Raw genomic sequence first — 57,671 nt, forward strand, 5'->3', positions numbered from 1 at the left:
GCCTGCGAGACGCAGGCCGGCCCCTTCTCCGCATGAGACCGTCAGCCGAGGTACGGCGCCAGGTCCTGCTCGAGCGCGAACTTCGGCTTGGCGCCGATGATGGTCGACGCCACCTCGCCGTTCTGGAAGACCTTCATCGCGGGGATGGAGGTGATCTGGTACTTCATCGCGAGGTCGGGGTTCTCGTCGACGTTGAGCTTCAGGATCGTGATCTTGTCGGGGTTCTCGGCCTGGATCTCGTCCAGGACCGGGGCGACCATGCGACAGGGGCCGCACCAGGCTGCCCAGAAGTCGACGAGCACCGGGCCGTCGGCCTGGAGCACATCCTGCTCGAAAGTGGCCGAAGTCGTGGCCTTGACGTTGCTCATGGGTTCTCCTTGTTCTCAGATCTATCGGTGGGAACACCGCGACGACGCGGGATGTTCCCGGTCACGCCTCGACGAGCTGATCCTCGGCGGGCTCCGGCTCGCCGGCGTCGCCGAGCGACGCGAGGAAGTGCTCCGCGTCGAGTGCCGCGACCGTTCCCGACGCGGCGGCCGTGACGGCCTGGCGGTACGAGGGATCGATCACGTCACCCGCGGCGAAGACGCCGCGCACCGAGGTGCGCGACGAACGGCCGTCGACCGCGATGGTGCCCTCCGGGGCGAGATCGACCTGGCCGTGCACGAGGTGCGTGCGGGGATCGTTGCCGATCGCGACGAAGAGCCCCTCGATCGCCAGATCGCGCGTCTCGCCCGTGACGGTGTCGCGAAGCGTGATGCCCTCGACCGCGGAGTCGCCGAGCACGTCGGCGACCTCGGCGTTCCACACGAACTCGATCTTCTCGTTCGCGAGCGCCCGCTCCTGCATGATCTTGGACGCCTTGAGCGTGTCCCTGCGGTGGACGATGTACACCTTCGAGGCGAACTTCGTGAGGAAGGTCGCCTCCTCCATCGCCGAGTCGCCGCCGCCGACGACGGCGATCTCCTTCTCGCGGAAGAAGAACCCGTCGCACGTCGCGCACCACGAGACGCCGTGGCCCGAGAGGCGGTCCTCGCCGGGGAGCCCGAGCTTGCGGTACGCCGAGCCGGTGGCGAAGATGACGGCCTGCGCCTCCTCGATGGCGCCGCTGCCGAGGACGACCCGCTTGACCTCGCCCGACAGATCGAGCTCGGTGACGTCGTCGTAGCGGATCTCTGCACCGAACTTCTCCGCCTGCTCCTGCATCTTCTGCATGAGGTCGGGGCCCATGACACCCTCGGGGAAGCCGGGGAAGTTCTCGACCTCTGTCGTGTTCATGAGCTCGCCGCCGACCTCCACGGAGCTGGCGACGACGAGCGGCTGCAGGTTCGCACGCGCCGCATAGATCGCGGCCGTGAAGCCTGCGGGGCCGGAACCGATGATGATGAGCTGTCGCACGCGCGCCTCCTGGGTGTCTGGATGCTCCAACCCATGGTACGGCCGGGCTATTCCGCGTGGGCTGTGCGCGCGGACGGGGATGGCCCCGGCACGCGGCCGGGGCCATCCCCCGCCTGTCATCCCCAGAGTCCGAGCGCGAACTCCGCGATGACGACGGACACGAGGTACGACGCGGCGATGGACACGATGCCGACCGGGATGATCTTCCAGCCGATGCTCTTGAGCAGCGGCAGGTCCTTTCCGAGACTGAGTCCGGCGATCGTGAGCACCACCGTGCAGACCGACAGGAAGTCGATCGACGCGACGCTTGCGAGCACCGCGTCGGCGACGGGCGACACGGGCGTCGTCGCGAGCGCGCCGATCGAGATGACCCAGGCGATCGCGGGCACTCTCCCCCGCGTGAGCCGCGACAGGCCGAAGCCCGCCATCGCCAGGAGCGCCATGAGCACCCAGCCGAGCACGATCGTGACGTCGAAGCCCCTGTGCGCGATCGACGCGACCACCACGCCGACGACGACGAGCACGGCGAGGGCGAGCCAGGGCGAGAGCGTCACGGCGGGCGGGGTCGCCGCCCGCTCCATCCTCGCGCGCTGCACGGGCTCCGGCTCGGCCGCTGCGACCGCGAACCGACCGCGTGCGAGCAGACGGTAGAGCCGGTCGGCGAGGGGCAGCGCGACGAAGATGCCGACGTAGACGCCGAGGATGCCCGTGATGAGGTTGGAGGCGGTCGCGACGGCCAGCACCTGGTCGCCCATCTCGGGGTGCGCCTGCTGCACCACGGCGGCGGCCGCCGCCATCATCGACCCCGATCCGACGCCTGCTCCCATCGCCAGCGCGAGCGGGTCGAAGATGCCCGTCGACGTCGCGAGGGAGGCGATGAGGCTCACGAGGATCGCGCCGAACAGGGTGCCGAACACGTACATCGACAGCACTCCGCGGTACTGCGGAGAGTCGGCGCCGTACCGCTCGCTGACCATCGCGAACGAGCCCTCCCGGTCGATCGAGAACGTCGCGCCGACGGTCGCCGGCCCCATCCGCAGCAGCACGGCGAGCGGCAGCGCGAGCAGGATGGTGCCGAACAGGTGTCCGACCTCCTGCAGCAGGAGCGCGGGACCCGCCGTGAAGAGGATGGAGATGTTCGGGCCGAGCGTGAACGACAGACGCGCGCACAGGACCATGACGGCGACGCCCATGAGAACGCCCGCGGCGTGCCGCATGTCGAGCGGCATCCGCTTCCACGGCTGCGCGGAGACGAAGCCGCCGCCGATGATGCCCCACACCATGGGGAGGATGGTGAGGGAGGCGATCCCGAGCGGGATCACGAGAGCGCCGGCGAACTGGGCGATGCCCGCGATGACGAGAAGGAGGGCCGCGAGGACCCAGAGCTTCGGACTGCGGGCCGTGTAGCGGATGGCCGATGCGGCGTCGGCGATCCGGGTGCCCGCGGCGCTGGTCGATTCGGACATGTCGGTTTCCTCGGGGGTCGGGTGTCGGGGTCGGGTCAGGCTTCGAGGGTGATCCGGGTCGCGCCGGCGGGTCGCGCGGCCCTCCGTGCCTTCAGGGAGGCGCGCACGGCGGGATCGAGGGCCGCGTCGAGCGCCGTGAAGGCGATGACTGCTGCACCGTCGATGACGGCGTCGTCGGCCGCCGGGGACGCCGCGTCGGCCGTGAACGCGGGGTTGTGGGGCACGGCGTCTGACCCGAGGACGGCGATCATCCCGTGCAGGCTGGGCACGACCTGGGACACGTTGCCCATGTCGGTCGAACCGCCCCCCAGCAGGGAGCCCTCGGCGAGCTCGCGGCCGCGCAGCGCCATGTTCGCGTCCCAGAGCGGCGCGAGCTCGCCGTCGTGCTCCAGGGGCGCGTACGGGTGCTCGGTCTGCTCCCAGCTCCAGGTCGTGCCCGTCGCGATGGCGGCACCCTCGAAGCAGGCGAGAACCCGCTTCTTCAGGTCGCGCCAGGCGTCGATCTCGTAGGCGCGCACCTCGACCTGCACGACGGCGCGGTCGGGGATGATGTTGGTCGCCTCGCCGCCGAGCGAGATGAACGCGTTGAGGTTGGTCGTCGACGGCAGATGCTGGCGGAGGAAGGCGATCGCCGTGAGCGAGAGCGCGGCCGCCGACGCGGCGTTGACGCCCTTCTCGGGGGCCCCGGCGGCATGTGCCGTGACGCCGTGGAACTCCACGGCGAAGCGGTCGACGGCCGTCGAGACGAACGACGACGCGCCCCGGTCCTCCCCCGCGGCGCCGTGCACCATGAGCGAGAAGTCGGCGTCCTCCCACGCCCCCGCCTGCAGGAGCGACACCTTGCCGCCGCCGTGCTCCTCGGCCGGCGTGCCGAGGAGGGTGACGCGCAGGCCGGCTCGGTCGGCGACGGGCAGGAGGGCGATCGCCGCGCCGACGCCGGCCGCGGCGATGATGTTGTGCCCGCACGCATGCCCCACGCCGGGCAGGGCGTCGTACTCGGCGCAGATGACGACGGAGAGGTCGCCATCGCCGTAGACGGCCTCCACGGCCGTCTCGATGCCGTACGCCGCCGTCGTCACGGCGAAGCCCGCGTCGCGCAGCGTGCCGGCCACGCGCAGAGCGGCGCGGTGCTCCTGCCAGCTGAGCTCCGGATCGTCGTGGATCTCGTGGCTGAGCGCCAGCAGGGTCGCGCGGCTCGCCTCGAGCGCCGCGGCGATCTCGTCCTTGAGGGCGGCGGTATCGGCATCCTGGGTCGTGGCGACGACGTCGGTCATGGCTCTCCTTCGCGGGTTCCGGTGTGCGGATCAGTGTGGGAGAGCCGTGATTCCGATCTGTAAAGTTGCACGGAATCCGCGGAGAAGAGGTCAAGAATGCAGGAAACCAGTCTCGATGCGCTCGACAGGCGCCTCCTGCACGCGCTGCAGATCGAGCCGCGCGCGGCCTGGACCGCCCTCGCTCCCATCGTCGGGGCCGACGCCGCGACGCTCTCCCGTCGCTGGCAGCGCATCGCCGACGAGGGGCTCGCCTGGAGCACGGGCATCCTCGGATGGGACAGCGGTGCGCTCGTCGAGGTGGAGTGCGAGCCCGCTGCGCTCGCTGCGGTGACGGACGCGCTCGTCGACGACCCGCAGGTCGCGACGGTCGATCGCACCGTCGGAACGCGCGACCTCTTCCTCACCCTCATCGGAAGCGACCCCGGGCTGGCGGCGCGATTCACGACCGAGAAGCTCAGCCATCTGCCCGGCATCCGCTCGGCGCGCACGCATCTCGTCGTGGACTACATCGTCGAAGGCGGTGCATGGCGGTTCCGCGAGCTCACCGCGGGGGAGGCGAGCCGCATCCCTCCCGCCGCGGCGCCTCGTCCGCGAGCGGCGCGGGTCGTCTCCCCCGAGCTGCGCGCCGTCGTCGGGTACGAGCTCGGACTCGACGGGCGGGCATCGGCGGCGGCCATCGCCGACCGTCACGGCGTCTCACCGCAGCGCGTGGTCGACGCGATCGCCACCCTGCGTGCATCGGGCGAGCTGCGGCTGCGCACCGATGTGGCGCGCCGGCTCTCGTCGTGGCCGGTCTACGCGTGGTACTTCGTCGAGGTGCCGGCGTCGCTGCTCGCCCCGCTCCGCACGGCCCTCGGCAAGGTGCCGGAGGTGCGGCTCGCCGTCGAGTGCGCGACGCGCTACAACCTCATCCTCGCGGTGTGGCTGCGCTCGCTCGTCGACATCTCAGGCTTCGAGGTCGCCCTGGAGCGCGCGGCCCCCGGCGCGCGCATCGCCGATCGCTCCGTCGTCTCCGGCATCGCCAAGCACCTGGGCCACGCACTCGACGACCGCGGCCAGGCGACGGGGCGGATCGTCTCCATGTCCCCGCAGCCGTAGCGAGGGGCGCGACCTTCGGAGGGACGTCGCGCGGTCTCGTCTCGCTTCGCCCGCTCAACGACCGGATGGCGGGGGCGGTGCCGTGCTCTCGCGGACGACGAGCGTCGTGGGGACGACGTCCATGCGCGCGGAGCCGCTCGCGCCGCGCACCTGCGCGAGCGCGGCCGCGACGGCGCGCCGGCCGGCGTCGGCGAAGTCCTGGTGCACCGACGTCAACGGCGGGTCGTAGGCGCCGGCGTCCTCGGTGTCGTCGAAGCCGACGACGCTCGCGTCGTGGGGGATGGACCGGCCCGCCTCGCGGAACGCGCGGTACAGGCCCAGGGCCATCTGGTCGTTGGCGCAGAACACCGCGGTGCAGTCCGGATCCGCCGCGGCGCGCCGTCCGAGCGCATAGCCCGACTGCGCGGTCCAGTCGCCGCGCAGCACGGGAGGGATGTCGCGACCCGATTCCGCGAGCGTCTGACGCCATCCCTCCGCGCGGCGCTGCGCGGGGTGGGAATCCTCGGGCCCCGCGAGATGCCACACCGTGTCGTGACCGAGCGAGAGCAGGTGCCGGGTCGCCTGGCGGGCGCCGTCGAACTGATCCGTGTCGACGACGACGTGCGCGTCGTCTGCGCCGGTGTCCATGAGCACGACGGGCACACCGGGAGGCAGCAGCACCTCGGCGCGCTCGAGGAGCTGCGTCTCGATGTTGAGGATGAGCGCGTCGACGGCGAGCTCCTGGAGGCGGGAGTACACACGCCCGGCGCCCTCCGACTGCGCGCGCAGCGGGATGAGCGTGGTCGTGTACCCCTCGACGGCCGCGGAGTGGGCGATCGCCTCGATCGTGCGGATGTCGCCGATGGTCGACAGCGTGTTCGAGATGACGCCGATGGTGTGGAACGATCCGAGCTTGAGGGCCCGCGCCGCGCTGTTCGGGCGGTAGCCGAGCTCGTCCATCGCGGCGATGACGACCTCGCGGGTCTCCTCCAGGACCCCGCCGAACCCGTTCGCCACGCGCGACACGGTCTGCGCCGACACGCCGGCGCGCTGCGCGACGTCGGCCATCGACACCCGGCGGCCGCCCGTGTCGGTGCGGCGCCGCGGGGGGCGGGGGGAAGCGAGGTCGTCCATCGTCTTGAAACCGTATCGTGACCCCGCCGAGTTGCGCGGTCATCCGCGATGCGTAGGATGTTTACGCAAACATAGCTGTTCCACCCACTCCTGTCGATGCAGCGGAGGACCTCAGGATGACAACAACGTCGCCTGCCGTCCCGGTGATGCCACCGGGTCGGACGCAGACCAGGGCGGCGCGCCACGCGCGCGGCCGATGGACCGGATGGGGCTTCCTCGCGCCGTTCATGATCGTGTTCGCGCTCGTGTTCCTCGCGCCGATCGTCTACTCGATCTACCTGAGCCTGTTCCGCTCCCAGCTCGTCGGCGGCACCGTCTTCGTGGGACTCGACAACTACCTGCGGGCCTTCGGCGACGAGAGCTTCTGGCAGGGACTCGGCCGTGTCGTCCTGTTCCTCGTCGTGCAGGTGCCGATCATGCTCGGCATCTCGCTCGTGGCGGCCCTCGCGATCGACAGCGGTCGCCTGTACGGCCGTGACTTCTTCCGCATCGGCATCTTCCTGCCGTACGCCGTGCCCGCCGTCGTCGCCGCGTTCATGTGGGGCTTCATGTACGGCGACCGGTTCGGCCTCGTCGGCAACATCGAGGACGCGTTCGGCGTGCAGCTGCCCGACCTGCTCTCGCCCGAGCTCGTGCTCGCCTCGATCGGCAACATCGTGACGTGGGAGTTCGTGGGCTACAACATGCTCATCTTCTACTCGGCACTGCGGGTCGTCCCGACCTCGCTCTACGAGGCCGCCGCGATCGACGGCGCGAGCCAGTTCCGGATCATCCGCGCGATCAAGATCCCCGCCATTCGCGGCTCGCTCGTCGTCGCGACGATCTTCTCGATCATCGGCAGCTTCCAGCTCTTCAACGAGCCGAGCATCATGTCGTCGCTCGCGCCCAACGCGATCACCACGTCGTTCACGCCCAACCTCTACGCCTACAACCTCGCGTTCGCGGGGCAGCAGCTCAACTACTCCGCGACCGTCGCGATCATCATGGGCGTCATCACGATGATCATCGCCTACGTCGTGCAGCTGCGCGGGATGCGGAAGGCCGACTGACATGACCACGACCCGCCTCGTCACCGTGCGCCCCGGCGCCCGCACGCGCTCGCGCATCGGCACGATCGACAAGCCGCGCCGCAGCGTCCTGCTGACGATCCTCGCCGGCATCATCCTCGTCTACTCGCTCATCCCCCTCGTCTGGCTGCTCATCAACGCGACCAAGACGCAGAGCGACCTGTTCTCGACCTTCGGCCTGTGGTTCGGAGGGGAGTTCGCGCTCTTCGACAACATCGGCCGCGCCCTGACGTACGACGACGGCATCTTCCTGCGCTGGTTCGCCAACACGCTGCTCTACGTCATCGTCGGGGCGGGAGGGGCGACCCTCCTCGCGGTCCTCGGCGGCTACGCGCTCGCCAAGTACGAGTTCCCGGGCAGGAAGGCCGTCTTCGCCGTCATCATCGGCGCCGTGGCCGTTCCCGGCACGGCGCTCGCTGTGCCGACGTTCCTCATGTTCAGCTCGATGGGCCTCACGAACACCCCGTGGTCCGTCATCATCCCGTCGCTGATCTCGCCGTTCGGCCTCTACCTCATGTGGACGTTCGCGTCCGAGGCCATCCCGACCGAGCTCATGGAGGCGGCGCGCATCGACGGCGCCAGCGAGTTCCGCATCTTCTGGCAGGTCTCGCTGCGCCTGCTGGCACCCGGGATGGTCACGGTGCTGCTGTTCACGATGGTCGCGACCTGGAACAACTACTTCCTGCCCCTCATCATGCTGCGCGACCCCGACTGGTACCCGCTCATCATCGGCCTCAACCAGTGGAACGCCCAGGCGTCGACCGCCGGCGGGACCGCCATCTTCGACCTGGTGCTGACCGGCTCGCTCCTCACGATCGTGCCGCTCATCATCGCCTTCCTGTTCCTGCAGCGGTTCTGGCAGTCGGGACTCTCGGCCGGATCCGTCAAGGAATGACCCCCACACCCACACGAAGGAGTGCACACCGCATGACCACCACCATCCGCCTGGGCCGTCGCGCCCTCGCCGGCACCGCGCTCGCGGGCGCCGCCGCCCTCGTCCTCGCCGGCTGCTCCGGCTCCGCGGAGGAGGTCGACACCGACGCCGCCGTCGAGGAGGGCGGCACGATCACCGTCTGGGCCTGGGAGCCCACGCTTGAGCAGGTCGCCGCCGACTTCGAGGAGGAGAACCCCGGCGTCACCGTCGACCTCGTCAACGTCGGCACGGGCATCGACTCGTACACGGCCCTGCAGAACGCCATCACGGCCGGCACCGGCCTCCCCGACGTGGCGCAGGTCGAGTACTACGCGCTGCCTCAGTTCGCCCTGCAGGACTCGCTCGAGGACCTCGGCCCCTACGGCGCCTCCGACCTCGACGGCGACTACGCGCCGGGCCCCTGGTCGTCGGTGCAGTCGGGCGACGCGGTCATCGGCCTGCCGATGGACTCGGGCCCCATGGCGCTGTTCTACAACAAGGACGTCTTCGACGAGTACGGCATCGAGGTGCCGACGACCTGGGACGAGTACCTCGAGGCGGCACGCGCGCTCCACGCCGCGAACCCCGACCTCTACATCACGAACGACTCCGGCGACGCGGGCCTGGCGGCCTCCATCATGTGGCAGGCAGGCGGCACGCCGTGGACCGTCGACGGCTCCACCGTGACGCTCGACCTCGCCGGTGACGAGGGCGCGCAGCGCTACGCCGAGGTGTGGCAGACGATGCTCGACGAGGACCTCGTCTCGCCGATCTCCGGATGGAGCGACGAGTGGTTCTCGGCCCTCGCCGACGGGACCATCGCGACGCTGCCGATCGGCGCGTGGATGCCCGCCAACCTCGAGGGCAGCGCTCCCGACGGCGCGGGCTCCTGGCGCGTGGCCGAGATGCCGCAGTGGGAGGAGGGCGTGAGCACGTCGTCCGAGAACGGGGGCAGCTCGCTCGCCATCCCTGCCGCGGCCGAGAACAAGGAGCTCGCGTACGCGTTCATCGAGTACGCCAACGCCGGCGACGGCGTGCAGACCCGCATCGACGGCGGCGCGTTTCCCGCGACCGTCGCCGACCTCGAGTCGGAGGAGTTCCTGAGCACCGAGTTCGACTACTTCGGCGGCCAGAAGGCGAACGAGGTCTTCGCCGCGTCGTCGGCCTCCGTCGTCGAGGGATGGCAGTACCTGCCGTTCCAGGTCTACGCCAACACGGTCTTCGGAGACTCCGTCGGCCAGGCGTTCCTCGGCTCCACCTCCGTCGCCGACGGCCTCGAGGACTGGCAGTCGACGCTCGAGACGTACGGCGCCGACCAGGGCTTCACGATCGAGTAGCCACGACCTCGCGGGGTGCGCAGCCGACGGCGGCGCACCCCGCTCCCCTGCCCGGACCATCCCCCGGGCTCGCACGACCCGGAAGGACCCCCATGCAGACGCACCGCTGGCTGCGCACCCCCGACGGCACCGCCCCTCGCATCTCGTACGGCGCCGACTACAACCCCGAGCAGTGGCCGCGCGACGTGTGGGACGAGGACGTGCGGCTCATGCGCGAGGCGGGCGTCGACGTCGTCTCGGTGGGCATCTTCTCGTGGGCGAAGCTGCAGCCGGCCGAGGACGCGTGGGACTTCGCATGGCTCGACGAGGTCATCGACCTGCTCCACGCCAACGGCATCGGCGTCGACCTCGCCACGGCCACCGCCTCGCCGCCTCCGTGGCTCACGATCAAGCACCCCGAGGTGCTCCCCGTCACGCATCACGGTCACATCCTCTCGCCCGGTGCACGCCAGCACTGGCGGCCCACCTCGCCGGTCTTCCGCGACTACGCCCTGCGCCTCGTCGAGACGATGGCCGAGCGCTACCGCGACCATCCCGCGATCGTCGCCTGGCACGTCAACAACGAGCTCGGCTGCCACAACGCGTGGGACTACTCCGACGACGCCGCACGCGCCTTCCGCGTCTGGCTCGAGGCGCGCTACGGCACGATCGACCGGCTGAACCACGCGTGGGGCACCGCCTTCTGGTCGCAGCAGTACGGGGCGTTCACCGAGATCCTGCCGCCGCGCGAGGTCGACTCGCACCCCAATCCCACGCAGCAGCTCGACTTCAAGCGCTTCTCCTCCGACGCCCTCAAGGAGTACTTCGTCGCGGAGCGCGAGATCCTGCGGAGGATCACCCCCGACATCCCCGTGACGACGAACTTCATGGTCATGGGCGAGACGCAGCACGCCGACTACGCCGACTGGGCGCACGAGCTCGACTTCGTCTCGAACGACCACTACCGCCATCCGGGCGCGCAGTCGTACGACGAGCTCGCCTTCTCGGCCGCGCTCGTCTCGGGCATCGCGCACCGCCGCCCGTGGTTCCTCATGGAGCACTCGACGAGCGCGGTCAACTGGCAGCCGGTCAACCGTCCCAAGCGCGACGGCGAGCTCGTGCGCGACTCCCTCACGCACGTCGCCCACGGCGCCGACGCCGTCTGCTACTTCCAGTGGCGGCAGTCGGCCGCGGGTGCCGAGAAGTTCCACTCCGCGATGGTGCCGCACGCGGGCGCCGACAGCCGTGTCTTCCGCTCCGTCGTGGAGCTCGGCGGCCTGCTGCGCCGCCTCGACGCCGTCGCCGGATCGCATGCCGTGCAGGCGCCCGTCGCGATCCTCTTCGACTGGGACGCCTGGTGGGGCAGCGAGCTCGACTCGCACCCCACCGACCTGCTGCGCTACCGGCAGGAGGCGCTCGACTGGTTCACCGCGCTGCACGACGCCGGCGTGCGCGTCGACGTCGTGCCGGCAGACGTGCCGCTCGACGGCTACCGGATGGTCGTCGCTCCCGTGCTCTACGCCGTGCCGGCCGCGCTCGCCGAGGCGCTCACGGCGTACGTCGAGGCGGGCGGCCACCTCGTGACGACCTACTTCTCGGGCGTCGTGAACGAGGACGACCGCGCGTGGCTGGGCGGCTACCCCGGCGCCTTCCGCGACCTGCTGGGGGTGCGCGTGGAGGAGTTCCGCCCGCTCTACGAGGGTGAGACGATCGCCCTCGACTCGGGCGTCGACGCGACGCTGTGGAGCGAGCCGGTCGACGTCGTCGACCCCGCCGTCGAGGTCGTCGCGCGCTACGCCGGATCCGACCTCGACGGCGGCGCCGCCGTGACGCGACGGGCCGTCGGCGAAGGATCGGCGTCGTACGTCTCGACCCGGCTCGGCGCGGAGGGCCTCGGCTCCATCGTGCCGACGCTGCTCGCGGGCGCGGGCGTCGTCTCGGAGCTGCCGGAGGCCATCCGGGGAGCGGCCTCGCTCACGCTGCGCGGAGCGGGCGACGAGACGTTCGCGTTCGTCATCAACCGCACCGACGACGAGCTCCCCCTCGACGATGTCGAGGGGGTCGCGCTCATCGGCGGCGGCACGCTGGCGCCGCGCGGGGTCGCGGTCTTCTCCCGCTAGCGGCGGGCACGGCCCGGGTCAGTAGCCCGGGCCGTGGAACCCGAGCGCGGAGCTGATGCGGTCGGCGGTCTCCACGGCGACGCGCGCGAGCTCCGGTTCGCGGGTCTCGAGGGCGATCGCCGAAAGCGGCCCCGAGATCGACACGGCCGCGATCGTCGCGCCAGAGCGGTCGACGACGGGTGCGGCCACCGACGCGCGGCCGAGCACGAACTCCTCGATCTCGGTCGCGTAGCCGCGGCGGGCGACGACCGCGAGCTCGCGATCGAGCATCGCGCGCTCGGTGTGCGTGCGCTGCGTGTACGCGGGGAGCCCGCGGGACAGAACGGCGTCGCGGTCGGCCGCCGTCAGCCCCGAGAGCACCGCCTTGCCGATGCTCGTCGCATGCAGCGGCACCCTCTCGCCGAGGAGCGTGTGCGACTTGGGCGACTGCGCCCCCTCGAAGTGGCAGACGTAGACGAGTTCCGAGCCCTGCCGGATCCCCACGTTCACGCCGAGCCCGAGCTCCGCGGCGAGCGTCTGGGCGACCATGCGGCTCGTGCGGTGAACGGGGATGCGGTTCACCGCGACGCCGGCGAGGGTGAGCAGCTCCGTGCCGAGGAAGTAGAGGCTCGTGACGGGGTCGCGCTCGACGAGCCCCGCCGCCTCCAGGGTGGCGAGCAGGCGCGACGCCGTGGACTGGCCGATGCCCGTCTCGCGCGCGATGTCGCCCACGCGACGCGGCTCGCCGTCGCGGAAGGCCTCGAGGAGCGCCACCGCCTTCTCGACGCTCTGGTTGGATCCCTTGTCCGCTGCCACATCATCCTCGCTGACCGATGTCGGGGGCCCGAGCCCTGGATCCCTTAATCATGCACATAGTGCATGGCCATTGCAACATGATGAATGCTCGTGCACGATGGTCTTCGGTACCCCCGGGTGCCGCGGCGCCGAAGACGACGCCGCACCCGCCGAAGGACGAAGATGACCGCTCAGCTCGCCCCAGAACTCGCGCAGCGCCGCCGACGAGGCATGCCCCTCAGCGAGCGCTCCTTCCTCACGTTCCTGCTGCTCCCCGGCCTCGTGCTCCTGTGCGCGGTCGTGCTGTATCCGCTCATCCGCTCGCTCGCCTCGGCGTTCTTCGACGAGAGCCTGCTCTACCCGGGCCAGACGTTCGTCGGATTCGACAACATCGCGCACGCCGTCGCGAACGACTTCGCGCGCCTCGTGTGGCAGACGCTCGTCTTCACCGTGGGAGCCACCGTCGGGCCGTTCGTCGTGGGCATGGCCCTCGCACTCGTGCTGAACCAGGCCTTCCCCGGTCAGAGGTTCCTGCGCGGGGCCTTCCTCATCCCATGGCTCATCCCCGGCGTCGTCGTCTCGTTCCTGTGGGCGTGGATCTTCGACGGCAACTACGGCGTCGTCAACGGGCTGCTCCTGAATCTCGGGCTCATCGACTCGCCCGTCGCCTGGCTCTTCGACACCGACGCCGCCCGCGGAGCGCTCATCGTCGCGAAGACGTGGAACTCCTTCCCCTGGGTCATGGTCATGCTCCTCGCGGGCCTCCAGACCGTCCCGCAGGAGTTGCACGAGGCCGCCGCGATCGACGGGGCAGGCACCGTACGCCGGTTCTTCGCCGTCACGTGGCCGCACATCAGCGGCGTCGCGGGCCTCGTCCTGCTCCTCGAGTTCATCTGGAACTTCCAGCACTTCGACACGATCTTCGTCATGACCGGCGGTGGGCCCGCCGGCACGACGAGCACGTTCGCCACGGCGGTCTACGACACCGCCTTCAAGGGATACGACCTCGGGCAGGCCGGCGCGATCGGCCTGCTCTGGATGCTGCTGCTCACGGTGCTCGTGGTGGTCTACGTGACCTTCTCCGAGCGCGACGCGCGGAAGGCGGAGCGATGACCACGACCATCCCGGAGCCGCGGATCGACACGACGCGCGCCATCCTCACGGGCGACGACCGTCCGCCCCGTCGCCGTCCGCGCGGGCGCACGCGATGGGGCACGTGGATCACGCTCGCGATCGTCGTCGTCTTCGCGTTCGCCCCCGTCTACTGGCTTCTCGTCACCTCGTTGACCCCCGACAGCCTGGTCTTCCGGTTCCCGCCGGCGCTCTTCCCGACCGAGATCACCTTCGAGCACTACCTCGACGTGTTCGGCCGCCCCGAGCTCTTCGGCTACCTCCGCAACAGCGTCATCGTCTCGCTCGTCACCGCCGTGCTCTCGGTCGTCGTCTCGATGTACATGGGCTACGCGTTCTCGAAGTACCGCTTCCGCGGCCGCACCTCGCTCATGTACTTCGTGCTGTCGAGCCAGATGTTCCCGCAGGCCCTCCTGCTCGTCACGCTCTACCTCGTGTTCGCGCAGTTCGGGCTGCTCAACAGCTACCTCGCGCTCATCGTCTCGTTCACGACCTTCACCCTGCCGCTGTGCGTGTGGATGCTGAAGGGGTTCTTCGACAACCTCCCCGACGACCTCATCGAGGCGGCGCGCATCGACGGCGCGGGACCGTGGCGCATCTTCCACTCGGTCATCATGCCGCTCGCCGCCCCCGGCCTCGTGGCATCGGGCCTGTTCGCCTTCGTGCGCGGCTGGAACGACTTCATCTTCGCGCTCACGCTCGCCGGCCCCGACAAGCAGACCCTGCCGCCCGGGCTCGTCAACACCTACATCAGCGAGGCGAGCACCGCGTGGCCCGAGCTCATGGCGGCGTCGCTGCTCGTGTCGGTGCCCGTCGCCGTCGCCTTCATGCTCCTGCAGCGCTTCCTCGTGGGCGGCATCACCGCCGGCGCGGTCAAGGGCTGACCCGTCCTCATCATTCGAAGGAGAATCATGACCCTCACCCTGTCCCGACGCGACCTGCTGCGCGTCTCTGCGCTCGGCCTCGGCTCGGCGTCGCTGTTCGCGATCGCCGGCTGCGCACCGGGGTCACCGAGCCCCGGCGGCGCGGCGCAGGCGCCCGCCACGGCCGGCACCCCGACCGACTTCTCCTTCGCCTCGTGGAGCCTGTCGGAGGAGGCCGCGAAGCCCTCGCTCGACGCCGCGCTCGCCGCGTTCGGGGGCGACAGGGGCGTCGACGTGTCGCCCGTGACCTATCCCTACAACGACTACCTCAACCAGTTGACGCTGCAGGTGCGCGGCGGCCAGTTCACGGGAGCCGCCCACGTCGACCTCGCCTGGCTCTCGGCGTTCGTCGCGCTCGGGAAGCTCGCCGACCTGGGCGGATACGCACAGGGGCGCGGCTACACGACGGCGGCCCTCGACGCGTCGAGCTTCGACGGGGTGCAGTACGCGCTCCCCTGGAACATCGGCGCGATCGGCCTCATCGCCAACGCCGAGCTGTTCGAGAAGGCCGGGGCGTCCACCGAGCCCCAGACGATCGAGGAGTTCGAGGACGGGCTGCGCGCCCTCAAAGGGATCGGCGTCATCCCCTACGCGGCGTCCACCGACGCCGCGCAGCTCAAGGACATCCTCATGTGGATCGAGACGTTCGGCGGCACCGTCGTCGAGGACGACGTCGTGACGCTCGGGGACGAGGCGTCGGTGAAGGCCGTGGAGTGGTACAAGAAGCTGTACGACGAGGGGCTCATCGCGCCCGACGTCGACCGCTTCGCCGCACGCAACCTCTTCGCACAGGAGACGTGCGCGCTCTACGACGATGCGCCCGTCGGGAAGTCGTCCGTCATCGACGCCGCGAGCGATCCGTCGATCGCGGACAAGATGACGCCCATGCCCCGCCCCACGCTCGCGGCGGGCGACGATCCGGTCGCGGTGTTCTGGGGCGGCGCGATCTGCGTCGTCCAGGGTGAGGGCGAGGGCACGGCGGCGGAGTTCGCGCAGTGGATCACGAGCGATCCCGATCAGGTCGCGTCGTACTTCGAGGAGCGCGGGCTCCCGCCGGCGACCGAGGAAGGGCTCTCGTCCGACGCGCTCGCCGCCGACCCGTTCAACGTCGCCTTCGCGGAGCGCATCACCGCGACCGCGACGTCGAACCCGCTGTGGGGCTACGTGAACTACGGGCAGATGGACACCGCCATCGCCGAGGCCGTGCAGTCCGTGCTCATCGGCCAGACCGGCGCCGCCGACGCGCTCGCCCAGGCGAAGACGACCGTCCAGGGGCTCATCGGCTGACCGGCCGCCGCCCGACCACATCCATCAGAAGGGGATCATGCGCTCGCAGACCGTCGAATCCGACATCACCGTCGTCGGAGGAGGGCTCGCCGGGGTGTGCGCGGCCATCGCCGCCGCGCGCCTGGGGCGCACCGTCGCCCTCGTCGGCAACCGGCCCGTGCTGGGCGGCAACTCCTCGAGCGAGGTGCGCGTGTGGGTGTGCGGCGCCACGGCGCACGGCGTGCAACGGTTCGCCCGCGAATCCGGCATCGTGGGCGAGCTTTACGTCGAGAACCAGTACCGCAACCCCGAGGGCAACCCCATCCTGTGGGACGAGGTCGTGCTCGATGCGGTCCGTGCCGAGCCGAACATCCGCCTCTTCCTCAACACCGACGTGCGCGAGGTCGACACGGAAGAGGAGGCCGACGGCCGCGTCGTCACGGGCGTGCGCGGATGGACGATGGGCTCGGAGACCTGGACCGACTTCCGCAGCGGACTCTTCATCGACTGCACAGGCGACGGCCTCGTGGGCGCGCTCGCGGGCGCCGCGCACCGCATCGGACGCGAGGGGAGGCACGAGTTCGACGAGTCCTGGGCCCCTGAGGAGGCCGACGGGCAGCTCCTCGGCTCGACGATCCTCTTCCACACGAAGGACGTCGGCCATCCCGTGCGATTCGTCGCGCCGCGCTCGACGAAGGACATCCGCGAGACGTCGATCCTCGAGTCGCGCATCCTGCGCTCGGGAGACACGGGCACGCACTACTGGTGGATCGAATGGGGCGGCGAGCTCGACACGGTCCACGACAACGAGCGCATCCGCGACGAGCTGAAGTCGGTCATCTTCGGGATCTGGGACCACATCAAGAACTCCGGGCGGTTCGACGCCGAGAACCTCGATCTGGAATGGGTCGGATCACTCCCCGGCAAGCGCGAGTACCGTCGCTTCCTCGGCGACCACGTGCTGACGCAGAACGACATCCTCGACCAGGTCGACTTCCCCGATGCGGTCGCGTTCGGCGGGTGGTCGATCGATCTGCACCCCGTCGAGGGGATGTACGCCGCGAAGCCGGGCGCGCATCAGCGGTTCTCGAACGGCATCTACGGGATCCCCTTCCGCAGCCTCTACTCGCGGGACGTCGTCAACCTGCTCATGGCCGGGCGCGACATCTCGGCCACCCACGTCGCCTTCGGATCGACCCGCGTCATGGCGACCTGCGGGGCGGTGGGCGAGGGGGCGGGAACCGGCGCGGCGCTCGCCGCCCGGCTCGGCGTGCGCCCGCGCGCGATCGCCCGGGAGCATGCGGACCTGCTGCGACAGGTGCTGCTCCGTCAGGACGCCCCGGTGTTCGGCGTCCGCGACGAGGACCCGGACGACCTCGCGCGCACGGCCGGGGTCACCGCCAGCTCCTGGCGACGCGGCATCGACGACGACAGCGACGGCGACGAGGGCGAGCGGTTCCTGCTCGCGCACGACACGGGGGTGCTCGTCCCCGTCGACCCCCGCCTCGAGGGCGTCGACGTCCTCGTCGACGTCACGCGCGAGACGACGCTGCGAGCCGCGCTGTGGACGACGGGGCGCCGCCAGAACGCCGTCCCGGTGCGGCGCGAGCTCTCCGTCTCCGTCGAGCTCGCCGCGTCGGACGCGCCGCAGTGGGTACGGCTGCCGTTCGACTGGTCGCCCGCCGCACCCGAGAGCGTCGTGGTCGTCCTGGAGGAGAACCCGGATGTCGCGGTGCGGCTCCGCGACGAGCAGGTGCCGGGCGTCCTCACGCTCATGCGCCGCGCCCAGGCCGACGGCGGGGAGAACGTCGCCGTCGACGAGTCGGAGGCGGTCGTGGCGTGGCCGGCCATCCCGCTGAGGGGGCGCACGATGCGCGCCCGCCTCCATCCCGAGACCCTCGCCTACGCGCCCGACCGCGCCGTCGGCGGCTACCAGCGCTACTACGGGGGGCCGCAGATGTGGGTGTCTGAGGCGTCGGGTCGACCGGGGGCGCCGTCGGCCCTGGCCGAGCAGCCACCCGCGCAGACGCTCGACGAGCACCTCCTCCTCGAATGGGACGCCCCCCGCCGTATCGCGCAGGTGAGGATCGTCTTCGACGACGACGTGGACGTCGAGCTCAACACGCTGCATCACCACCGCACCCCGGAGCCCGTGTTCCCCGAGCTCGTCCGCGCCTACGCGGTCGAGGCGCGGGTCGAGGGCGTGTGGCGCGAGGTCGTCGCGGTCGACGGCAACCGCCGCCGGCATCGCGTCCACGACCTCGACGCCCCCGTCGACGCCGACGCGCTGCGTCTGTCGATCCGCGCGACCAACGGCGCGCGCGATGCCAGGGTGGTCGCACTGCGCGCCTACCCGCACCGAGTGGTCATCTGACCCCTGCCCGGGGTGCCCAGTGCGGGATCGCCCGCGGTCCGGCGCGTCGGCGACGGCCGGTTGGCTAGCGTCGAGATGCCCCCTCGATCGGGGTGCTCCGCGGATGCTCCCCAGCTCCGCGGCAGCGGACCCGTGCGGCGTCTTCAGAACGCTCCGGGTGCTCCGTCCTGCGGCGGGCGCGTTCGGGTCGCGCCCGCCGCAGGCTCCCGGCCTCGCGGGCTCCCGGCGCCGGTGCGACTCCCGTCAGCCGCGGAGCCGCCCGCGGACGAGCTGCGTGATCGCCTTCAGCTCCGGTGCGCGCAGCACGGCCAGGGCGATCACGTAGACGACGGCGACCACGGCGCCGATCACGAGGCATCCCAGGACGGCGGGGACCTTCTCCGCGAGCATCCAGCCCGCCGCTCCCCCGTTCAGCAGGTACACGCCGTATCCCGCCGCCGCCGCCGGCAGCGCCGCGAGCGCGAAGCGCGCGAGCGCCGCCATCGACGCGCCCATGCCGATCGGGCCGAGACGGCGGCGCAGCAGCCATGACGCGAGGACCACCTGCGCCAGGCTCGACAGCGACTGCCCGAAGGCGATCGCCGCGGCGAGGTATGGGAGCAGCTCGTCGCTCGAGAACACGAGGGCAGACAGCGTCGCGAGCACCGCGGCGACGACGGCCTGGAACACGGTGAACCAGAACGGCGTGCGCGTGTCGCCGTACGCGTAGAACGTGCGCTGCACGACGAACTGCACGGCGAGGGGCACGAGCCCGACGAGGAATCCGATGAGGACGGGTGCGACCGACAGCGCATCCTCGCGGCTGTTGTTGAAGATGCGTGCGGCGGGCTCGGCGGCCACGATCACGGCGGCCGCGGCGAGCACGCACAGCACGCCGAGCGTGCGGACGGCACGGCCGATGTCGGCGCGGACGTCGCCGTCGCGGCCCGCAGCGGCGTGCCCGCTGAGACGCGTGAAGTACGGCGTCCCGATCGACAGCACGATGACGGAGTACGGGAGCATGAAGACGAGCCACGCGTTGAACCAGCTCGTGGAGGCGGGCCCCGAGCCGGACGCCGTCGACAGCAGGGTCTGCTGGTAGGCCGACAGCACCTGCCCGACGAGCATCATGAGGAAGGTCCACCCGGCGAGCCTGCCGACCGCGCGCAGGCCGATGCCGCGCCAGCGGAAGTCGGGCCGGATGCTGAGGCCCGTGCGCCGCCAGAAGACCACGAGCACGGCCGTCTGGGCGACGATGCCGAGCGTCGCGACGCCGCCCAGCGCGGCGATCTTGGGGAGGTTCCACGCGCCGTCGGCGAGCTGCCAGTCGGCGACGTGCACCTGGTCGCCGCCCGAGACGCCGAGCAGCACGAGGAACCCGGCGATCGACACGACGTTGTTGACGATCGGCGCCCACGCGTACGGCCCGTACACGCCGCGCGCGTTGAGGGTCTCGCCCAGCAGGGCGAACATCCCGTAGAAGAAGATCTGCGGAAGGCACCAGTACGCGAACAGCACGCCGAGCGCGAGCTGATCGGGCGTGAAGCGGCTCGAGTAGATCCACAGCAGCGGCCAGGCGAGCGCCATCGCGACGAGAGTCACGCCGACGAGCAGCACGGCGCCGAGGGTCATGAGCTTCGAGATGTGCGACCCGCCGCCGTCGTCGCGCGCCGACCACTTGACGATCTGCGGCACGAGCACGGCCGTGAGGATGCCCGTCGAGATCACCATGTAGATGTTGTTCGGCAGCTGGTTCGCGTTCGTGAACGCGTCGCCCGCTGCCGTGTACGCCCCGCCGATGACGGAGACGAGCACGACGGAGCGGAGCAGCCCCGTGACGCGCGAGGCGAGCGTTCCGGCCGCGATGAGCGCGCTGGAGCGGCCGAGACTACTCATCCGATGCGACCCTCTCCCCGGTGTCGGCGCCGGCTGCGCCATCCGCGCCGTCGTCGCCCGTGTGGGGGCGGCGCGCGCGCCGGCGCTTCAGCACCGTGCGGATGACCCCGCCGATGACGAGCAGGACGACGATGCCCACGAGCACTCCGACGCCCACGCGCTCCCATTCGGCGCGCACCGTGACGGCCATGCTGCGCGTGTCGCCGATCTGCTCGCCGCCCTGCGTCCGCAGGGTCACGGCGAGGCCGACCTCGCCGCTTCCGACCCTCGCCTCGACGGGGATCTCGACGCGAGGATTGCTGCCGGCCGGCACCTCGACCTCGATGCTCTCGCGGACCTCGAGCACGACGCTGTCGGGCTGCGATTCGATGACGACCGTGATGGGCCACGCGAGGCTGTTGCGCACCCACACGGGCAGCGGCGCCTCGGCGCTGAGCAGCTGCACCTGGTCGGAGACGCGGATCTCGATCCCGTCGACGCGCTGCGCCGTCGTCTCGGCGTGCGCGGCGACCGCCTCGCGCCACGCCTCGGGCTCGGACAGCCATCCCACCGCGAGCAGCTGCAGGGCCTCGGCCCTCGCCTGCCCCGTGAGGAGCTCCGGCTCATCGAGCGCGGTGGCCACGCGGGCCAGGTCGGGCTCGGCAGCGGTGAAGGCGGAGACGGCGGCCGTGCGCTCGGCGTCGGGCGCGATGTCGACGACGTCGACGGGCCGCGTGTCGGCGGAGAGCAGGTCGGTGAGCGACTGCGTGTCGACCGCGGCGCTGCGCGTCACCCGCTCGATCGCGTCGCGGAGCGTCTGGGCCGTGCGACCCGTCTCCCCGGTGTCGTCGAACGTCGCGCGGTCGAGCGCGATGAGCGTCGGCTCGTCGCCGCTCGACGCGAACCAGAGCAGTGCCGACGCCTCGACGAGCGCCTCGGCATGGTCGTCCGACGCGAGCGCGGCGGCGCTCAGCGCGTCGGACACGGCATCGTCGTAGACGAGCACGCCGTTCCCGCGCGCGGCGACGGCGTCGCCGTCGGCCCCCTGCGCGGTCGATGTCGAGGCGATGAGCGCGACCGACTCTGTCGAGAGGGCCGCGACGACGTCGGCGCCGGCCGCACCCTCGGCCGGCCAGACGACATCGGCGGTCTCCTCGCCGATGGAGACGAGCTCGTCGAGGGACGGGTACTCGGGCTGCGCGTCCTGCGGGTCATCGGGCTCGGGCGAGGCGGACGGCTCGGGGGTGGCCGCGAAGTCCTCTCCGCTCTCGAACGCGCGCAGGCTCGTCGGCGCGAGCGGCTCTCCGAGCCCCGCCTGCAGCTGCGCGGCCACGTCGGCGTCGCCGTACTGGAGGGCGAAGCGCTCGTTCGGCAGCGATTCGAGCGTCGCGAGCCACTCGACGGCGGGCGCAGGCGCCGACGACCCGAGGGCGCGAATGGCCGCGGGGATGGCGGGGTCGACTGCGAGCACGGCGCCCGTCCCCGTGACGGCCTCGAGGGTCTGCGCGAGCGCTCCGCCCGGTACCGTGAGGCGGGCGAGCGCGTCGGCGTCGAGGACGCCCGCGTCGCTCGGCGGCGCCGTCACCGGCACGACGATGCCGACGGGGGCCCTGCGGTCGGAGACGACGACGACCGATCGCGCCTCGAGCACGGTGGCGCCCGAGGTGTACGTCGCCACGAGGGGATGGACGCCCGTCGTCACGCCGTCGAGCCCCTCGACGGAGGCGGCCACCGACAGCGTCTGCTCGTGGACGGCACCGCCGCCGACCGCCTCGACGGGCGCGGACTGGAGGGTCGTGAGCGCCGAGTCGGCGCCGCCCTCGAGCCAGGACGTCAGCGCGTCGTCGTCGGCGAGCGCGTCCGCGCCGATCGCGAGCTCGAGGGTGCCGGCCGCGAGCTCGTCGACGGCGGCGTTGTCGACCACGGCGGCGGCGGTGAGCGTGCCGCCGGCCGCGAGCACGCCGTCGTCGGAGGGGATGAGCGAGAGGACGGGAGAGGTGCCCTGCGCCGTGTCGTCGATCTCGGCCGGGACCCCTGCCACGGCACCCGACGCCTCCTTCTCGGACGTGGCGAGCAGGCGTGCGGGTCGCTCCTCCTCTGTCGTCGAGGCGGCAGCGGGCGCGGACGACGCGAGCACGGCGACGAGGGCGACGGAGGGCGCGACGAGGCGGAGAAGGCACGTCGTGTGGGCCGTCCGTCGCGTCATGGGGATCCTGCTCGTCGGGTCGCGCGCACGGGCGGCGCACCCGTCAATCCTACGAACGCGGCTGGGCGAGCCCTGCGAGGGCGCGCGGACGGTCAGGCCCGGGGCGCGCTGGCGCGCACGACGAGCCGGGTCGGCACGAGCGTGCGCTCCGCGACCGGCTCGCCCGCGAGGAGCGCGAGCAGGAGCTCCACGGCCGTCGTGCCGAGCTCGTCGAACTCCTGCGCGACGGTGGTGAGCGCAGGCCAGTAGTCGGCTGCGTCGACGACGTCGTCGAAGCCCACCACCTCGACGTCGTCGCGGCCGAGCGCGTGCGCGGCGTGCAGGACGCCGAGCGCGGTCTGGTCGTTGGCGGCGAAGACGGCCGTCACGGCGCGGTCGGCCAGCAGCTCGCGCGCCAGCCGCGTCGCGGTGTGCGCCGTCCAGTCGCCGCGCACGGGTGCCGGAGCCGCGGCACCGGCCTGCGCGAGCGCCGCGCGCCATCCGCTCTCGCGCTCGGAGGCGGCGTACGACGTCGCGGGGCCCGCGACATGATGCACGACGGGATGGCCGAGGCCCAGCAGATGCATCGTCGCCGCCCGCGCGCCGCCCGCGTGGTCGGAGGAGATGACGGTGAACCGGTCGCTCCCCGCCGCGTCGACGGCGACGACGGGGAAGCCGGGGTCGGCGGCTCCCCGCAGCGAGGGAGTCGCCTCGTTGAGGACGACGGCCCCGTCGACACCGTGGTCGGCGAGCGCGCCGAGCGCGCCATCCGCGCCTTCGTCGGCGTCGGAAAGCGTCACGACGAGCACCGCGTGATCGTGCGCGGACGCCGCGGCCGTCAGCGCCTCGAGCATGCGGGTGTTGCCGACCGAGGCGAGGGTGCGAACGACGACGCCGATCGTGCGGGTGCGTCCTGTGCGGAGGGCGCGCGCCGTGCGGTTCGGGCGGTAGCCGAGCTCCGCCATGGCCGCCTCGACGCGCGCGCGGGTTGCGGGATCGACGCGCGGCGAACCGTTCGCGACCCGCGAGACGGTCTGTCCCGACACACCGGCGAGTCGGGCGACGTCCGCGGCGGACACCTGCGCCATAACGGCTCCCTTCTCGTTCGAACAACTTTGCACTAGCATCCATGTTGACGTCAACACGCGCGACATCGCGCACGAAACGGAGGAACGATGCAGGCATCGGCCACGACCCTGGGCGCCGGCGTCGTCAAGCGCGTCTCGCGTCTCGCCGACGGGCGCGAGCTCATCTACTTCGACGATGCGGGCACGGCGCTCCCCGCCGAGCGGCGCATCGACGAGCGGGAGCTCGGACCGCGCCCCGACACCGCCACGATGCGGCGCGACGTGCTGACGGGCGACTGGATCTCCGTCGCCGCCGCGCGGCAGAACCGCGCGTTCCTGCCGCCGGCCGAACTCGATCCGCTCGCGCCGCAGACCCCTGCGAACCCCTCGGAGGTGCCGAGCGTCTACGACGTCGCGGTGTTCGAGAACAAGTCGCCGTCGTTCGGCCCCGCGCTCGACGTCGCCACGGGCGATGCGCCGGCGGCGGTCGACCCCGCGCGCGGTCTCGACGATCTCGACGCTCCGGGGCTCGGCCGCACGCGCACCTCCGTGGGCCGCTGCGAGGTCGTCTGCTTCAGCCCGGAGCGCGAGGGATCGTTCGGGACGCAGTCGGTGACGCGCGCCCGCACGGTCATCGAGGCATGGGCCGACCGCACGGCCGCCCTCTCCGCCCTCCCCGGCATCCGCCAGGTCTTCCCGTTCGAGAACCGCGGCGAGCAGATCGGCGTGACCCTGCACCATCCGCACGGCCAGATCTACTCGTACCCGTACATCACGCCGCGCACGAAGCTGCTGCTGCAGGCGATCGAGCGCGAGGGCGCCGACCTGTTCGAGCGCATCATCGCGTTCGAGTCCGCCGGCCCGCGCGTCGTGCTCGAGGCCGAGCACTGGATCGCGTACGTGCCGTTCGCGGCGCGCTGGCCCATCGAGGTGCATCTCGCGCCGCGGCGTCACGCCGCCGACTTCACGGAGCTCACCGACGCAGAGCGCGACGAGCTCGCGCCCGTGTACCTGCGCCTGCTGCGGGGCGTCGACCGGCTGTATGACACGCCCACGCCCTATATCGCGGCGTGGCATCAGGCGCCCGTCGACGTGGCCCGCGACACCGCCCGGCTGCATCTGCAGCTCACCTCGCCGCGTCGTGCGGCCGACAAGCTCAAGTACCTCGCCGGATCGGAGGCCGCCATGGGAGCGTGGATCGGAGACGTCCCGCCCGAACAGTCCGCTGCACGTCTGCGAGAGGCGGTGGGCGCGTGACCGCCGCGCAGGAGCAGGCCGTCGCACTCCTCGAGTCGCTCACGGGGTCCGCGCCGGTTGGCGTGTGGTCGGCGCCCGGCCGCGCCAACCTCATCGGCGAGCACACCGACTACAACGAGGGGTTCGTGCTGCCCTTCGCGATCGAGCACCGGACGTATGCCGCTGTCGGAATGCGCGAGGACGGCGTGCTGCGCGTCGTGTCGACGCTCGACCGCCAGCCGTTCTCGCTCCCCCTCGCCGACCTCGCAGCGACCTTCGACGGCCAGTCGGGGCACGCCGTGACGTCGGGGGCCGTGCCGGAGTGGGCCGCGTACCCGCTCGGGATCGCGTGGGCGGCGCTCGCCGCGACGGGCCGCGCAGCGTCGGACGTGACGGGTCTCGACATCGCCATCGCGTCGGATGTGCCCGTCGGGGCCGGGCTGTCGTCGTCGGCTGCGATCGAGGGGGCGACCGCGTCTGCGCTGAACGACCTGTGGCGGCTCGGGCTCGACGGCCTCGAGATCGCGAAGCTCGGCCGCACCGCAGAGAACGAGGCCGTGGGAGCGCCGACGGGGATCATGGACCAGGTCTCGTCGACCCTCGGCCGCGAGGACGCCGCGACCTTCCTCGACTGCCGCACGCTCGCGACCGAGTCGGTCGACCTCGGTTTCGCCCGCGAGGGGCTCGCCCTGCTCGTCATCGACACGCAGGTGAAGCACGCGCACTCCACGGGCGGCTACCGCGAGCGCCGCGAATCGTGCGAGAAGGGCGCCGCCGAGCTCGGCGTGCCGTCGCTGCGCGACCTCTCCACCGACGACCTGGTGCGGGCGCAGGAGCAGCTCGACGGTGTGACGTTCCGTCGCGTGCGGCACATCGTCACGGAGAACCAGCGCGTGCTCGACACCGTCGCGACGCTGCGGGCGTCGGGCCCGCGGGCGATCGGCGACCTGCTCGTCGCGTCTCATGCGTCGATGCGCGACGACTTCGAGATCTCGGTCGCCGAGCTCGACACGGCGGTCGAGGCGGCGCTCGCCGCCGGCGCCGTCGGCGCGCGCATGACGGGCGGGGGATTCGGCGGCGCAGCGATCGCTCTCGTCGACGCCGACCGCGTGGATGTCGTCGCGCAGGCCGCCCACGACGCGTTCGCCGCCGCGGGCTTCCGTGCGCCGAACACCTTCACCGTCACCCCCTCGGAGGGCGCACGCCGCGACGCGTGACGGGCGGGGGTCGGGGTCGCGGCATCGGGGCGCTGTGGCGCTCCGGGTGGCGCTCCGCGCGGCGCTCTGGGTGTCTTCGCCAGTGCGGATGTCGGTCGGATCGACCCTTTTGAGTGACATCGGCACTGGCGAGTGCGTGGGTGGCCGACATCCGCACTGATGAAGCGGCGCGGGGCGCACTCGGGCGGTCTCGGGGTCGCGGCATCGGGTGTTGTGGCGCTCCGCGCGTCTTCGCCAGTGCGGATGTCGGTCGGATCGACCCTCTTGACGGACATCCGCACTGGCGAGTGTGGGGGTGGCTGACATCCGCACTGATGAAGCAACGGGGGCGCGTGCACCGGCGCGGGCGAGCACCGCAGGGCCGACCAGACGCTGCCCCCGCCCCGCCCCGCCCGCGGGAGAATGGACGGGTGATGCCGACGCCTGACGCCGACCTGTGCCGCGCCCTCGCCGCCGACCTCTCCGCGGCGCGATTCCGCTCGGAGGCGCTGCGGGCGATGTGGGGGGTCGACGCCGACGACGCGATCGGCCGCAGTCTCCGCGCGCCGGCGCTGCGCGCCATCCGCGATCGCGACGACACGCTGGCGACGCTCGCCCGCCTGCTGATCTTCGGCGTCGCGCAGCCCCGCGCCGCCGTCGACGCCGCTCTCCCCCGGTCGGGAGCGGCCGGCCTCGAGGCGCTCGGCCTCGTCGAGGCGGATGGCGCCGCCGTCGTGCCCCGTGCCGTCATGCGCCCGCAGTCGTTCCATGACGAGCGCGGCCCGGGGGAATGGCTCCTCGCGAGCGATCTCGACGAGCTCGCCGTCGGCGGCGGAGCCCTCGCCGAGGATCACGTGCTCGGCGCGGGCGGCGCATCGCTCACGCTCGCGGGGCTGCAGCTCCCGACCCCCGTCCGGTCGGTGCTCGATCTCGGCACCGGATGCGGCGTGCAGGCGCTGCGCGCCCGGCGCTACGCCGAGCGCGTCGTCGCGACGGACATCTCGGCGCGCGCCCTGCGCTTCGCCGAGCTGAACGCGGCGCTCGACGCGGCCGACTCGATCGAGACCCGCGAGGGATCGCTCTTCGCGCCGGTCGCGGGCGAGCGGTTCGACCGCATCGTGTCGAACCCGCCGTTCGTCATCACGCCGCGTGCCACGGGCGTGCCGGAGTACGAGTACCGCGACGGCGGCCTCGTCGGCGACGCGCTCGTGCAGGAGGTCGTCGCAGGAGTCGGCGCGCACCTCGAGCCCGGCGGCGTGGCGCAGTTCCTCGGCAACTGGGAGACGAAGGACGGCGCGGCCGGCCTCGACAGGGTGCGCGCCTGGGTCGAGGCATCGGACGTGCCGCTGGACGCGTGGGTCGTCGAGCGCGAGGAGCTCGATCCGATCGCCTACGCCGAGATGTGGATCCGCGACGGCGGCACGGCGCCCGGCACGCCCGCGCATGATCGGCTGCTCGACGCGTGGCTCGACGACTTCGCCGAGCGCGGCGTCACGGCCGTCGGCTTCGGCTACGTGCTGCTGCGGCGTGCCGAGGGGAGGCCGACCCTCGCGCGGTACGAGCGGGTGGGCCAGCCCATCCCCTCGGAGGGCGGTCTCGGCGCCCACCTCGCGCAGGTCATCGCCGCACACGACCGCGTCGCCGGCCTCGACGACGATGCGCTGCTCGCGCTGCACCTGCGCGTCGCCGCCGACGTCACCGACTCGCGTCATCACCTGCCAGGGGCGGAGGAGCCCAGCGTCATCGAGTTGCGCCAGGGCGGCGGCTTCGGCCGCTCGGTGCAGGCCGATCCGGCGCTGGCGGCGCTCGTCGGCGCGTGCGACGGCGAGCTGTCGCTCGGACAGATCGTCGCGGCTCTCGCGCAGCTCCTCGAGGTCGACGAGGCCGCGCTGCGGGGCGGGCTGCTCCCCGCCGTCCGCGAGCTCGTGCTCGACGGCTTCGTCGCCCCCGCGTAACGCGCCGGATCTCGACGCCGCGAAAGAATCCCCCACCGGCGCTCTTCGACAGGCGTAGCCTGGGGGTATGCGCGCTGTCGTCTTCGAGAAGTTCCACACGTTCCCCACCCTCACCGAGGTCGACACCCCGACGCCCGGCCCCGGAGAGGTGCTCCTGAAGGTCGCCGGTTCGGGCGCCTGCCACTCCGACGTGGCGATCTACAAGGAGTTCTCCGCCGGCGCCCCCGGCGCGCAGAACCCGCCCTTCGTCCTCGGACACGAGGTGTCGGGCTGGATCGAGGCGACGGGCCCCGGTGTCGAGGGCTTCGAGAAGGGCGACGCCTATCTCGTCTACGGCCCCATCGGCTGCGGTCACTGCAAGGCCTGCTCGCGCGGCCAGGACACGTACTGCGAGAACGCGGCGACGATGCCCTACCTCGCGACGGGCATCGGCCGCAACGGCGGGATGGCCGAGTACGTCGTCGTGCCGGCCCGCAACCTCGTGCCCCTGGGAGACGCCGACCCCGTCGACGCCGCGCCGCTCAGCGACGCGGGCCTCACGCCGTACCACGCCATCAAGGCGTCGCTCCCGAACCTCGCGGGCGGCGGCCGCTTCGCCCTCGTCATCGGCCTCGGCGGCCTCGGGCAGATCGCCGTGCAGATCCTCACGGCGCTCACGGGGGCGACCGTCATCGCGACCGACATGAAGGAGGACGCGATGGCACGCGCCGAGGCCAACGGCGCCGTCGTCGTCCCCGGCGGCGAGGGCCAGGTCGAGCGCATCCGCGAGATCACGGGCGGCCGTGGCGTCGACGCCGCGTTCGACTTCGTCGGAGCGACCCCCACGATCAAGACGGCACAGGCGTCGATGGCGCAGATGGGCCGGCTCACCGTCGTGGGGATCGCCGGCGGCGTGACGGAGTGGTCGTTCTTCACGACCCCCTACGAATCGACCATCACGAACACCTACTGGGGCACGATCGAGGACCTGCACGAGGTCGTGGCGATGTACCGCAAGGGGCAGATCCGTCCCGATGTCGAGCGGTACGGCATGGACGACGCGCTCGAGGCCTACCGCCGCCTCGAATCGGGGCAGCTGTCGGGCCGCGCCGTCGTCGTCCCGCACGCCGTCTGACGCACGCCGCCTGACGCACGCCGTCCGACGCACGGTGCGCGCGGGGCCGCCGACTACCCTGGAGAGCATGCTCAACATGGCCGACGGTCTCGCGCGCCTGGGCGACCTCGCGGCGTCGCCCGTCGTGCGCACGCTGGCCGAGGCGTTCGCCGCCGCGGGGCACGACCTCGCCGTCGTGGGCGGTCCCGTGCGCGACGCCCTCCTCGGGCGCGCGACGCACGACCTCGACTTCACGACGGATGCCCGACCCGACGACATCCTCCGGATCGTCACGCCGATCTCGACGGCCCAGTGGGACATAGGCCGGGCGTTCGGCACGATCGGCGCGCGCGTGCAGGGCGAGCAGGTCGAAATCACGACCTACCGCGCCGACAGCTACGACGGCACCACCCGCAAGCCCGTCGTCGCGTTCGGCGACAGCCTCGAGACCGACCTCACGCGCCGCGACTTCACGGTCAACGCGATGGCGCTGCGGGTTCCGGATGTGAAGCTCGTCGACCCGACGGGCGGCATCGAGGACCTCGTCGCGGGGGTGCTGCGCACGCCCATCGACCCCGCGGTCAGCTTCGGCGACGACCCGCTCCGGATGCTCCGCGCCGCCCGGTTCTCGTCGCAGCTCGGCTTCTCCATCGAGCAGGGCACTCGCGACGCCGTCGCTCAGCTGCGCGAGAGCCTTGACATCGTCAGCCCCGAGCGCGTGCAGGGAGAGCTGACGCGCCTGCTGCAGACGGATGACCCCGTCGCGGGTCTCCGCGTCCTCGTCGACACGGGACTCATCGAGCGCTTCCTGCCCGAGATCCCGGCGCTCCGACTCGAGGTCGACGAGCACCACCATCACAAGGACGTCTACGAGCACTCCCTCACGGTGCTCGCGCAGGCGATCGACCACGAGCGGCGCCGCCATCCGGATGCCGAGCCCGACGTCGCCCTGCGCCTCGCGGCGCTGCTGCACGACATCGGCAAGCCCCGCACGCGCAAGCTCGAGCCGGGCGGCGCGGTCTCGTTCCACCACCACGATCTCGTGGGGGCGCGGATGGCCCGCAAGCGGCTGCAGGCGCTCCGGTACGACGGCGACACGATCGGCTCCGTGTCGACCCTCATCGAGCTGCATCTTCGCTTCTTCGGCTACGCGGAGGGCGCGTGGACCGACTCCGCCGTGCGCCGCTACGTGCGCGACGCGGGCGACGAGCTCGAGCGCCTGCACATCCTCACGCGCGCCGACGTGACGACGCGCAACCGCCGCAAGGCCGCCCGCCTCGCGAGCGCGTACGACGACATCGAGAACCGCATCGCGGAGCTGCGCGAGCAGGAGGAGCTCGACGCCATCCGCCCCGACCTCGACGGCAACGCCATCCAGCGGATCCTCGGCATCGCCCCTGGCCCCGAGGTGGGCAGGGCGTACCGCTTCCTCCTCGATCTGCGCCTCGACGAGGGTGCGCTCGGCGAGGAGGAGGCCGAGAGGCGACTGCGCGCCTGGTGGGAGGCGCAGGACCAGCCCCCGCGGCGCGCCTGAGGCGCGCTCAACGCTTCTGTTATACGTCGGTCTCGACGCCGCGACCCTCCCACTGCCCGTACGTCGTGCCGTCGTCGGCCAGCCAGGACGTCCGGCCATTGCATGATCGCCCCAGCACGATGGCACCTGCTGTCGACGGCGACGCGAATGGCGCATCCTTCGCGAATCGGGCGATGGGCCCGTCGAGGATGATGGTGCCCCGATCGATCAGGCCGTCATGGATCGACCGGTAGTTCGCATACGCCCGAGCTGTGCTCGGCGAGTACTTCTCGCTGGCGGCGACGCGTGCGGTCGCCGTCGAACCGGCGAGCACGACGAACTCTCCGTCGATGAGTTGTGCACGCGCTTCGATGCCACGCTTGCGCACGCCCAGCGAGAAGATCGGTGACGTCGCGGTGGAGGGCGGGGACGAAGCTGCGACGGAATCCGACCGCTGCGGACCGCGGAAGATGTCGATGCCCAGCGTCGGCAGCACGACATAGAGCTGTTCGAGGAAGTAGTCCATGCTCGATGTCTCGGCCTCCGAAAGTCGCGCGAACGACGGTTCCGAACCGTTGTCCAGTGTCGCGCGGCCGGTCTCCCTGGCGCGCGCGATGAGTCTTCCCTCGAGGTAGCGGACCTGCGACTTCGTGAGTTGCAGCGACTGAGCCTGCGAAGTGATGACGGCGACGCGGTCCCACCAGTCCTTCTTGAGCTGATGTTGGCGCAGCCGTGCGGCTATCTCGTCGGTCTCGCCGATGTACGCGATGACGCGTGGCGGCGTCGAACCCATGTCATCACCGAGGAGCACGTAGACGCCGGTGCGATGGGATTCGTCCCTTCTGATCAACCGCGCCAGGTCAGGGCGAGGGGCGACGATGACGTGGCCGGTCCAGTTCGCGATCTCGGCCGTGCGGAGCCCGCCCGGCATGCCGTCGACGAGATACAGCAGCACCTGCTTGCCCGGATTCACGCGGGCACCTCGGCGTTCGCGGTGAAGGTCCGGACTCGGGCGATGAGCGGGAGCGGATCCGGGAACACGCCGCTCACGCCCTCCGGGTCGTCGTCGGTGAAGGGCGGGTCGAACAGGAGGTTCGGGTCGAGCTCCCCCTGCGTCGTGAGGAAGTCGATGACCATCCGCACGAAGTCCTGCTGCGCGCGGGTCGCACCCTCTCGCTGCAGGAAGTCGCGGAAGGCCTCCTCCACCGCCGACTTCTCGACGCCCACGAGCGACCGGATGAAGTGGCCGAGCCCCTTCGCGCGGGCGCCCGCCGTGCGCACGTCTTCGGCCGACCCTACGCCGGCGTCGACGAGTATCTGCCCGAGCTCATCGAGGTCTTGCGAAGTGATCGGCACGTTGCGGCGGAGCCGCTGAAGTGCGAGGTGCTCGAGGTTCGATCGGAAGTAGTCGCGTGCCTTCGCGCGGAAGCGCTCATAGTTCACGCCGCGCGCCGTCGCGGTCAGCTCGATCGCGCGCGCATCGCCGATCTCGTCTTGGAAGTCGGTGTAGAGGATGTCGCGGCTGCCCCGCTTGATGAGGTGAACGAGCCCGCGAACCCGGATGCGCGCGACCTCGAGCATTGGTGCCGTGACGTCGGCCCACCATTCGTCTCCCGCGAGGCGGTCGAGCCACTCGACCTGCGCGGCGATCGCCGGCACCGACGTGCTCTCGAGCAGGTTCGCGGCGATCCCCTGCACCGCCTGGCGGATGATGTCGGTCGGTACCTCGGGCCGCAGTGCTCCGACCTGCAGAGTGATCATCATGAGGTCGAAGCGCTTGGCGTCTTCGTCCGTCCCGTCGGCGGTGTCCATCGTTGGCAGGTCGGCGAGCGCATCGGTCGCGTCCGCGATCTCCTGGCCGCCGAGCGCACGAAGCCGTTCCGCCTCCCACGCATCAGCAGACCCGAACCGCTCGACCCATCGGCGCTGCGGGCGCACGAGCACGTTGTCCAGCCGCATCCCGGTGACGATCGCGAGCAGGCGGGCGGCAACGTCGCCGCGGAGGCGGGCGAGGTCGTCGCTGATCGAGGGGAGCGCATCGATCGACCGGGTGAGCTCGAATCTCGTCTCGAAGGTTCGAGCACGCAGTGAGCGTGTCGGGTGGCCGGTCTCCCGCTGCAGGTGGCTGTTGAACCACTCGGCGTTGCCGAGCAGATCGATGACGACGAAGTCGCGCTTGTGCTCGCCCGGACCGTAGAGGTCCGGGCGGAGGCGCGTGCCGCGGCCGATCATCTGCCAGAACTTCGACGAGGTGAACACACGCTTGAAGAACACGAGGTTCACGACCTCGGGGACGTCGACTCCCGTGTCGAGCATGTCGACGGACACGGCGATGTCGGGCCGCTTCGACGGATCCGCGAAGTCCTCGAGCGTCGTCTGGGCGCGGTCGTCGCTCGACACGACCACGCGCGCCGTGTCGGCGAGTGCCGGATTCTGCGCGTTGAACCGCTCGACGATGTATCGGGCGTGGCGCTGGTTCTTCGCGAAGACGATCGTCTTGCCGATCCGATCGCCGCCCTCGACGCGCCGCCCGCGCTCCATGAGATAGCCCAGGGCGCGATCCACTGTGTCTGTGTTGAACAGCCAGCGGTTGAGCGCCTCGGCGTCGACGGCGTCGGGTGGGTCGACGTCTTCACCCCAGTCGAGGGCATCCCACTCGTCCTTCTCGTCCTCGGTGAGATCGTCGTACCTCACGCCGGTTCGGACGAATCGGAGGGGCACGTCGACGATCGCCGGCGGCACGAGGTGGCCCTCCGCGATCGCCTGGTCGAGCGGATACGCAGACGTCGGAACGCCGTCCTCGAGGCCGAACAGGTCGTAGGTGTTGTGGTCGACCTCGTCCTTCGGGGTCGCGGTGAGCCCGACGAGCAGCGCGTCGAAGTGGCGGAAGATCTCGCCGTACTTCTGGTACACGGATCGGTGCGCCTCGTCGATGATGACGAGGTCGAAGTAGCCGGGGCCGAACCGGTGCGATCCGTCGGCGATGCCGCGGTTGATGAGGTTGAGCATCGTCGGGTACGTCGACACGAACACGCGCGCATCCGCCTGCTTGTCCTGCAGCAGGTTCACGATCGGGGCGGACGGCAGGTGCGTCTGGAATGCGCTCGCGGCCTGGCGGACGAGCGCCTCGCGATCAGCGAGGAACAGAACGCGCTTGACCCATCCCGCCTTCATGAGCGTGTCGACGAGGGCGATCGCCGTGCGGGTCTTGCCGGTTCCCGTCGCCATCACCAGCAGCGCCCCTCGGCCGCGACGAGCGTCGAACTCTTCGGCGACGGCGCGGATGGCCTGCTGCTGGTAGTCGCGCCCGACGATCGCCGTGGCCGATGCTGGCAGCGGTGCGCCATGCAGTGGGCGGCGGCCCGCGCGGCGCTGGTGCAGCCACCCCAGCTCGGGCTCCGTGTAGAACCCGGCGACACGGCGCTCGGCGTAGCGGGACCCGTCGGCATAGCCGGCGTCGTCGTGGATCCAGTGCTCGTAGCCGTTGGTTGTGAAGATCACGGGGCGGCGTCCGTGGCTGCGCTCGAGCGCGTCGGCGTACAGCCGTGCCTGCACGAGGCCGTCGCGTGGGTCGCGTCTGGTGCGCTTCGCCTCGATGACCGCGAGCGGAGCGCCGTCGGATGCCCACAGCACGTAGTCGGCGTAGCCCATCCCGCCGTCGGCGCCTGCCCCGGCGATCGGGTGCTCGCGCACGTTCGGTGCGTCCGGGTCCCAGCCCGCCTCGACGAGCAGCTGGTCGATGTACGCGTCGCGGGTGGCGGCCTCGTCGAAGTCGTGCGTCTCGGGCCGGGCCTTGAGCCGCGTCTCGTTCTCGGTGCGGGCGGTGGCGAGATTCGCGCGCATCTGCGCGAGCTCACGCTCGAGGTCTTCGCGCTCCGCGAGGGCCTTCTCGCGCTCCGCCTGGATCTCTGCGTCCTTTGCGGCGAGCTCGTCGGCGAGCTCCCGCAGCTCGGCCTGGGTCTTCGCGCGGGCCCGCTCGGGGCGCGGCACGATGTCGGGGTCGAAGGTCGCCTCGAGTTCGTATCCGTTCGGCAGGTAGGTGCGTGCTGCCCAGAAGTAGACGTGGAACAGTTCGCGGAGGATGAGGAACGACGTCTTCCGGTCGATCGGCGCGGGCTTGTGCGCCGCGTCGTTGCCCTTCCTGCGGATCAGGTCGAGCTTGGTGCGGATGGTGTCACCCGCGATCGCCCGCAGGCTGGGTTCGTTGATCATCGCGGCGAGGTCGTTGCGGTACGCCTGGCGCAGGCTCGGATCCGTCTCGTACAGCCATGTCAGCAACGACTCGATCGCCCGACGCGCGTGGATCACCGAGGTGCCGGGGTCGGCGGCTGCGTAGCCCTCGGCCCGCGCGACGACAGCGTGAAGCTCCGGCCACTCGTCCCTGATGAAGTCGAAGTTCCCCACGCATCCCCCTCGTCTGCCCTCTTCCCGAGATTCTGGCAGACACCGACGACATGCCGGACGTGGGATCGATCGGCCGATGGCGAGGGATGTCGCGCGCCGCCCCGCGAGGATCTTGGAGGCGCTAAGCTGTATGGACACCCCCAGATGCTTCGGCTACTGGTTAGGAGGCCCCGGTTCGCCGGGGCCTTCGGAATTCTCAGACCAGGCCGCGGGACGCGCCACGACTCCGTGCGCGTCGTCCATCCGGTCAGGGAGCTGACTGGCGCGAAGTGCGTCGAACGTAACCTGTCGGTGGTCGTCGAGGCCCAGCTGCTTCAACTCGTTGCTCGCGCGCTTCGGCTGCATCGGCGAGAGCAACCCCACTCGGCGACCGAGCTCCTCCTTCACGAGGCGCATCGGCATGACCAGGTCGGAGTCGTTGCTGCAGACGACATAGAGGTCGGAGTCGCCCTTCATCGCGTCGATCAGCAGCATGCTGGCGAGGGCGACGTCTGAGCCCTTCTCCTCGGTCTTCTTTACCCGGACTGTTCTCGGCGATCCGTCGTCGAGCAACTCTGTGGGATGCACCGGCATGACGCGAGGGTCGATGCGGAACTTGCCCATATGGACGGTCGTGCGAGACAGGGTCCCGAGTGCACGGATGTAAGCTTGCTGGCGTTGGGGCGACTGGACATCGGCACCGGGGAGGGTCTTGATGATCGCCGTGAAGTAGCGGACCTGCAGGAGCTCGTAGTCCGGGTAGATGTGTGCTGTCATCGCCTCCAGATCGAGCCACTTGTCCTGCGGCTGCTTCTCGGGCAGACGACGGTAGAGGTTGAAGCCGTCGATGTAGATCGAGAGGCGAGGCCGCCCGGCTTCGCCTCTCGATGGCATCACAGCTCCCCGCGGAATGCGCGGGACTGCAGCGACTCGAAGAGGGCGTCGAGTTCGGCGAGCTGCGTGGTGTAGCGGGTGCGCTGTGCGTCGATCGCGCGGACGGCCCCGACCACCACGTCTTGCGCTGCGACCGACGGAACGTACACGGGGGTCCGTCTGAGTTGAGTCTTGTTGATCGTCGCGATTCCCGTGGTCTGTTTCGCGGACCGGAGAAAGAAGTCACGAGACTCGCGTGAACGCACAGCCAGACTCAAGTAATCGGGACGTACTCGATCGGGGTCCTTCACGCGAACCTTGAAAATGTGGTTCTGATGGATCGCTAGTGGCAACTCACCGCGCCAGATAGTTCCACGCCCGAGCTTGTCGGGGTCGCCGCCTTCTGTCAGCAGTAAGTCCCCGGGAAGAACTTCGAATCGAGCAAGCTCGGATCGCGAAACGGCGATGAATTTCACCTGCTCAAGCGCAAGCCAACCGTCCTGCACATTCGACACGGCAAGGTATGGAACATCGATCAGTTCGCTTGCCGGTGGCTTCCGTCCCTTCGTGATCCCGGAGTGCACTTCGGCGACCGCATCCAGAGTGCACGACTCCCCTTTTGTCTCGCGCGCGTGCCGACGGAAGGCCTGCGCCACAAGCTCATCCAGCTTCGCGAGGGAGTCGCGGCGGGCCGCGCGGAGCGCGTCGACGTGGTCGAGGATCGCCGCGATGCGGCGCTGCTCGGGGAGGGGCGGGAGGGGGATCTGCAGCGCGAGGAGGTTCGTCGGGCTCAGCCTTGGGAGGTTTGCGCCGGTCGCGAGGCTGGACATCGTGTCGACGACGGACTGTTGACGCAGATAGTGCAGGAGGTATTGGCGGTCAAGATTCACCGATGGTCGTACGGGAAGGATGTCGGTGCTTGCCACGCCCGATGTGGGTGCCGCGGTGATCTTTGCGAGATTCGGTCGCAACTTGCCCACGAGCAGGTCATACTGCGTGAATGCGACCTTCGTGCTTGCGATTTGCGCGGCGCCGACAGTCGAGATCCTGACAAGGCGGCCGCCGCGCTCGATATGCTCAAGCCCTACATAGGGAACATCGGCTTCGAGGTCCTTCGGGTCAACCAGCGTTCGCGAAAGCGCCGCCACCTCCCCCAGCGCCACCATTCTCACGCCAGCATCCCCTTCAGCTGCTGCAGCCCGGCGCTGATCTCCTCGTCGATCCGCTCGAGCGCGGCGATGATGTCGGCAGGGTCGGCGTGCTCGACCTCTTCGTGCTCGATCTCCTTGTAGCGGTTGATCGACAGGTCGTAGTCGTTCGCCGCGATGTCTGCCTTCGGCACGAGGAAGCTCTGCTCGGTGCGGGCGCGATCCGTCTCCGCCGCGCGATTCTGCCAGCGCGCGAGCACGTCGGGCAGATCGTTGGCAGCGATCTCGGTGCGCTTGTCGTCGAGGCTGAAGCCATCGGCCGCGACGTCGTAGAACCACACGTCGTCGGTGCCGCCGACGCCTGTCTTCGTGAAGAACAGGATAGCCGTCGACACTCCCGCGTACGGCTTGAAGACGCCAGACGGCAGCTTCACGACGGCCTGCAGTTGATGGTCCTCGACGAGCGCCTTACGCAGCTTCTTGTGAGCGGTCGTTGACCCGAAGAGCACCCCGTCGGGTACGACCACGGCCGCTCGCCCGCCTGGTTTGAGCAACCGCAGTATCAGGGCGAGGAACAGCAGCTCGGTCTTCTTGGTCTTCACGTCGGCGAGGAGGTGCTTGTTCACCTGCTCGTAGTCGAGCGACCCCGCGAACGGCGGGTTCGCGAGCACGAGCGAGTACTTGCCCTCTTCGTCGTCGCTCTCATGCGTGAGCGAGTCGCGGTAGACGATCGACGGGTTCTGCACGCCGTGCAGGAGCATGTTCATGCTCCCGATCCGCAGCATCGTGCTGTCGAAGTCGAAGCCGTGGAACATGTCGTGGTCGAAGTGCTCGCGGGCAGCCCTGTCACGCAGGGCTTCCCTGTGGTGTTCGAGGAGATGCTCCTCGGCCATCACGAGGAAACCGGCCGTGCCGCACGCCGGGTCGACAATGACGTCGCCTGGCTGGGGTGCCGTCATATCGACCATGAGCTTGATGATGTGGCGCGGCGTGCGGAACTGGCCGTTCTGCCCCGAGGTCTGCAGCTTCGACAGCAGGTACTCATAGAGGTCGCCGTTGGTGTCGCGACTCTCGAGCGGAATCGAACCGACGAGGTCGACGACCTTCGTGAGCAGGTTCGGCGTCGGGATCGTGAAGCGCGCATCCTTCATGTGGCGCGCGTAGGTGGATCCATCGCCGCCCATTGCACGCAGGAACGGGAACACCCGCTCCGACACGACCTCGTACATCGTCTCGGGGTCGAAGTTCTTGAACGTCGACCACCGGAGGTCCGCGTACGGTCGCCACTGGTCATCCCGCCCCGCGGGGATCGGCCCGTCGGGTTCGCCGCCGAGAGTCTTCGCACGCGCCTCGGCGCCGCGCTGCAGGTCGTCGAGGCGGCGGATGAACAGCATGTAGGTGATCTGCTCGACGACCTCCATGGGGTTGGAGATGCCGCCCGTCCAGAACGCGTTCCAGACCGCATTGACTTTCTGCTTGACGTCGCCCGTGATCACAGAGCGAGCCTATTCGGCGGATGGGACATCGCTGGATGGGCCCCCAGCCCCCGCGGCACGCCTGAGGCGCGCTCGCGGCCCCGTGGCATAGAGTCGTGGGGACTTCTCCAGGCCGCATGGCGCCGCCGCGACCCTCTGCGAGGTATCCGTGACATCTCCCGCGTCCGACGACCGGCTGACCATCCTGCTCGGCTGCGACACGTTCTCGCCCGACATCAACGGCGCCGCACGCTTCGCCGAGCGACTCGCCGCCGGCCTCGTCAAGCGCGGCCACGACGTGCACGTGAGCGCGCCCAACACGGCATGGCGGAAGGCGCCTGCTCGCACCGAGGTCATCGAGGGCGAGCCCGTCACGATGCACCGGCTGCCTTCGATGCGCCTCGCCTGGCACGAGTGGCTGCGCTTCGTCTGGCCGTGGCGCTCGAAGCACTGGGCGCGCATCGTGCTCGACGAGGTGCGTCCGGATGTCGTGCACATCCAGTCGCACATCGTCATCGGCCGCGGTCTCGCGCGCGAGGCGCGCAAGCGCGGCATCCCCGTGATCGCGACGAACCACGTCATGCCGGAGAACATCCTCGACTTCACGCGCCTCCCCGCGGCGCTCAACCGCGTCCTCGTGAAGCTCGCCTGGGCCGACGCGAAGCGCACCTTCGGACTGACCGCCGCCGTCACCACGCCCACGCGCAAGGCGGCCGACTTCCTCGAGAGCACGATCGACATCGCGGGGGTCGTGCCGATCAGCTGCGGCATCGACCAGTCGCAGTACACCGCCGACCTCTCGCCGCGCACGGAGAACCGGGTGGTCTTCGTCGGCCGTCTCACGAGCGAGAAGCAGGTCGACGTCATCCTCCGCGCCGTCGCGAAGCTCGACCCCGCGCTCGAGACGAAGGTCGACCTCGTCGGCGACGGCGACCAGCGCCCCGCGCTCGAGGCGCTCGCCGACGAGCTCGGCATCCGCTCGCGCGTCACGTTCCACGGGCACACGACCGACGAGGCCCTGCGCGGCGCCCTCACCGGGGCATCCGTGTTCGCCATCGCGTCGATCGCCGAGCTGCAGTCCATCGCCACGATGGAGGCGATGGCGTCGGGGCTGCCCATCGTCGCCGCCGACGCGGTCGCCCTCCCCCACCTCGTCCACGAGGGCGAGAACGGGCATCTCTTCGCGCCGGGCGACGTCGACGCGCTCGCGGCGCGGCTCGCCGACGTGCTCACCGCCGACGCCGGCGAGCGCGAGCGCATGCAGCGGGCCTCGCTGCGGATGGTCGAGGCGCACGACATCACGCGCACGCTCGACACATTCGAGGCGCTCTACCGGGGCGACGCGCTCCCCGCCTGACGCCGTGCACATCGTCTTCCTCGGCGACCAGCACATCGAGACGCTGGGCGGGGCGCAGGTGTCCACCCGCCTGCAGCGCGCGTACCTCGAGCGCGCCGGCCACACCGTGACCGTCATCGCCCCGCGGCGGTGGACGCGCCATCCCGCGAATGCCGACGATCCCGCGTACCTCGACCTGCCCTCCCTTCCCGTGACGGCCGACCGGGAGTACTCGTTCACCTGGCCGGGCCGGGCGGCCGACGCGGCGATCGATCGCGTGCTCACACGTCGCGTCGCGAAGGGGGCACCGCTTCCCGACCTCGTCCACGTGCAGGCCGACTTCTGGGGCGCGTTCCTCGGATACCGCCTCGCGCAGCGGCTGCGCGTGCCCGTCGTCCACACCATGCACAACCGCGTCGACGTCGGCATCGAGGCGACGGCACCCTTCCCCCGGCTCGTGCTGCGCGCGCTCAACGCGTGGCGGCGACAGGCGCTCCCGGGGTCGGGCCCCGGCGACGACGGATGGTCGTACCTGCGCGGTCTCGCGACGGGAGCGGCGGCCGTCACGGCGCCATCCGGGCACTTCGCGCGCCGCCTGGAGGGGCACGGCGTGTTCTCACCCGTCGACGTCATCTGGAACGGCATCGACGACGACGTGCGCGAGCGGGTGCTCGCGGCCGTCCCCGCGGAGCGGGCGCCCGGACGCCCCCGCCTCATCTGGCTCGGCCGGATGTCGCCTGAGAAGCGCCTGCTGCCCGCGCTCGCGGCCTTCGCGGACGCCGGGGTCGACGCCGACCTCGAGGTCGTCGGGGGCGGAGGCGACCTCGCGGCGGCGCGGCGCCTCGTCGCCCGGCGCGGACTGGACGGCCGCGTGCGCTTCGCGGGGCGGCTCCCCTACGAGGCGACGCTGTCGCGGATCGCGGCGGCCGACGCCGTCGTGCAGACGTCCATCGGGTTCGAGACGCAGGGGATGACCCCGTTCGAGGCCGCCACGCTCGGCACGCCCTCGATCATCAGCGACCCCGACATCGCGGGCGAGTTCGACGGCGGCATCTGGACGGCCGCCGCGCCCGCCGATGAGCCGGGGCGGGTCGCGGCGCTCGCCGCGGCCATCCGCATCGCCGTCGACGACATCGCGGCAGGACGGGCGCCCGAGCCGTCGGAGCGGGTGTCGCGCGAGTTCCGGCAGTCGTCGCGCACGGCCGCGATGATCGGCGTGTACGAGCGCGTCCTGAACCGCTGAGGGTCCAGGCCTCAGCCCTGGCGGGGGATGACGCCCGGGGTGTGCGCGGCTCCCGCTGTCTGCACGGTGTCGCGGTCGGGCACGCGCTCCCAGTCGGTGGGGCGCTGCCCGTATCCGTCGGATTGGACGGCGGAGACCGTGGCCGCGACGGCGAGGATCGCGAGGACGACGAGGATGACGAGGAGGATCATGGCAGAAACGCTACGGTTGCGTGATTTCCGCCACGAGTGGCAGGATGGTCACACGTCGCGCTTTTTCTGCCAACACCGGGAGGCCCCGTGAAGACCGTCGCGTGCATCGTGCAGGAGGGGTTCGCCCCGTTCGAGTTCGGCCTCGCGTGCGAGGCCTTCGGACTCGACCGGAGCGACGACGGCGTGCCGTCCTTCGACTTCCGCCTCGTGTCCCCGACCCCCGGTCTCGTGCCGTCGAACATGGGCTTCTCCATCACGGTCGACAACGACCTCGCCTTCGCCGACGAGGCCGACCTCGTCGTGGTGACGCCGGTCCCCCGCGCCTCCTGGGGGGCGATCGACGAGCGCGTGTGCGAGGTCATCCGCGGGGCTGTGGCGCGCGGGGCGTGGGTGCTCACGGTGTGCAGCGGCGCCTTCGTCGTCGCCGCCTCCGGCGTGCTCGACGGGCGGCGGGCGACGACGCACTGGAAGTACGCCGACACCATGCGCCGCATGTACCCCCGCATCGAGGTCGACGCCGACGTGCTGTTCGTGCAGGAGGACCGCATCATCACGAGCGCCGGCACGGCCGCCGGTCTCGACGCCTGCCTGCATCTGCTCCGTCAGGAGATCGGCGCGGAGCTGACGAACCAGATCGCCCGCCGGATGGTCGTCCCCCCGCAGCGCGACGGCGGCCAGGCGCAGTTCATCCTCAACCCCCTCCCCGAGCAGGCGAACCTCTCCCTCGCACCCGTCGCCGACTGGGCCGTGGAGAACCTGCACCGCGAGCTTCCCGTCGAGGAGCTCGCGCAGCGCGCCCACATGTCGCCCCGGACGTTCGCCCGCCGCTTCAAGGCCGACTTCGGCACGACCCCCGCCGCGTGGCTCTCCCGGCAGCGCGTCATCCAGGCGCAGCGCCTCCTCGAGCGCACCGACTGGGGGCTCGACCGCATCGCCGCGGAGTGCGGCTTCGGCTCCGCCGCCGTGCTCCGGCAGAACTTCTCCCGTGTGCTCGGACTCTCGCCCGCCGGGTACCGCGCGCGCTTCACGTGCGTCGACGAGGAGATGGCGGTCGCCTGACGCGCTTCGGAGGCTCGTCAGCCGGCGACCGAGATGACGCCCGTGATGACGAGCGTGACGAGGGTCGTCCATGCGGCGATCGCGAGGCCCTGCCAGAACAGGATGCGGGCGCGGCCGACCCCGGCGGCGGCGAGCATCGTCGCCGTGAACTGCGTCGGGAGGAGCAGCGGGCCGAGGAGGCTGACGCCCGGGACGCCGTACCGCACGAGGGCGCGCTGGAACTTCTCCTTGCGGGGCGAGACCGGCTCGGGGGCCGGGGCGGGTCCGCCGCCGGCCGTCACGGCGATGCGGCGTCGCTCGACGATCGCGCGTCGGGTGCCGGCGCCGAGGAGAACGAGCGCGGCGACGCAGACGAAGTTGCCGACGGCTCCCGCGATGCCCGCGATGACGGGATGGATGCCGCCGATGATGCCGATCGCGGCGGCGCCCTCGCCTTCGACGAAGGGCACGGCGCCGGCGAGCGCGACGATGAGCGGCTGGACGAGCTCGGGGACGCGGGCGACGAGATCCTGGAAGGCTTCGACGAGGTTCATGGGGTGCTCCTGTCCGGTGCCGCGGGTCGGTCCCGCGGCGGATGGCCCCAGTCCATCCGCTCGGGCCGGATCGCGGCAGTGGCGGCGTGTCATCGATACGGGTGCGCTCGTCACGGCGCGCCCGTGACATCTGTCATGCGCCTACGCTGGGGGCCGTGACGAGACCACCCGGCGCCCGAGGCTCGTTCGAGCTCACACGCGGCATCGCCGCGACCTGGTGGTACACGGCGTCGGCCATCGTCTGCTTCGAGCTGTTCGCGGTGCTCTCGTGGACGACCTGGGCGGCGGTCGCCGGCACGGCGGCCTCGTTCGCGGCGGTCGCGATCTCGGCCGCCGTATGGTTCGCCTGCACGATCGTGCTGCTGCTCGCCTACCGTCACCGCGACGCGGGCGGCGCCCTGCTGCCCGCCCGCCTCGTGCCGGTGCTCGTCGTGCCGCTCGTCTGCGCCGGCGTGATGTTCGCAGCGACCGGCAGCTGGATCGCCGCGGTCGGCCTCGTGGCCCAGTCGCTCGCGCTGCTCAACTGGCAGCGCGGTGTGCGGCTGCGGGTCACGGTCGGGCTCACGGTGCTGCTCGTCGTGCTGGGCGTCGTCGATGCGCGCACGGCCGCCCTGCTCACGGAGTCGGACGTCTGGCCCGTGGGCGCGACGTTCGCCGCGTTGCTGCCGGTCATGACCGTGACGTCGCTGTGGTGGTGGGACGTGCTCCTCGCGTTCGACCGGGCGCGCGTGACCGAGTCGCGGCTGGCCGCGACTCAGGAGCGGCTGCGGGTCGCCACCGACGTGCACGATCTGCAGGGCCACCACCTGCAGGTTATCGCGCTGCAGCTCGAGCTCGCCGAGAAGCTCATGGGCCGCGATCCGGATGGCGCGCTCGCGCAGGTGCGCGCCGCGCGCGTGAGCGTCGCCGAGGCGACCCAGGGTACGCGCGATCTCGCGACGCACTTCCGCGCCGTGCCTCTCGTCGACGAGCTCGCCAACGCGCGCGACCTGCTGGTCGCGGCGGGCGTCGCCGCGTCGTCGACGGCCGCCTCCGACGCCGACCGCGCACCCGCCGACGTGCTCGGCCCCGTCATCCGCGAGACGACGACGAACGTGCTGCGCCACGGAGGCGGCCGGCGTGCGCGCCTCGCCCTCGAGCGGTCGGAAGACGGCTGGCGCTATGAGATCGTCAACGACCGCGCTCCCGGGGCGGCGGATGGCGACGGGGCGGGCCTGCAGGGGATCGCGCGCCGCGTCGAGGAGGCGGGCGGCGTGCTCGACGTGCGGCGAGACGCCCACGAGTTCGCCGTCGTCGTCACGATCCCGCAGGAGGTCGCCCCGTGATCCGCGTGCTGCTCGCCGACGACGAGGCCATGATCCGGTCGGCGCTCGCCGCGCTCCTGCGCCTCGAGGACGACATCGAGGTCGTCGCCGAGTGCGCGGACGGCACGGAGGCGGTCGCGGAGGCGCTTCGGCTCCGGCCCGACGTGTGCGTGCTCGACCTCGAGATGCCGGGGCTCGACGGCGTCGAGGTGGCGGCGCTCCTCAGCAGGCGCATCGCGACGCGCGCGGTCGTCGTGACGCGCCACGCGCGGCCCGGGGTGCTGCGTCGGGCGCTGTCGTCGGGGGTGGCCGGGTTCCTCCCGAAGTCGCGCGGAGCCGACGAGGTGGCGCGGGTCGTCCGCAGGGTGGCGGCCGGCGAGCGGTACGTCGATCCCGAGATCGCCGCCGACGCGCTCGCCGACGAGCGGTGCCCGCTCACTCCGCGCGAGCTCGACGTGCTGCGAGTCGGCCGCCGTGGCGAGACGACCGGCCAGATCGCGCGGGCGCTGTCGCTCGCGCCCGGGACGGTGCGCAACCACGTCTCGGTCATCCTCGGCAAGCTGGGGGTCCAGACGCGTCAGCAGGCCGTGCTCATCGCCGAGGAGAATGGCTGGATCTGACCGCCATCATCCTGCTAAACTTGAGTCGAACCTACTCAAGTTTGAAGGAGACTCCACGGAGGACAGGATGAGCACCCCCGGCAACGACGAAGAGAAGAGCGCCCTCGAGCAGTTCGGCATCAACCTCACCGAGCGGGCGAAGCAGGGCAAGCTCGACCCGGTGATCGGCCGCGACAGCGAGATCCGGCGGGTGAGCCAGGTGCTGACCCGACGCACGAAGAACAACCCCGTGCTCATCGGCGAGCCCGGCGTCGGCAAGACGGCCGTCGTGGAGGGGCTCGCCCAGCGCATCGTCGCAGGCGATGTCGCCGAGAGCCTCAAGGGCAAGGAGCTCATCGCGCTCGACATCTCCGCCCTCGTCGCCGGTGCCATGTACCGGGGCCAGTTCGAAGAGCGCCTCAAGAAGGTGCTGCAGGAGATCACCGAGTCCGATGGCCGGGTCATCACCTTCATCGATGAGCTGCACGTGCTCATGGGCGCGGGTGGCGGCGAGGGGTCGGTCGCGGCCGCGAACATGCTCAAGCCCATGCTCGCCCGCGGTGAGCTGCGCCTGATCGGCGCGACGACGCTCAACGAGTACCGCGAGTTCATCGAGAAGGACGCGGCGCTCGAGCGCCGCTTCCAGCAGGTCTACGTCGGCGAGCCGACCGTCGAGGACACCATCGCCATCCTGCGCGGGCTCAAGGAGCGCTACGAGGCGCACCACAAGGTCGCCATCGCGGACGGCGCCCTCGTCGCGGCCGCAGCGCTCTCGCACCGGTACATCCCGAGCCGCCAGCTGCCCGACAAGGCCATCGACCTCATCGACGAGGCGGCGTCGCGCCTGCGGATGGAGATCGACTCGGCGCCGCTCGAGATCGACGAGCTGCGCCGGCATGTCGACCGCCTCAAGCTCGAGGAGCTCGCGCTCAAGAAGGAGAAGGACCCCGCCTCGAAGGAGCGGCTGGCGGCGCTGCGCGAGACGCTGCGCGGCGAGGAGGCGCGGCTGCAGGAGCTGCAGGCGCGCTGGGAGGCGGAGCGCTCGTCGCTCAACCGCGTCGGCGACCTCAAGACGCGGCTCGACGCGGCGCGCGGCGAGGCGGAGCGCGCGCAGCGCGAGGGCAACCTCGAGCGCGCCTCGCGCCTGCTGTACGGCGAGATCCCGGGTCTCGAGCGCGAGCTGGCGGAGGCCGAGCGCGCCGAGACGTCGGACGGCGCGACCGAGCGGATGGTCGGCGACCAGGTCACGGAGGAGGACATCGCCTCCGTCATCGCGGCGTGGACGGGCATCCCCGTGGGGCGCCTGCTGCAGGGCGAGACCGAGAAGCTGCTGCACCTCGAGGCGGAGCTCGGTCGACGTCTGATCGGGCAGAAGGAGGCCGTCTCGGCCGTGTCGGATGCCGTGCGCCGCTCGCGTGCGGGCATCAGCGATCCGAACCGTCCGACCGGCTCGTTCCTCTTTCTCGGCCCCACGGGCGTCGGCAAGACGGAGCTCGCGAAGGCGCTCGCCGAGTTCCTCTTCGACGACGAGCACGCCATGGTGCGCATCGACATGTCCGAGTACGGCGAGAAGCACTCGGTGTCGAGGCTCGTCGGCGCCCCTCCGGGGTACGTCGGCTACGAGCAGGGCGGGCAGCTCACCGAGGCCGTGCGTCGGCGCCCCTACGGCGTCGTGCTGCTCGACGAGGTCGAGAAGGCCCATCCCGAGGTGTTCGACGTGCTCCTGCAGGTCATGGACGACGGGCGTCTCACCGACGGGCAGGGGCGGACGGTCGACTTCACGAACGTCATCCTCATCCTCACGTCGAACATCGGCTCGCCGATCCTCATCGATCCGACGATCTCGCCCGATGCGAAGCGCGAGCAGGTCATGATGCTCGTGCGCCAGGCGTTCAAGCCCGAGTTCGTGAACCGGCTCGACGACATCGTGATGTTCCAGGCCCTCGGTCAGGACGACCTCGCGCAGATCGTCGAGCTGCAGGTGGACGCGCTGCAGAAGCGGCTCGCCGACCGGAGGCTCACGCTCGCGGTCACCCCGGATGCGCGGGCATGGCTCGCCGAGCGCGGCTACGACCCGGTGTACGGTGCCCGTCCGCTGCGCCGCCTCATCCAGAAGGAGGTGCAGGACCGGCTCGCCATGGCCATCCTGTCGGGCGGCGTGCGCGACGGCGACACCGTGAAGGTCGACGTCGACTCGTCGGGCGACCGCCTCTCGCTCTCGAGTCAGGGGCAGTAGCCGTATCACTCTATAGCTGGTCGTGTACAGCGGGTGGACTCAACAGGGCCCTGCTCGGCAGGATTGTCAGATGGTCTGGGACGAGACGCGCGCCAAGAGGTTCGGCGCCGCGCTGCGCGCGCGCCGTGAGGAGAAGGGTCTCTCGCAGGAGGCGCTCGCCTTCCGGGCGGGCGTGACGAAGAACCAGGTGCAGCTCATCGAGGCGGGGCGCTCGTCGGGCCGGGTGGAAGCCGCCGGGCCGTCCAACCCCCGTCTGTCGACGCTCACGGGTCTCGCCGACGTCCTGGGGCTGCAGCCGTCGGAACTGCTCGAGCTCGCCGACCTCTGAGATCGGGCGGTCCTGCGGGCCTGCGACGATGGGAGCATGCGCGCGGGTGTCGAGTGGATGGAGCGCCACCAGGTCGCGCTCTACCTGCTCGCGCTCGCGGTCGGCGCGGCGATCGGGCTGCTCGCTCCGGAATCCGCGGGGGCGGCGCAGTCCGCGGTCATGCCCCTCCTCGGGGCGCTCCTCTGGGCGACGTTCCTCGGCGTCCCGTTCGGGCGGATGGCGTCGGCGTTGCGCGACGGCCGGTTCCTCGCGGTCGTGCTCGTCGTGAACTTCGTCCTCGTGCCGATCGTCGTGCTCGTTCTCTCGCGGATGGTCGCGCACGACCGGGTGCTCCTCGTCGGCGTGCTCTTCGTCCTGCTTACGCCGTGCGTGGACTACGTGATCGTGTTCACCGGCCTCGCAGGCGGCGCGTCCGCGAGGCTGCTGGCGGCGACACCGCTGCTCATGCTCGCGCAGATGCTCCTCCTGCCGGTGTATCTGCGGCTCTTCGTCGGGGCGGAGTTCGTCGAGGCGGTCGATCCCGCACCGTTCGTCGACGCGTTCCTGCTGCTCATCGCGCTGCCCCTCGGGGCCGCATGGCTCACGCAGCTCGCGGGGGCGCATGCGCGCGCGGGAGCGGTCGTGCGCGAGGCCGGCCACGCGGCGACGGTTCCGATCATGATGCTCGCGCTCGCCGCGGTCGTCGCATCGCAGATCGCCTCGGTCGGCCAGAGAGCTGGGGCACTGCTGCTCGTGGTGCCCGTGTTCGCGCTCTTCGCCGTCGTCATGGTCGGCGTCGGCGCGATTGCGGCGAGGGTCGCCGGGCTCGACGCGCCCGCGCGCCGCGCGGTCGTGTTCAGCGGGGTGACGCGCAACTCCCTCGTTGTCCTGCCGTTGGTGCTCGCTCTGCCCGCCGCGTTCGAGCTGGCGCCGCTCGTCGTCGTCACGCAGACGCTCCTCGAGTTGCTCGCGATGGTGGTGCTCGTGCGCCTCCTCCCCCGGCTCATCCGCGAGCGGTAGGCGCCGTGCCCCTCCCGCTCCTCCCGGTCGTCGAGCGAGCGGAGCGAGTCGAAGCGAGGTGATCCTCCCCTCCTTCCTCCCGGCCGTTGAGCGAGCGGAGCCAGTCGGAACGTCGCGGGGTTCCCGCCCGTGCCCCCTGCTCCGGGTCGTTGAGCGAGCGGAGCGAGTCGGAACGTCGCGGGGTTCCCGCCCGCGCCCCCTGCTCCGGGTCGTTGAGCGAGCGGAGCGAGCCGAACGCGGTGATGTTCCCCCTCCGGCCCGTTTCGTGACCTTTCCGTGACCTCGGCGGGGTCGAGATGGTCTCGTTCAACCGTTCGAATGTCGGTGGTGCCGCGGATGATGGGTGTATGGCAGGACGGAAGCCGAGGTTCGCGGAGGGGTCGTCGTGGGAGGCGACCCCCGCGGAGGTGCGCACGATCGGGAACGTGCGCGACCTGATCCTCGAGCTGCGTGCCGACCGTGCCCGGTTGGATGGGCTGGAAGCGGGAGCGTTCGCCGCGGCCGCGCGGGTCGCGGAAGCGCAGACCGCGCGGTGCGGGGACGCGTCCGGGTACGGGTTCCCGTGGCGGTCCATCGCGTTGGAGCTCGCGACGGTGCTGCGTCTGTCTCCGGGGGAGGTGGAGGCGCGGCTCCGGCAGGATCTTGCCCTGACCGACCGGTTCCCCGTGGTCGCGGAAGCGTTGTGTCGTCAGGTGATCACGCGTCGTCAGGCGGACATCATCCGCGAACACGGGGAACGGTTGCCGGACGAGGTCGTGGAGGAGTACTCGCGTCGTGCGGTGACGTATGCGGAGGACGCGACACCGGGGCAGGTGCGGGTGTTCGCGAAGAGCCTCGCGGCGGAACTCGACCCGGCACCCCTCCCCGAACGGCACCGGCGCGCACTGGACCGGAGAGGAACCCGGGTGCGGGCCCTCGACGACGGGCTGGCGGAGTTCATCCTCACCGACGACGCCGCGAAGATCACCGCGATCCACGACCGCCTCACCACCATCGCCAAACCCATCGCCGCGGAAGAGAAACGACTCGCCGCCGAAGAGAAGAAGCGGGCAGCGGGCGGCCCTGTCGGCCGGAACGCGTTCGGGATGCGGGTCAACGGTGACGGTGTCGCGGTCGACGCGAACGGATACGCCACCCACCCCCACGGCCCGGTGAACGGTGACCGGCGGACCGTCCGGTCCGTCCTCCCGGGATGCGCGATGATGCGCGAGCACGTCGAGGTGTTCCACGACGGCACCTGGTACCCGCACGACCCCGCCCTCCCGTTGAGGCCTACCGCGGAGCAGGTCGCCGCGGCCGTGGAGCGGGGGCGGGATGCCCGCACGCGGGATCACATCCGCGCGGACCTCGCCTCCGACCTCCTCCTCACCGGGGCACCGACCTCCCACACCATCGACGGGTCGACCGAGAAGATCGCCGCGATCCGGGGCACGGTGGCGGTCACGATCGCCGCGTCCACCCTCGCCGGCCTCGACGACCACCCCGCCCTCCTCGCCGGATACGGGCCCATCCCCGCCGATATCGCCCGTCGTTTCGCGAAAGACGCCCCCGGGTGGGAGCGCCTGTTCCACCACCCCGACACGGGTGCCCTCCACACCGTCGACCACTACACCCCCACCGCCGCGATCCGGCGGCTCATCGAGCTGCGCGACGGGACCTGCCGGGCCCCCGGCTGCCCCCAGCCTGCGTCACGGTGCGAGAAAGACCACACCCGGGAATGGGAACGAGGCGGCCCCACCTGCGCCGGAAACCTCTCCGCCCTCTGCCGGGCCCACCACCAACTCCGACACCACACCCCGTGGCACATCGAGCAACCCGAACCCGGTGTGATCGTGTGGACCAGCCCCCTCGGACACGAGTACGCCACGAAGCCACCCCCGCAGACCGCGCATACGGCAGCGCACGCACCGGCTCCGCCGAACCCGCACATACCCGAGTGGGAATACTCGCCGATCACCCAAGCAGACCTCGACGATCAGTGGGTACACGAATGGGAGAACGGCCTCACCGTCCAGGCCCCACCCGGATGGCACCCCGACCCCGGACCCACCGTCGTCGTCGGAGAGCCGTCGGAAAGAGACAGCATCCGCTGAGCGCCCACGATCCCAGGTCGAAGTCGGCTCGGGGAACACTGGTGCCGACCACGTGGGGATCCTCAGAACCTGAGCCCGGAACGACGCGTGCGCCGTAGCGGACGCGCGACGGCGCCACCGCCGCTCAGGTCCGCGTCGCTCAGGCCGCGGTCGGCTCAGGCGACGGACGGAGCCCGTTCCCGGCATCCCATCGCCATGCGGTTCCCACCGGATCGGTGAAGTCGATCGAGACGACGACGTGCTTGCGTGAACGCGTCAGAGGATGCCACTGCTCCGAAGGATCCGAGGGTTGCGGGATGCCCTTGCCGTTCTCCTCCGGAAGCAGCACGAAGGTCCCCGGCGGAAGCATCGGCATCGGCCCGGTTCCACGAGCCCCCCTCGGTCGGAACCGAGTCAACCAGACCCGCAACCCGACGCCCGACACGCGAAGAGCCGGCCCCGGACATCCGGGACCGGCTCTCGACGACGCGCGCGTCAGTCGTTGATGATGACCGTCTCCGCGAGGGGACGACGCTCACGTGGAGCCGTCTCCCGCTCGCGCAGCGCCTCCGGGAGCGCGTCGACATCGCCGAGCTCGCCGAGCGCGATGACGGTCGTGGGCGCGAACCGCTCCTCGAGCCCGAAGCGCGCGCGCACCGCGTCGGCGTCGAACCCGCTCATCTGGTGCACGAGAAGACCATCGTGGTGCGCCTGGATCGACAGGTGGGCGACGGCCTGACCCAGGTCGTAGACGGCGTGCGAGTTCGCGCGCCCCTCCGCGTTGGCCACCTCTGCGACCGCGACGACGAGCACGGGCGCGTGGGAGGCCCACAGCTGGTTGAACTCCACGAGCGCGGAGACGACCGCCGCGTGCGCCTCAGAACCGCGGCGCGCGACGATGAAGCGCCACGGCTGGCCGTTGTACGCCGACGGGCTCCAGCGCGCGGCCTCGAGGGCGCTCGACAGCTTCGCCTCGTCGACGGCCGACGTGCCGGCGTACGCGCGGGGGCTCCAACGATCGGCGAGGACGTCGAGGACGGGGTGATCGGTGGCCGCGGTGCGGTCGAGGATGGTGGCGCCCATGATGGCTCTCCCTGTGCGATTCGGAACGGATGATGCGATTCGGACCGGGCGCCATCGCCCGCATGCGGGATGAAACCGCGCACGCGCGATCCTATTCCCGCGCATGTTCCAAGCGGATGACACCGCGCAACAGGCTCAAACGTGCTCGACGCCCCCGCGCGCAGACCCACGCGATCAGTCCGGAGAGGGCGTCGCGTCGAGATCCGCTCGTGCATCCGCGACGGCCGCTTCCACGAAACTCCGGAGCGCACCTTCCGCGCCCGTCCCGTCTCCCGCCGCCGCCGTCGCCTGGAGGTCTCGGAGCGCCTGTCGCGCTTCCTCCCCCGCATTCGACAGGGACCGCAGCGTCCGACGCACGCGCAGATCGACGTGGTCGAGCACGACCGCCGACAGCGCGCTCCCCGAGACGGCGGCCAGTTCGTGGACGATGTCCCACGCGATCGCCGCGGTCGGGATCCCCGGCGGAACCCCTTCGGCCGCCCGGCGCGACGCCGTGTCGAGCGCGATGCCGCGAGCGAGCGTCAGCGCGCCGACGGCTCCCGCCTGTGCGACCAGGAAATCGAGCGCATCGGTGAGTGCCGCCGGCGTGACCGCCGTGACGACCGTCGACCGGCTCGCGTCGATCGCCACGAGCCCTTCCTCCTCCAGGCGCAGCAGCGCCTCGCGCACGGGCATCCGCGACACCCTGAACCGTGACGCGAGCCCGACGTCGCGGATGCGCGTGCCCGGCGGGAGCTCCCCCGACACGATGCTCTCGCCCAGCGCCGCGTGGATGCCGTCCGACAGACGCCGTCGCGGCGACCTCAGCTCGGTCCTCTCCATGGCGCGTCCTCCTCGACACGATCGGCATTCCTGTATATGAGACGCGGAGTCGGCCGTTTCGTTACGCGGATGGCAGGCACGAGACGGCGCCCGCCATCCGGTCAGATGACGGGCGCCGTGAGAACGCGCAGGTCAGGCCCTGAGCGCGTCCTTGAGCTTCACGCGCGCGCCCATGCGCAGCAGCGAGTTCTCGTAGATCTTCGCGCCGAGTCCGATGACGACGACGCACGTCGCCAGCAGGATCCCCAGCGAGACGAGCGGCTCCCACCACTGCGCCTCGTTGAAGAACAGGCGCAGCGGCATGCCCACCGCGGCCGAGAACGGCACGTACGAGAGGATCGCCATCACGACCGGGTTGTCGCCGAGGAAGACGACGAGGAAGTACGGGATCATCGTCAGGTAGATGAGCGGCGTGAGGGTCGGGCCGGTGTCCTCCTGACGCGACACCATCGAGCCGGCAGCCGCGAACATCCCCGCGAGCAGCACGAACCCGAACAGGAAGAACACGGCGAACCACACCATGGGGGCGCCGAGGCCCTGCAGGAACGCCGTCTGGCCCGTCACGACGAGGCCGACGACGGCGACGGCGATGAGCACGACGATCTGCGCGATCGCGAGGATCGTGTTGCCGAGCACCTTTCCCGCGAGCAGCACGCGAGCCGGGATGGCGGCGATGAGGATCTCGACGACGCGCGTCTGCTTCTCCTCCACGACGCTCGTCGTGATCGGCGTGCCGAAGCTCATCGCCGCCATGAAGAACACGAGTCCGAAGACGAGGCCCAGGATGTAGCGCAGCGGGCCGTCCTCCCCCGCCGCGGGGTCGAGCAGCTCGACGACGGGCGACACCGAGAGCGCCGAGACGAGCCCCGGAGGGGACTCCTCCAGCGCGAGGATGGCGAGCCCCGTCGGCGACGCCGCATCCTCGATCACGGCGGCGTCGACCTCGCCCGTCTCCACGAGCTCCTCGGCCGCCGCGCGATCGGCGACCTCGGTCACCTCGTACCCGTCGACCGCGTCGAGCTGTGCTGCCACGCTCGCGGTCGCGGCGATCGGCGTCGTGCTGCCGCCTCCCGCGGAGAACCCCATCCACAGCACGCCCGCGAGCGCGCCGATGATGAGGATGGCCGTGGAGATGAGGAACGACTTGCTCCGGAGCTTCGAGCCGAGCTCGCGCTCGGCGACGAGCCAGACGCCCTGCGACGTCGACACGGAGGGTGCTGCGGTGCTCACTGGATGACCTCCTTGAAGATCTGGGAGAGCGAGGGATGCTGCGGTGCGAAGCTCGCGACCGCCCCGAGGTCGACCGCACGGCGCAGCACGCGCTGCGCCGTCTCGTCGGTGTCGACGTCGAAGAGGGCGTAGCCGCCCTCGAACTCGACCACCTGCACGCCCGGCTCGGCGCGCAGCCAGCCGGCGTCGCCATCCGAGACGAGCTCGTACCGGTTCGAGGAGTGCTGCGCGCGCAGCGCATCGCGCGGCCCGGCTGCCCGGATGGTCCCGCCCGCGATGATGACGAGGTCGTCGCACAGGCGCTCGACGACGTCGAGCTGGTGGGAGGAGAACAGCACGGCCGCGCCGTCCGCCGCGCGCTGCTGCAGGACGCCGACGACCGTCTCGACGGCGAGCGGGTCGAGCCCCGAGAACGGCTCGTCGAGGATGAGCACCGACGGGTCGTGCACGAGCGATGCCGCGATCTGGGCGCGCTGCTGGTTTCCGAGCGACAGCGACTCGATGTTGTCGCCCAGCCGCTCGCCCAGGCCGAGCCGCTCCAGCAGCTCCGTCGCCCGGCGCGTCGCCTCGCCCTTGTCGAAGCCGTGCAGCCGTGCGAGATACACGATGTGCTCGAGCACCTTCATCTTCGGGTAGAGCCCGCGCTCCTCCGGCATGTAGCCGAAGCCGCGCCGCACGGCGGGCGTGATGGGCGCGCCGTCGAGCGTGACCTCGCCCCCGTCGTCCGCGAGCAGGCCGAGCACGATCCGCATCGTCGTCGTCTTGCCGGCGCCGTTGCCGCCGACGAAACCCGTCAGCCGGCCCGGTGCGACGTCGAACGACACGTCGTCCAGCACCTGGCGCTCTCCGTATCGCTTCGAGATCCCGCGCAGTCGCAGCATCCTCGTCCCCTCTCGTCGATGTGGCTCCCACGCTACGAACCGTGCGCGCCGCCCGCCTCCCCCGTCGGGGTGAACGCGTTCCTCCCCCCTGCGGCGGATGGCCGTGCTCGGGTCGTCCGCAGGGCGGACACGCCGCCGCGGAATAGGGTGGGCCGGCAGGATGCTTTCACCTGAATGGACGCGTTCCGCGGCCATCCCCACCCATCTGAGGAGAAATCTGTGACGACCATCGGCTACATCATCGGAAGCCTCTCGAGCACGTCGATCAACCGCGCCCTCGTCGAGGCGATCGCGAAGCTCGCGCCGGAGGGCGTCGAGCTCGTCGAGATCCCGATCGCCGACCTGCCGTTCTACTCGCAGGACCGCGAAGCCGACTTCCCCCAGGTCGCCAAGGACTTCAAGCAGGCCATCGTCGACGTCGACGGCGTCCTCATCGCCACTCCCGAGTACAGCCGCTCGATCCCCGGCGTGCTGAAGAACGCATTCGACTGGTCGACCCGCCCGTACGGCGACATGTCGTTCAGCGGCAAGCCCGTCGCCATCATCGGCGCATCCGGCGGCCCCATCTCCACCGCCGCCGCGCAGCAGCACCTGCGCGCCATCATGGGCCACTTCAACGCCATCGTGATGGGCCAGCCCGAGGGCATGATCCAGTACGCGCCCGGGCTCATCACCGACGAGCGCGACATCACGAACGAGGGCACGAAGGAGTTCCTCGCGGGCTACCTGCAGGCCTTCGTCGGCCTCATCGAGCGCGTCCGCAAGGCGAACGCCTGAGTCGCCGGCGGTCGCCTACGTCAATCCGTGCCGGTGGGCGTAGACGACCGCCGCGACGCGGTCGCGTGCGCCGAGCTTCAGCAGCACGTTCGACACGTGCGTCTTGACGGTGGCCTCGCCGATGAAGAGCGCGCGCGCGATCTCGGCGTTGCTCATGGCCTGCGCGAGCAGCCGAAGCACGTCTCGCTCGCGTTCCGTGAGCCCCGCGTCGCCATCCTGATCGGATTCGTGCTCGGCGCTCGTCGTGGGCGCCGGCGTGTGGCGCTCGATGACGCGCCGCGTGACCTCGGGTGCGAGCAGGGCGTCTCCCGCGGCGACGACGCGTACGGCGTTCACGAGCTCCTCCGGTCCCGCATTCTTCAGCAGGAACCCGCTCGCGCCGGCGTCGAGCGCGGAGAACAGGTAGTCGTCGCGATCGAAGGTCGTCACGATGACGACCTGCGCGGCCGTGCCGGCCTCGACGATGCGCCGCGTGGCCTCGATCCCGTCCATATCGGGCATCTGCACGTCCATGCAGACCACGTCCGGCTGCAGCTCGGCCGCGCGCGACACGGCCTCCCTGCCCGTGCCGGCCTCCCCCGCGACCTCGATGCCCGATGCCTCGAGGATCATGCGGAAACCTGCCCGCATCGTGGCATGGTCGTCGACGAGCAGCACGCGGATGGTCATGGGGTCTCCCGTTCGTCGGGCACGGCATCGAGGGGCACGGTGACGCGCACGAGGTAGCCGCCCCGATCCCGCGGGCGCAGCTCGAGGGAGCCGCCCGACGCGATCGCGCGCTCGCGCATGCCCAGCTGCCCGAGCCCCGGCCGCGCATCGAGCGCGAGGCGCCCGGAGTTGACGATCTCCAGCTCGACGGCCGCGTCGGTGTAGCGCACCCTGATCTCCGCCGTCGCATCCGGTCCGCCGTGCCGGCGGGCGTTCGTGAGGGCCTCCTGGGCGATGCGGTGCAGGTTGACCTGCACGACGTCGGGCACCGCGCGGCGCTCGCCGACGACGACGTGCGCGGTCGGGGTGCCGGACGCGGTCATCACCTCCGCGAGGTCGGCGAGGCTCTCGAGCGAGAGCGTCGACGGCGCCCCCGCGGCGAAGTCGGGGTCGCCGTCGGGCGAGCGCAGAGTGTCGAGGAGGTGATGCAGCTCGGCGATCGCCGACCGCGCGGACCCCTCCACGACCGACAGCGCCCGCTTCGCGGCGGCGGGATCCGCGTCGATCACGGTGCGCGCGGCACCCGCCTGCACCCCCATGGCGGACACGTGGTGCGCGACCACGTCGTGCAGCTCGCGCGCGATCCGCACACGGTCGAGCGCCACGGCCTGAGCCGCGGTGATCTCGCGCTCCTCCTCGAGCTCGCGCGTGCGCCGCTGCAGGATGGCCCTGTCTCGCGCGGCCGCATATGCCCGATTGCCCATGTAGTACGCCCCGCCGAAGTACGCGGCGTTGATGAGCCACATCAACAGCATGTACGCGACGTACGGGGAGAGCGACCCGGCGAAGTACTCGTCGAGGCTCTCGGTGTCGGTCGCCCCGAGGAACGTCGAGACGAGGAGCCACAGCGCCATCCCGATGATGATGACGATGCGGGAGACCGCGGCTCGACGGCGGTCGTCGACCCACGCTCCGATCGTGAACATCGCGATGAAGATGGCGACCTGGCTGACATAGAGCTCGGTGAACTGGAGCGACGCGGCGACGAAGTACGACGCGCTGACGACGACGGCGACCGCTACGGGAAGGCGCCTGCGCAGGGCGAGCGGCAGCGTCATGAGCGCGCTCGCGAGCAGGGACCATCCGGCGTTGCCCGGCTCGGAGAAGAACGCCCCGGCGACGGTGGCGAGCCCGATGCTGATGACGGCCGCGCCGAAGAGGCCGACGCCGAGCAGAGCGTCGTTGCGGAGATCGCGCCGCGTGACGGGCCGGTCGAGCGGCGTCGCGTCGGCGTCGTCCTCCGTGGTGGCGGGGTCGGAGAACGCGGTCATGCCCTCCACGCTAGGGGCAGTACGGCGCACGGGCCTCCCCCGCGCGAGGGAGCCCTTGACGACGAACTTGCTTATTGCAAGCATTGCCGTGCGGGCGCACCGACGCGGTCGCGACCCTCCGACGCCGCAAGGAGCACGCCATGGCCACCAACGTCTTCGTCAATCTGCCCGTCACCGACCTCGACCGCGCCAAGCGGTTCTACGAGGCGCTGGGAACGACCATCGTCCCGGAGTTCACCGACGAGAACGCCGCCTGCGTCAAGTGGGACGACAACGTCTTCTTCATGGTGCTCACGAAGGAGTACTTCTCGACGTTCACGTCGAAGAGCGTCGTGCTCGGCGTCGACGGCGCGCAGGTCATCACGGCCCTGAGCCGCGACTCGCGCGACGACGTGGACGCCATCCGCGCAGCCGTCCTCGAGGCGGGCGGCACCGAGAACAAGGAGCCGCAGGACTACGGCTTCATGTACTCCATCAGCATGGCCGACCCCGACGGCAACATCATCGAGTTCATGTGGATGGACCCCATCGCGGCCGAGAAGGGTCCCGAGGCGTTCTTCGCCGAGCAGGAGGCCTGATCGGGTGGCGGCGCGCGGCTACGGGCAGTACTGCGGAGTCGCGACGGCCGTCGAGCTGATCGGCGAACGGTGGGCCCTGCTCATCGTGCGCGATCTGCTCGTCGGCCCGCGGCGCTACACCGATCTCAAGGCGGGGCTCCCGCGCATCCCGACGAACATCCTCAGCATCCGGCTCAAGGATCTCCAGGCCGGGGGAGTGGTGCGGCGTGT

The 57,671-nt window shown here is 71.0% G+C and carries 48 protein-coding genes (1 of these 48 running past the window's edge); 26 read left to right on the top strand and 22 right to left on the bottom strand.

Annotated features, from left to right (window positions below):
* Positions 1–41: 41 nt before the first annotated feature.
* The 4 genes from trxA to ACWGPF_RS02000 all read right to left on the bottom strand — a co-directional run bounded on the left by trxA (position 42) and on the right by ACWGPF_RS02000 (position 4,138).
* On the bottom strand, positions 42–368 hold the full coding sequence (gene trxA, locus ACWGPF_RS01985) for a thioredoxin (RefSeq protein ID WP_345437776.1): 327 nt from the start codon (positions 366–368) through the stop codon (positions 42–44).
* Between the two features lie 61 nt (positions 369–429).
* The gene (trxB, locus tag ACWGPF_RS01990; RefSeq protein WP_452331219.1) at positions 430–1,398 is read right to left on the bottom strand and encodes a thioredoxin-disulfide reductase; all 969 of its coding nucleotides are present in this window, start codon (positions 1,396–1,398) and stop codon (positions 430–432) included.
* Between the two features lie 116 nt (positions 1,399–1,514).
* Positions 1,515–2,864, bottom strand: a complete 1,350-nt coding sequence (locus ACWGPF_RS01995) for a DUF3100 domain-containing protein (RefSeq protein WP_452331220.1) — start codon at positions 2,862–2,864, stop codon at positions 1,515–1,517.
* A 35-nt stretch (positions 2,865–2,899) separates the two neighbouring features.
* Complete coding sequence (locus ACWGPF_RS02000) at positions 2,900–4,138, bottom strand: amidohydrolase (protein WP_452331221.1); 1,239 nt, start codon at positions 4,136–4,138, stop codon at positions 2,900–2,902.
* 96 nt (positions 4,139–4,234) lie between these two features.
* Between ACWGPF_RS02000 and ACWGPF_RS02005 the strand changes: the two genes are divergently transcribed.
* A complete protein-coding gene (locus ACWGPF_RS02005; RefSeq protein ID WP_452331222.1) occupies positions 4,235–5,236 on the top strand; it encodes an Lrp/AsnC family transcriptional regulator in 1,002 nt (333 codons plus the stop codon).
* A 54-nt stretch (positions 5,237–5,290) separates the two neighbouring features.
* Here ACWGPF_RS02005 and ACWGPF_RS02010 read toward each other — a convergent pair whose 3' ends face one another.
* Entirely contained in the window at positions 5,291–6,349 is a 1,059-nt protein-coding gene (locus tag ACWGPF_RS02010; RefSeq protein ID WP_452331223.1) for a LacI family DNA-binding transcriptional regulator, read from the bottom strand.
* 116 nt (positions 6,350–6,465) lie between these two features.
* On the opposite strand from ACWGPF_RS02010, the gene ACWGPF_RS02015 reads away from it, so the two are divergent.
* The 4 genes from ACWGPF_RS02015 to ACWGPF_RS02030 all read left to right on the top strand — a co-directional run bounded on the left by ACWGPF_RS02015 (position 6,466) and on the right by ACWGPF_RS02030 (position 11,765).
* Positions 6,466–7,398, top strand: coding sequence for a carbohydrate ABC transporter permease (locus ACWGPF_RS02015; RefSeq protein WP_452331224.1), 933 nt, complete (start codon positions 6,466–6,468; stop codon positions 7,396–7,398).
* A 1-nt stretch (position 7,399) separates the two neighbouring features.
* Positions 7,400–8,311 (top strand): carbohydrate ABC transporter permease, encoded by a 912-nt coding sequence (locus ACWGPF_RS02020; RefSeq protein WP_452331225.1) that lies wholly within the window; start codon positions 7,400–7,402, stop codon positions 8,309–8,311.
* A 32-nt stretch (positions 8,312–8,343) separates the two neighbouring features.
* Entirely contained in the window at positions 8,344–9,666 is a 1,323-nt protein-coding gene (locus ACWGPF_RS02025) for an ABC transporter substrate-binding protein (RefSeq protein ID WP_452331226.1), read from the top strand.
* Positions 9,667–9,758: 92 nt separating this feature from the next.
* A complete protein-coding gene (locus ACWGPF_RS02030; protein WP_452331227.1) occupies positions 9,759–11,765 on the top strand; it encodes a beta-galactosidase in 2,007 nt (668 codons plus the stop codon).
* Between the two features lie 18 nt (positions 11,766–11,783).
* On the opposite strand, the gene ACWGPF_RS02035 is transcribed toward ACWGPF_RS02030, so the two are convergent.
* Positions 11,784–12,560, bottom strand: a complete 777-nt coding sequence (locus ACWGPF_RS02035) for an IclR family transcriptional regulator (RefSeq protein ID WP_452331228.1) — start codon at positions 12,558–12,560, stop codon at positions 11,784–11,786.
* A 162-nt stretch (positions 12,561–12,722) separates the two neighbouring features.
* Between ACWGPF_RS02035 and ACWGPF_RS02040 the strand changes: the two genes are divergently transcribed.
* The 4 genes from ACWGPF_RS02040 to ACWGPF_RS02055 are packed head-to-tail and all read left to right on the top strand — an operon-like array spanning position 12,723 to position 18,233.
* The gene (locus tag ACWGPF_RS02040) at positions 12,723–13,652 is read left to right on the top strand and encodes a carbohydrate ABC transporter permease (RefSeq protein WP_452331229.1); all 930 of its coding nucleotides are present in this window, start codon (positions 12,723–12,725) and stop codon (positions 13,650–13,652) included.
* Positions 13,649–14,554, top strand: a complete 906-nt coding sequence (locus ACWGPF_RS02045; RefSeq protein ID WP_452331230.1) for a carbohydrate ABC transporter permease — start codon at positions 13,649–13,651, stop codon at positions 14,552–14,554. Before ACWGPF_RS02040 ends, ACWGPF_RS02045 begins: the two co-directional genes overlap by 4 nt.
* A 27-nt stretch (positions 14,555–14,581) precedes the next feature.
* The gene (locus ACWGPF_RS02050; RefSeq protein WP_452331231.1) at positions 14,582–15,880 is read left to right on the top strand and encodes an ABC transporter substrate-binding protein; all 1,299 of its coding nucleotides are present in this window, start codon (positions 14,582–14,584) and stop codon (positions 15,878–15,880) included.
* Between the two features lie 37 nt (positions 15,881–15,917).
* Positions 15,918–18,233: an FAD-dependent oxidoreductase gene (locus ACWGPF_RS02055; protein WP_452331232.1), complete on the top strand. Its 2,316-nt coding sequence runs from the start codon at positions 15,918–15,920 to the stop codon at positions 18,231–18,233.
* A 243-nt stretch (positions 18,234–18,476) separates the two neighbouring features.
* Here the strand turns inward: ACWGPF_RS02055 and murJ are convergent, their stop codons facing one another.
* The 3 genes from murJ to ACWGPF_RS02070 form a co-directional block, all read right to left on the bottom strand.
* The gene (gene murJ / locus ACWGPF_RS02060) at positions 18,477–20,108 is read right to left on the bottom strand and encodes a murein biosynthesis integral membrane protein MurJ (RefSeq protein ID WP_452331233.1); all 1,632 of its coding nucleotides are present in this window, start codon (positions 20,106–20,108) and stop codon (positions 18,477–18,479) included.
* Complete coding sequence (locus tag ACWGPF_RS02065) at positions 20,101–22,293, bottom strand: DUF6049 family protein (protein ID WP_452331234.1); 2,193 nt, start codon at positions 22,291–22,293, stop codon at positions 20,101–20,103. Before ACWGPF_RS02065 ends, murJ begins: the two co-directional genes overlap by 8 nt.
* 92 nt (positions 22,294–22,385) lie before the next feature.
* On the bottom strand, positions 22,386–23,360 hold the full coding sequence (locus tag ACWGPF_RS02070) for a LacI family DNA-binding transcriptional regulator (protein WP_452331235.1): 975 nt from the start codon (positions 23,358–23,360) through the stop codon (positions 22,386–22,388).
* Positions 23,361–23,447: 87 nt separating this feature from the next.
* Between ACWGPF_RS02070 and galT the strand changes: the two genes are divergently transcribed.
* The 5 genes from galT (at position 23,448) to ACWGPF_RS02095 (ending at position 30,353) form a co-directional block, all read left to right on the top strand.
* On the top strand, positions 23,448–24,596 hold the full coding sequence (galT, locus tag ACWGPF_RS02075) for a galactose-1-phosphate uridylyltransferase (RefSeq protein WP_452331236.1): 1,149 nt from the start codon (positions 23,448–23,450) through the stop codon (positions 24,594–24,596).
* Positions 24,593–25,792, top strand: a complete 1,200-nt coding sequence (gene galK, locus ACWGPF_RS02080; RefSeq protein ID WP_452331237.1) for a galactokinase — start codon at positions 24,593–24,595, stop codon at positions 25,790–25,792. Before galT ends, galK begins: the two co-directional genes overlap by 4 nt.
* A gap of 413 nt (positions 25,793–26,205) precedes the next feature.
* Positions 26,206–27,726, top strand: a complete 1,521-nt coding sequence (locus ACWGPF_RS02085) for a DUF7059 domain-containing protein (RefSeq protein ID WP_452331351.1) — start codon at positions 26,206–26,208, stop codon at positions 27,724–27,726.
* A gap of 67 nt (positions 27,727–27,793) precedes the next feature.
* Positions 27,794–28,840, top strand: a complete 1,047-nt coding sequence (locus ACWGPF_RS02090; RefSeq protein WP_345437735.1) for an NAD(P)-dependent alcohol dehydrogenase — start codon at positions 27,794–27,796, stop codon at positions 28,838–28,840.
* A gap of 67 nt (positions 28,841–28,907) precedes the next feature.
* Positions 28,908–30,353: a CCA tRNA nucleotidyltransferase gene (locus tag ACWGPF_RS02095; RefSeq protein ID WP_452331238.1), complete on the top strand. Its 1,446-nt coding sequence runs from the start codon at positions 28,908–28,910 to the stop codon at positions 30,351–30,353.
* Between the two features lie 19 nt (positions 30,354–30,372).
* Here the strand turns inward: ACWGPF_RS02095 and ACWGPF_RS02100 are convergent, their stop codons facing one another.
* The 5 genes from ACWGPF_RS02100 to ACWGPF_RS02120 all read right to left on the bottom strand — a co-directional run bounded on the left by ACWGPF_RS02100 (position 30,373) and on the right by ACWGPF_RS02120 (position 38,232).
* Positions 30,373–31,305 (bottom strand): GIY-YIG nuclease family protein, encoded by a 933-nt coding sequence (locus tag ACWGPF_RS02100; protein ID WP_452331239.1) that lies wholly within the window; start codon positions 31,303–31,305, stop codon positions 30,373–30,375.
* On the bottom strand, positions 31,302–34,736 hold the full coding sequence (locus ACWGPF_RS02105; RefSeq protein ID WP_452331240.1) for a DEAD/DEAH box helicase family protein: 3,435 nt from the start codon (positions 34,734–34,736) through the stop codon (positions 31,302–31,304). Before ACWGPF_RS02105 ends, ACWGPF_RS02100 begins: the two co-directional genes overlap by 4 nt.
* 153 nt (positions 34,737–34,889) lie before the next feature.
* Positions 34,890–35,609 (bottom strand): NYN domain-containing protein, encoded by a 720-nt coding sequence (locus ACWGPF_RS02110; protein WP_452331241.1) that lies wholly within the window; start codon positions 35,607–35,609, stop codon positions 34,890–34,892.
* Complete coding sequence (locus ACWGPF_RS02115) at positions 35,609–36,754, bottom strand: restriction endonuclease subunit S (RefSeq protein WP_452331242.1); 1,146 nt, start codon at positions 36,752–36,754, stop codon at positions 35,609–35,611. The genes ACWGPF_RS02110 and ACWGPF_RS02115 overlap by 1 nt, the downstream gene beginning before the upstream one ends.
* Before the next feature lie 2 nt (positions 36,755–36,756).
* A complete protein-coding gene (locus ACWGPF_RS02120; RefSeq protein WP_452331243.1) occupies positions 36,757–38,232 on the bottom strand; it encodes a type I restriction-modification system subunit M in 1,476 nt (491 codons plus the stop codon).
* A 148-nt stretch (positions 38,233–38,380) separates the two neighbouring features.
* Between ACWGPF_RS02120 and ACWGPF_RS02125 the strand changes: the two genes are divergently transcribed.
* Complete coding sequence (locus ACWGPF_RS02125; protein WP_452331244.1) at positions 38,381–39,568, top strand: glycosyltransferase; 1,188 nt, start codon at positions 38,381–38,383, stop codon at positions 39,566–39,568.
* A 4-nt stretch (positions 39,569–39,572) separates the two neighbouring features.
* Positions 39,573–40,790, top strand: coding sequence for a glycosyltransferase (locus tag ACWGPF_RS02130; protein WP_452331245.1), 1,218 nt, complete (start codon positions 39,573–39,575; stop codon positions 40,788–40,790).
* Between the two features lie 11 nt (positions 40,791–40,801).
* On the opposite strand, the gene ACWGPF_RS02135 is transcribed toward ACWGPF_RS02130, so the two are convergent.
* Positions 40,802–40,981: a hypothetical protein gene (locus ACWGPF_RS02135; protein ID WP_452331246.1), complete on the bottom strand. Its 180-nt coding sequence runs from the start codon at positions 40,979–40,981 to the stop codon at positions 40,802–40,804.
* 87 nt (positions 40,982–41,068) lie between these two features.
* Here ACWGPF_RS02135 and ACWGPF_RS02140 point away from each other — a divergent pair, with 87 nt between their 5' ends.
* Entirely contained in the window at positions 41,069–42,040 is a 972-nt protein-coding gene (locus ACWGPF_RS02140) for a GlxA family transcriptional regulator (protein ID WP_452331247.1), read from the top strand.
* Between the two features lie 17 nt (positions 42,041–42,057).
* Here ACWGPF_RS02140 and ACWGPF_RS02145 read toward each other — a convergent pair whose 3' ends face one another.
* Complete coding sequence (locus ACWGPF_RS02145; protein ID WP_452331248.1) at positions 42,058–42,573, bottom strand: small multidrug efflux protein; 516 nt, start codon at positions 42,571–42,573, stop codon at positions 42,058–42,060.
* 155 nt (positions 42,574–42,728) lie between these two features.
* On the opposite strand from ACWGPF_RS02145, the gene ACWGPF_RS02150 reads away from it, so the two are divergent.
* The 6 genes from ACWGPF_RS02150 (at position 42,729) to ACWGPF_RS02175 (ending at position 50,132) form a co-directional block, all read left to right on the top strand.
* The gene (locus ACWGPF_RS02150) at positions 42,729–43,898 is read left to right on the top strand and encodes a sensor histidine kinase (RefSeq protein WP_452331249.1); all 1,170 of its coding nucleotides are present in this window, start codon (positions 42,729–42,731) and stop codon (positions 43,896–43,898) included.
* A complete protein-coding gene (locus ACWGPF_RS02155; RefSeq protein ID WP_452331250.1) occupies positions 43,895–44,497 on the top strand; it encodes a response regulator in 603 nt (200 codons plus the stop codon). The genes ACWGPF_RS02150 and ACWGPF_RS02155 overlap by 4 nt, the downstream gene beginning before the upstream one ends.
* A gap of 67 nt (positions 44,498–44,564) precedes the next feature.
* Positions 44,565–46,712, top strand: coding sequence for an ATP-dependent Clp protease ATP-binding subunit (locus tag ACWGPF_RS02160; RefSeq protein WP_452331251.1), 2,148 nt, complete (start codon positions 44,565–44,567; stop codon positions 46,710–46,712).
* Positions 46,713–46,782: 70 nt separating this feature from the next.
* Positions 46,783–47,040, top strand: a complete 258-nt coding sequence (locus tag ACWGPF_RS02165; protein ID WP_345437705.1) for a helix-turn-helix domain-containing protein — start codon at positions 46,783–46,785, stop codon at positions 47,038–47,040.
* A 36-nt stretch (positions 47,041–47,076) separates the two neighbouring features.
* Positions 47,077–48,039 carry an arsenic resistance protein gene (locus ACWGPF_RS02170; protein ID WP_452331252.1) on the top strand — a complete coding sequence of 321 codons (963 nt, stop codon included), beginning with the start codon at positions 47,077–47,079 and terminating at the stop codon, positions 48,037–48,039.
* 347 nt (positions 48,040–48,386) lie between these two features.
* The gene (locus tag ACWGPF_RS02175; RefSeq protein ID WP_452331253.1) at positions 48,387–50,132 is read left to right on the top strand and encodes a DUF222 domain-containing protein; all 1,746 of its coding nucleotides are present in this window, start codon (positions 48,387–48,389) and stop codon (positions 50,130–50,132) included.
* Positions 50,133–50,606: 474 nt separating this feature from the next.
* Here ACWGPF_RS02175 and ACWGPF_RS02180 read toward each other — a convergent pair whose 3' ends face one another.
* The 4 genes from ACWGPF_RS02180 to ACWGPF_RS02195 form a co-directional block, all read right to left on the bottom strand.
* On the bottom strand, positions 50,607–51,194 hold the full coding sequence (locus ACWGPF_RS02180; RefSeq protein ID WP_452331254.1) for a nitroreductase family protein: 588 nt from the start codon (positions 51,192–51,194) through the stop codon (positions 50,607–50,609).
* A gap of 174 nt (positions 51,195–51,368) precedes the next feature.
* On the bottom strand, positions 51,369–52,016 hold the full coding sequence (locus ACWGPF_RS02185) for a GntR family transcriptional regulator (protein WP_452331255.1): 648 nt from the start codon (positions 52,014–52,016) through the stop codon (positions 51,369–51,371).
* Positions 52,017–52,148: 132 nt separating this feature from the next.
* A complete protein-coding gene (locus ACWGPF_RS02190; RefSeq protein ID WP_452331256.1) occupies positions 52,149–53,246 on the bottom strand; it encodes an ABC transporter permease in 1,098 nt (365 codons plus the stop codon).
* Complete coding sequence (locus tag ACWGPF_RS02195; protein ID WP_452331257.1) at positions 53,243–54,127, bottom strand: ABC transporter ATP-binding protein; 885 nt, start codon at positions 54,125–54,127, stop codon at positions 53,243–53,245. Before ACWGPF_RS02195 ends, ACWGPF_RS02190 begins: the two co-directional genes overlap by 4 nt.
* A 219-nt stretch (positions 54,128–54,346) precedes the next feature.
* Here ACWGPF_RS02195 and ACWGPF_RS02200 point away from each other — a divergent pair, with 219 nt between their 5' ends.
* A complete protein-coding gene (locus ACWGPF_RS02200; RefSeq protein WP_452331258.1) occupies positions 54,347–54,904 on the top strand; it encodes an NADPH-dependent FMN reductase in 558 nt (185 codons plus the stop codon).
* A gap of 15 nt (positions 54,905–54,919) precedes the next feature.
* Here the strand turns inward: ACWGPF_RS02200 and ACWGPF_RS02205 are convergent, their stop codons facing one another.
* Both ACWGPF_RS02205 and ACWGPF_RS02210 read right to left on the bottom strand, forming a co-directional pair.
* On the bottom strand, positions 54,920–55,573 hold the full coding sequence (locus ACWGPF_RS02205) for a response regulator (RefSeq protein WP_452331259.1): 654 nt from the start codon (positions 55,571–55,573) through the stop codon (positions 54,920–54,922).
* Positions 55,570–56,883: a sensor histidine kinase gene (locus tag ACWGPF_RS02210; protein ID WP_452331260.1), complete on the bottom strand. Its 1,314-nt coding sequence runs from the start codon at positions 56,881–56,883 to the stop codon at positions 55,570–55,572. The genes ACWGPF_RS02205 and ACWGPF_RS02210 overlap by 4 nt, the downstream gene beginning before the upstream one ends.
* A 140-nt stretch (positions 56,884–57,023) precedes the next feature.
* Here ACWGPF_RS02210 and ACWGPF_RS02215 point away from each other — a divergent pair, with 140 nt between their 5' ends.
* Both ACWGPF_RS02215 and ACWGPF_RS02220 read left to right on the top strand, forming a co-directional pair.
* Entirely contained in the window at positions 57,024–57,461 is a 438-nt protein-coding gene (locus ACWGPF_RS02215; protein ID WP_452331261.1) for a VOC family protein, read from the top strand.
* 4 nt (positions 57,462–57,465) lie between these two features.
* On the top strand, positions 57,466–57,671 hold the beginning of the coding sequence (locus tag ACWGPF_RS02220; protein WP_452331262.1) for a winged helix-turn-helix transcriptional regulator. The gene runs 496 nt beyond the window's last position; the window shows 206 of its 702 coding nt (coding positions 1–206); it begins with the start codon at positions 57,466–57,468; its stop codon lies off the right edge, out of view.

Source organism: Microbacterium sp. NPDC055683 (assembly GCF_053617895.1).

What these genes read in the sequence shown, in the direction of transcription:
- trxA (WP_345437776.1), bottom strand. Translation starts at nt 368, where the DNA reads ATGAGCAACGTCAAGGCCACGACTTCGGCCACTTTCGAGCAGGATGTG.
- ACWGPF_RS01995 (WP_452331220.1), bottom strand. Translation starts at nt 2,864, where the DNA reads ATGTCCGAATCGACCAGCGCCGCGGGCACCCGGATCGCCGACGCCGCA.
- ACWGPF_RS02000 (WP_452331221.1), bottom strand. Translation starts at nt 4,138, where the DNA reads ATGACCGACGTCGTCGCCACGACCCAGGATGCCGATACCGCCGCCCTC.
- ACWGPF_RS02005 (WP_452331222.1), top strand. Translation starts at nt 4,235, where the DNA reads ATGCAGGAAACCAGTCTCGATGCGCTCGACAGGCGCCTCCTGCACGCG.
- ACWGPF_RS02010 (WP_452331223.1), bottom strand. Translation starts at nt 6,349, where the DNA reads ATGGACGACCTCGCTTCCCCCCGCCCCCCGCGGCGCCGCACCGACACG.
- ACWGPF_RS02015 (WP_452331224.1), top strand. Translation starts at nt 6,466, where the DNA reads ATGACAACAACGTCGCCTGCCGTCCCGGTGATGCCACCGGGTCGGACG.
- ACWGPF_RS02020 (WP_452331225.1), top strand. Translation starts at nt 7,400, where the DNA reads ATGACCACGACCCGCCTCGTCACCGTGCGCCCCGGCGCCCGCACGCGC.
- ACWGPF_RS02025 (WP_452331226.1), top strand. Translation starts at nt 8,344, where the DNA reads ATGACCACCACCATCCGCCTGGGCCGTCGCGCCCTCGCCGGCACCGCG.
- ACWGPF_RS02030 (WP_452331227.1), top strand. Translation starts at nt 9,759, where the DNA reads ATGCAGACGCACCGCTGGCTGCGCACCCCCGACGGCACCGCCCCTCGC.
- ACWGPF_RS02040 (WP_452331229.1), top strand. Translation starts at nt 12,723, where the DNA reads ATGACCGCTCAGCTCGCCCCAGAACTCGCGCAGCGCCGCCGACGAGGC.
- ACWGPF_RS02045 (WP_452331230.1), top strand. Translation starts at nt 13,649, where the DNA reads ATGACCACGACCATCCCGGAGCCGCGGATCGACACGACGCGCGCCATC.
- ACWGPF_RS02050 (WP_452331231.1), top strand. Translation starts at nt 14,582, where the DNA reads ATGACCCTCACCCTGTCCCGACGCGACCTGCTGCGCGTCTCTGCGCTC.
- ACWGPF_RS02055 (WP_452331232.1), top strand. Translation starts at nt 15,918, where the DNA reads ATGCGCTCGCAGACCGTCGAATCCGACATCACCGTCGTCGGAGGAGGG.
- murJ (WP_452331233.1), bottom strand. Translation starts at nt 20,108, where the DNA reads ATGAGTAGTCTCGGCCGCTCCAGCGCGCTCATCGCGGCCGGAACGCTC.
- ACWGPF_RS02065 (WP_452331234.1), bottom strand. Translation starts at nt 22,293, where the DNA reads ATGACGCGACGGACGGCCCACACGACGTGCCTTCTCCGCCTCGTCGCG.
- ACWGPF_RS02070 (WP_452331235.1), bottom strand. Translation starts at nt 23,360, where the DNA reads ATGGCGCAGGTGTCCGCCGCGGACGTCGCCCGACTCGCCGGTGTGTCG.
- galT (WP_452331236.1), top strand. Translation starts at nt 23,448, where the DNA reads ATGCAGGCATCGGCCACGACCCTGGGCGCCGGCGTCGTCAAGCGCGTC.
- ACWGPF_RS02085 (WP_452331351.1), top strand. Translation starts at nt 26,206, where the DNA reads ATGCCGACGCCTGACGCCGACCTGTGCCGCGCCCTCGCCGCCGACCTC.
- ACWGPF_RS02090 (WP_345437735.1), top strand. Translation starts at nt 27,794, where the DNA reads ATGCGCGCTGTCGTCTTCGAGAAGTTCCACACGTTCCCCACCCTCACC.
- ACWGPF_RS02095 (WP_452331238.1), top strand. Translation starts at nt 28,908, where the DNA reads ATGCTCAACATGGCCGACGGTCTCGCGCGCCTGGGCGACCTCGCGGCG.
- ACWGPF_RS02110 (WP_452331241.1), bottom strand. Translation starts at nt 35,609, where the DNA reads ATGCCATCGAGAGGCGAAGCCGGGCGGCCTCGCCTCTCGATCTACATC.
- ACWGPF_RS02115 (WP_452331242.1), bottom strand. Translation starts at nt 36,754, where the DNA reads ATGGTGGCGCTGGGGGAGGTGGCGGCGCTTTCGCGAACGCTGGTTGAC.
- ACWGPF_RS02135 (WP_452331246.1), bottom strand. Translation starts at nt 40,981, where the DNA reads ATGATCCTCCTCGTCATCCTCGTCGTCCTCGCGATCCTCGCCGTCGCG.
- ACWGPF_RS02145 (WP_452331248.1), bottom strand. Translation starts at nt 42,573, where the DNA reads ATGAACCTCGTCGAAGCCTTCCAGGATCTCGTCGCCCGCGTCCCCGAG.
- ACWGPF_RS02160 (WP_452331251.1), top strand. Translation starts at nt 44,565, where the DNA reads ATGAGCACCCCCGGCAACGACGAAGAGAAGAGCGCCCTCGAGCAGTTC.
- ACWGPF_RS02165 (WP_345437705.1), top strand. Translation starts at nt 46,783, where the DNA reads ATGGTCTGGGACGAGACGCGCGCCAAGAGGTTCGGCGCCGCGCTGCGC.
- ACWGPF_RS02170 (WP_452331252.1), top strand. Translation starts at nt 47,077, where the DNA reads ATGCGCGCGGGTGTCGAGTGGATGGAGCGCCACCAGGTCGCGCTCTAC.
- ACWGPF_RS02175 (WP_452331253.1), top strand. Translation starts at nt 48,387, where the DNA reads ATGGCAGGACGGAAGCCGAGGTTCGCGGAGGGGTCGTCGTGGGAGGCG.
- ACWGPF_RS02180 (WP_452331254.1), bottom strand. Translation starts at nt 51,194, where the DNA reads ATGGGCGCCACCATCCTCGACCGCACCGCGGCCACCGATCACCCCGTC.
- ACWGPF_RS02185 (WP_452331255.1), bottom strand. Translation starts at nt 52,016, where the DNA reads ATGGAGAGGACCGAGCTGAGGTCGCCGCGACGGCGTCTGTCGGACGGC.
- ACWGPF_RS02195 (WP_452331257.1), bottom strand. Translation starts at nt 54,127, where the DNA reads ATGCTGCGACTGCGCGGGATCTCGAAGCGATACGGAGAGCGCCAGGTG.
- ACWGPF_RS02205 (WP_452331259.1), bottom strand. Translation starts at nt 55,573, where the DNA reads ATGACCATCCGCGTGCTGCTCGTCGACGACCATGCCACGATGCGGGCA.
- ACWGPF_RS02210 (WP_452331260.1), bottom strand. Translation starts at nt 56,883, where the DNA reads ATGACCGCGTTCTCCGACCCCGCCACCACGGAGGACGACGCCGACGCG.
- ACWGPF_RS02215 (WP_452331261.1), top strand. Translation starts at nt 57,024, where the DNA reads ATGGCCACCAACGTCTTCGTCAATCTGCCCGTCACCGACCTCGACCGC.